The organism is Vibrio sp. R12-SW3-ISO1 (assembly GCF_059834005.1).
In genome coordinates this window covers 57,672-115,342 of the sequence record NZ_JCBDGK010000018.1, presented here as the reverse complement: position 1 = coordinate 115,342, position 57,671 = coordinate 57,672, and the positions used below count along the sequence as shown (strand labels likewise).

Annotated in this window: 53 protein-coding genes, 1 tRNA gene, 1 pseudogene and 1 riboswitch (2 of these 56 cut by a window edge); of the genes and pseudogenes, 16 read left to right on the top strand and 39 right to left on the bottom strand. The window is 49.2% G+C overall.

The features are described from left to right. From AC6R0R_RS05825 to AC6R0R_RS05815, 3 genes are all read right to left on the bottom strand, one after another. A protein-coding gene (locus tag AC6R0R_RS05825; protein WP_500626032.1) for a carbohydrate porin crosses the window boundary here: on the bottom strand, window positions 1–943 show its 5' portion. The gene continues 401 nt to the left of window position 1, outside the view; only the first 943 of its 1,344 coding nucleotides appear in the window; the start codon lies at window positions 941–943; its stop codon lies off the left edge, out of view. 311 nt (window positions 944–1,254) lie between these two features. Next, on the bottom strand, window positions 1,255–3,201 hold the full coding sequence (locus tag AC6R0R_RS05820; protein ID WP_500626031.1) for a DNA topoisomerase III: 1,947 nt from the start codon (window positions 3,199–3,201) through the stop codon (window positions 1,255–1,257). A gap of 95 nt (window positions 3,202–3,296) precedes the next feature. Then, window positions 3,297–3,632, bottom strand: coding sequence for a Grx4 family monothiol glutaredoxin (locus tag AC6R0R_RS05815; protein ID WP_334552696.1), 336 nt, complete (start codon window positions 3,630–3,632; stop codon window positions 3,297–3,299). 340 nt (window positions 3,633–3,972) lie between these two features. Here AC6R0R_RS05815 and sodB point away from each other — a divergent pair, with 340 nt between their 5' ends. The 3 genes from sodB to AC6R0R_RS05800 all read left to right on the top strand — a co-directional run bounded on the left by sodB (window position 3,973) and on the right by AC6R0R_RS05800 (window position 6,071). After that, window positions 3,973–4,557, top strand: coding sequence for a superoxide dismutase [Fe] (sodB, locus tag AC6R0R_RS05810; RefSeq protein WP_334552697.1), 585 nt, complete (start codon window positions 3,973–3,975; stop codon window positions 4,555–4,557). Window positions 4,558–4,679: 122 nt separating this feature from the next. Next, a complete protein-coding gene (locus AC6R0R_RS05805) occupies window positions 4,680–5,189 on the top strand; it encodes a VC2046/SO_2500 family protein (protein ID WP_500626030.1) in 510 nt (169 codons plus the stop codon). Window positions 5,190–5,408: 219 nt separating this feature from the next. Further along, window positions 5,409–6,071: an SDR family oxidoreductase gene (locus tag AC6R0R_RS05800; protein WP_500626029.1), complete on the top strand. Its 663-nt coding sequence runs from the start codon at window positions 5,409–5,411 to the stop codon at window positions 6,069–6,071. Here the strand turns inward: AC6R0R_RS05800 and AC6R0R_RS05795 are convergent. From AC6R0R_RS05795 to AC6R0R_RS05785, 3 genes are all read right to left on the bottom strand, one after another. Then, window positions 6,068–6,529, bottom strand: coding sequence for a low molecular weight protein-tyrosine-phosphatase (locus AC6R0R_RS05795; protein ID WP_500626028.1), 462 nt, complete (start codon window positions 6,527–6,529; stop codon window positions 6,068–6,070). The two genes, AC6R0R_RS05800 and AC6R0R_RS05795, sit on opposite strands and share 4 nt — an antisense overlap. Before the next feature lie 140 nt (window positions 6,530–6,669). Next, window positions 6,670–6,918, bottom strand: a complete 249-nt coding sequence (locus AC6R0R_RS05790; protein ID WP_334552704.1) for a DUF3297 family protein — start codon at window positions 6,916–6,918, stop codon at window positions 6,670–6,672. Window positions 6,919–7,028: 110 nt separating this feature from the next. After that, a complete protein-coding gene (locus tag AC6R0R_RS05785) occupies window positions 7,029–7,823 on the bottom strand; it encodes a family 16 glycosylhydrolase (protein ID WP_500626027.1) in 795 nt (264 codons plus the stop codon). Window positions 7,824–8,082: 259 nt separating this feature from the next. Here AC6R0R_RS05785 and cobO point away from each other — a divergent pair, with 259 nt between their 5' ends. Further along, on the top strand, window positions 8,083–8,694 hold the full coding sequence (cobO, locus tag AC6R0R_RS05780; protein ID WP_500626026.1) for a cob(I)yrinic acid a,c-diamide adenosyltransferase: 612 nt from the start codon (window positions 8,083–8,085) through the stop codon (window positions 8,692–8,694). Window positions 8,695–8,788: 94 nt separating this feature from the next. Here cobO and AC6R0R_RS05775 read toward each other — a convergent pair whose 3' ends face one another. The 3 genes from AC6R0R_RS05775 to apbC all read right to left on the bottom strand — a co-directional run bounded on the left by AC6R0R_RS05775 (window position 8,789) and on the right by apbC (window position 13,013). Then, entirely contained in the window at window positions 8,789–10,960 is a 2,172-nt protein-coding gene (locus AC6R0R_RS05775; RefSeq protein ID WP_500626025.1) for an AsmA family protein, read from the bottom strand. Window positions 10,961–11,099: 139 nt separating this feature from the next. After that, window positions 11,100–11,741 (bottom strand): uridine kinase, encoded by a 642-nt coding sequence (udk, locus tag AC6R0R_RS05770; protein ID WP_487903407.1) that lies wholly within the window; start codon window positions 11,739–11,741, stop codon window positions 11,100–11,102. A 198-nt stretch (window positions 11,742–11,939) separates the two neighbouring features. Continuing rightward, window positions 11,940–13,013: an iron-sulfur cluster carrier protein ApbC gene (apbC, locus tag AC6R0R_RS05765; protein ID WP_500626024.1), complete on the bottom strand. Its 1,074-nt coding sequence runs from the start codon at window positions 13,011–13,013 to the stop codon at window positions 11,940–11,942. Between the two features lie 222 nt (window positions 13,014–13,235). Here apbC and metG point away from each other — a divergent pair, with 222 nt between their 5' ends. Together metG and AC6R0R_RS05755 are read left to right on the top strand one after the other, a co-directional pair. Then, window positions 13,236–15,311: a methionine--tRNA ligase gene (gene metG, locus AC6R0R_RS05760; protein ID WP_334552715.1), complete on the top strand. Its 2,076-nt coding sequence runs from the start codon at window positions 13,236–13,238 to the stop codon at window positions 15,309–15,311. Between the two features lie 206 nt (window positions 15,312–15,517). Further along, window positions 15,518–16,330 (top strand): hypothetical protein, encoded by an 813-nt coding sequence (locus AC6R0R_RS05755; RefSeq protein ID WP_334552717.1) that lies wholly within the window; start codon window positions 15,518–15,520, stop codon window positions 16,328–16,330. Window positions 16,331–16,495: 165 nt separating this feature from the next. On the opposite strand, the gene udp is transcribed toward AC6R0R_RS05755, so the two are convergent. Further along, window positions 16,496–17,254: a uridine phosphorylase gene (gene udp, locus AC6R0R_RS05750; protein WP_500626023.1), complete on the bottom strand. Its 759-nt coding sequence runs from the start codon at window positions 17,252–17,254 to the stop codon at window positions 16,496–16,498. 300 nt (window positions 17,255–17,554) lie between these two features. Beyond that, window positions 17,555–17,971 carry a CBS domain-containing protein gene (locus AC6R0R_RS05745; protein ID WP_334552721.1) on the bottom strand — a complete coding sequence of 139 codons (417 nt, stop codon included), beginning with the start codon at window positions 17,969–17,971 and terminating at the stop codon, window positions 17,555–17,557. A gap of 132 nt (window positions 17,972–18,103) precedes the next feature. Between AC6R0R_RS05745 and AC6R0R_RS05740 the strand changes: the two are divergent. Next, window positions 18,104–18,340, top strand: a pseudogene (locus AC6R0R_RS05740) (GGDEF domain-containing protein); the annotation flags it as partial. A 55-nt stretch (window positions 18,341–18,395) separates the two neighbouring features. Here the strand turns inward: AC6R0R_RS05740 and moaE are convergent. From moaE to moaA, 5 genes are all read right to left on the bottom strand, one after another. Further along, window positions 18,396–18,854: a molybdopterin synthase catalytic subunit MoaE gene (gene moaE, locus AC6R0R_RS05735; RefSeq protein ID WP_500626022.1), complete on the bottom strand. Its 459-nt coding sequence runs from the start codon at window positions 18,852–18,854 to the stop codon at window positions 18,396–18,398. Window positions 18,855–18,856: 2 nt separating this feature from the next. Continuing rightward, window positions 18,857–19,102: a molybdopterin synthase sulfur carrier subunit gene (gene moaD / locus AC6R0R_RS05730; RefSeq protein WP_334552725.1), complete on the bottom strand. Its 246-nt coding sequence runs from the start codon at window positions 19,100–19,102 to the stop codon at window positions 18,857–18,859. Continuing rightward, window positions 19,095–19,577 (bottom strand): cyclic pyranopterin monophosphate synthase MoaC, encoded by a 483-nt coding sequence (moaC, locus tag AC6R0R_RS05725; RefSeq protein ID WP_500626021.1) that lies wholly within the window; start codon window positions 19,575–19,577, stop codon window positions 19,095–19,097. The genes moaD and moaC overlap by 8 nt, the downstream gene beginning before the upstream one ends. 9 nt (window positions 19,578–19,586) lie before the next feature. Next, a complete protein-coding gene (gene moaB / locus AC6R0R_RS05720) occupies window positions 19,587–20,099 on the bottom strand; it encodes a molybdenum cofactor biosynthesis protein B (protein ID WP_487903400.1) in 513 nt (170 codons plus the stop codon). 91 nt (window positions 20,100–20,190) lie between these two features. Continuing rightward, window positions 20,191–21,180 (bottom strand): GTP 3',8-cyclase MoaA, encoded by a 990-nt coding sequence (moaA, locus tag AC6R0R_RS05715; protein WP_500626020.1) that lies wholly within the window; start codon window positions 21,178–21,180, stop codon window positions 20,191–20,193. After that, window positions 21,169–21,309, bottom strand: a riboswitch (molybdenum cofactor riboswitch). It overlaps the preceding gene by 12 nt. Window positions 21,310–21,479: 170 nt before the next feature. Here moaA and AC6R0R_RS05710 point away from each other — a divergent pair. Beyond that, a complete protein-coding gene (locus AC6R0R_RS05710) occupies window positions 21,480–22,367 on the top strand; it encodes a YvcK family protein (protein WP_500626019.1) in 888 nt (295 codons plus the stop codon). Here AC6R0R_RS05710 and luxU read toward each other — a convergent pair. From luxU to uvrB, 3 genes are all read right to left on the bottom strand, one after another. Next, window positions 22,353–22,697, bottom strand: a complete 345-nt coding sequence (gene luxU, locus AC6R0R_RS05705; protein WP_334552734.1) for a quorum-sensing phosphorelay protein LuxU — start codon at window positions 22,695–22,697, stop codon at window positions 22,353–22,355. The two genes, AC6R0R_RS05710 and luxU, sit on opposite strands and share 15 nt — an antisense overlap. Next, complete coding sequence (gene luxO, locus AC6R0R_RS05700; protein ID WP_334552735.1) at window positions 22,697–24,076, bottom strand: quorum-sensing sigma-54 dependent transcriptional regulator LuxO; 1,380 nt, start codon at window positions 24,074–24,076, stop codon at window positions 22,697–22,699. The genes luxU and luxO overlap by 1 nt, the downstream gene beginning before the upstream one ends. A 251-nt stretch (window positions 24,077–24,327) precedes the next feature. After that, window positions 24,328–26,358 carry an excinuclease ABC subunit UvrB gene (gene uvrB / locus AC6R0R_RS05695; protein ID WP_500626018.1) on the bottom strand — a complete coding sequence of 677 codons (2,031 nt, stop codon included), beginning with the start codon at window positions 26,356–26,358 and terminating at the stop codon, window positions 24,328–24,330. 544 nt (window positions 26,359–26,902) lie between these two features. Here uvrB and AC6R0R_RS05690 point away from each other — a divergent pair. Further along, window positions 26,903–26,978, top strand: a tRNA-Asn gene (locus tag AC6R0R_RS05690). Between the two features lie 603 nt (window positions 26,979–27,581). Here the strand turns inward: AC6R0R_RS05690 and AC6R0R_RS05685 are convergent. Continuing rightward, window positions 27,582–29,150, bottom strand: a complete 1,569-nt coding sequence (locus tag AC6R0R_RS05685) for a polysaccharide lyase 6 family protein (RefSeq protein WP_500626017.1) — start codon at window positions 29,148–29,150, stop codon at window positions 27,582–27,584. A 395-nt stretch (window positions 29,151–29,545) separates the two neighbouring features. Here AC6R0R_RS05685 and AC6R0R_RS05680 point away from each other — a divergent pair, with 395 nt between their 5' ends. Next, entirely contained in the window at window positions 29,546–29,710 is a 165-nt protein-coding gene (locus tag AC6R0R_RS05680; RefSeq protein WP_500626016.1) for a hypothetical protein, read from the top strand. Between the two features lie 48 nt (window positions 29,711–29,758). On the opposite strand, the gene AC6R0R_RS05675 is transcribed toward AC6R0R_RS05680, so the two are convergent. After that, window positions 29,759–30,640, bottom strand: coding sequence for a LysR family transcriptional regulator (locus AC6R0R_RS05675; protein ID WP_500626015.1), 882 nt, complete (start codon window positions 30,638–30,640; stop codon window positions 29,759–29,761). A 99-nt stretch (window positions 30,641–30,739) separates the two neighbouring features. On the opposite strand from AC6R0R_RS05675, the gene AC6R0R_RS05670 reads away from it, so the two are divergent. Continuing rightward, window positions 30,740–31,354 (top strand): LysE family translocator, encoded by a 615-nt coding sequence (locus AC6R0R_RS05670; RefSeq protein WP_500626014.1) that lies wholly within the window; start codon window positions 30,740–30,742, stop codon window positions 31,352–31,354. 65 nt (window positions 31,355–31,419) lie between these two features. Beyond that, on the top strand, window positions 31,420–31,782 hold the full coding sequence (locus tag AC6R0R_RS05665) for a cupin domain-containing protein (RefSeq protein ID WP_500626013.1): 363 nt from the start codon (window positions 31,420–31,422) through the stop codon (window positions 31,780–31,782). A gap of 260 nt (window positions 31,783–32,042) precedes the next feature. Here the strand turns inward: AC6R0R_RS05665 and purF are convergent, their stop codons facing one another. The 10 genes from purF to fabB form a co-directional block, all read right to left on the bottom strand. After that, window positions 32,043–33,557, bottom strand: a complete 1,515-nt coding sequence (purF, locus tag AC6R0R_RS05660; RefSeq protein ID WP_500626012.1) for an amidophosphoribosyltransferase — start codon at window positions 33,555–33,557, stop codon at window positions 32,043–32,045. Between the two features lie 35 nt (window positions 33,558–33,592). Beyond that, window positions 33,593–34,084, bottom strand: a complete 492-nt coding sequence (locus AC6R0R_RS05655) for a CvpA family protein (RefSeq protein WP_334552740.1) — start codon at window positions 34,082–34,084, stop codon at window positions 33,593–33,595. A 62-nt stretch (window positions 34,085–34,146) separates the two neighbouring features. Beyond that, window positions 34,147–34,680 (bottom strand): SPOR domain-containing protein, encoded by a 534-nt coding sequence (locus AC6R0R_RS05650; protein WP_500626011.1) that lies wholly within the window; start codon window positions 34,678–34,680, stop codon window positions 34,147–34,149. Continuing rightward, window positions 34,681–35,946: a bifunctional tetrahydrofolate synthase/dihydrofolate synthase gene (folC, locus tag AC6R0R_RS05645; protein ID WP_500626010.1), complete on the bottom strand. Its 1,266-nt coding sequence runs from the start codon at window positions 35,944–35,946 to the stop codon at window positions 34,681–34,683. Between the two features lie 43 nt (window positions 35,947–35,989). Continuing rightward, entirely contained in the window at window positions 35,990–36,916 is a 927-nt protein-coding gene (accD, locus tag AC6R0R_RS05640) for an acetyl-CoA carboxylase, carboxyltransferase subunit beta (protein ID WP_500626009.1), read from the bottom strand. Window positions 36,917–37,090: 174 nt separating this feature from the next. After that, entirely contained in the window at window positions 37,091–37,885 is a 795-nt protein-coding gene (truA, locus tag AC6R0R_RS05635) for a tRNA pseudouridine(38-40) synthase TruA (protein WP_500626008.1), read from the bottom strand. A gap of 94 nt (window positions 37,886–37,979) precedes the next feature. Next, complete coding sequence (locus AC6R0R_RS05630; RefSeq protein ID WP_500626007.1) at window positions 37,980–42,845, bottom strand: FimV/HubP family polar landmark protein; 4,866 nt, start codon at window positions 42,843–42,845, stop codon at window positions 37,980–37,982. A 203-nt stretch (window positions 42,846–43,048) separates the two neighbouring features. Further along, complete coding sequence (locus AC6R0R_RS05625; RefSeq protein ID WP_334555269.1) at window positions 43,049–44,062, bottom strand: aspartate-semialdehyde dehydrogenase; 1,014 nt, start codon at window positions 44,060–44,062, stop codon at window positions 43,049–43,051. Continuing rightward, the gene (locus AC6R0R_RS05620; protein WP_500626006.1) at window positions 44,059–45,192 is read right to left on the bottom strand and encodes a 4-phosphoerythronate dehydrogenase; all 1,134 of its coding nucleotides are present in this window, start codon (window positions 45,190–45,192) and stop codon (window positions 44,059–44,061) included. Before AC6R0R_RS05620 ends, AC6R0R_RS05625 begins: the two co-directional genes overlap by 4 nt. Window positions 45,193–45,426: 234 nt before the next feature. Next, window positions 45,427–46,638, bottom strand: a complete 1,212-nt coding sequence (gene fabB, locus AC6R0R_RS05615; protein WP_487902647.1) for a beta-ketoacyl-ACP synthase I — start codon at window positions 46,636–46,638, stop codon at window positions 45,427–45,429. A 130-nt stretch (window positions 46,639–46,768) separates the two neighbouring features. On the opposite strand from fabB, the gene mnmC reads away from it, so the two are divergent. Beyond that, on the top strand, window positions 46,769–48,784 hold the full coding sequence (gene mnmC, locus AC6R0R_RS05610) for a bifunctional tRNA (5-methylaminomethyl-2-thiouridine)(34)-methyltransferase MnmC2/FAD-dependent 5-carboxymethylaminomethyl-2-thiouridine(34) oxidoreductase MnmC1 (RefSeq protein WP_500626005.1): 2,016 nt from the start codon (window positions 46,769–46,771) through the stop codon (window positions 48,782–48,784). A gap of 63 nt (window positions 48,785–48,847) precedes the next feature. Here mnmC and AC6R0R_RS05605 read toward each other — a convergent pair whose 3' ends face one another. Continuing rightward, window positions 48,848–49,120, bottom strand: coding sequence for a YfcL family protein (locus tag AC6R0R_RS05605; RefSeq protein WP_500626004.1), 273 nt, complete (start codon window positions 49,118–49,120; stop codon window positions 48,848–48,850). A gap of 157 nt (window positions 49,121–49,277) precedes the next feature. Between AC6R0R_RS05605 and AC6R0R_RS05600 the strand changes: the two genes are divergently transcribed. Together AC6R0R_RS05600 and AC6R0R_RS05595 are read left to right on the top strand one after the other, a co-directional pair. Next, window positions 49,278–51,416 (top strand): LruC domain-containing protein, encoded by a 2,139-nt coding sequence (locus AC6R0R_RS05600; RefSeq protein ID WP_500626003.1) that lies wholly within the window; start codon window positions 49,278–49,280, stop codon window positions 51,414–51,416. A 12-nt stretch (window positions 51,417–51,428) separates the two neighbouring features. Beyond that, window positions 51,429–51,938 carry a hypothetical protein gene (locus tag AC6R0R_RS05595; protein WP_500626002.1) on the top strand — a complete coding sequence of 170 codons (510 nt, stop codon included), beginning with the start codon at window positions 51,429–51,431 and terminating at the stop codon, window positions 51,936–51,938. On the opposite strand, the gene AC6R0R_RS05590 is transcribed toward AC6R0R_RS05595, so the two are convergent. From AC6R0R_RS05590 to prmB, 3 genes are all read right to left on the bottom strand, one after another. Next, window positions 51,931–52,461, bottom strand: a complete 531-nt coding sequence (locus tag AC6R0R_RS05590; RefSeq protein WP_500626001.1) for an elongation factor P hydroxylase — start codon at window positions 52,459–52,461, stop codon at window positions 51,931–51,933. The two genes, AC6R0R_RS05595 and AC6R0R_RS05590, sit on opposite strands and share 8 nt — an antisense overlap. Window positions 52,462–52,573: 112 nt before the next feature. Continuing rightward, entirely contained in the window at window positions 52,574–53,659 is a 1,086-nt protein-coding gene (gene aroC, locus AC6R0R_RS05585) for a chorismate synthase (protein WP_500626000.1), read from the bottom strand. Between the two features lie 193 nt (window positions 53,660–53,852). After that, window positions 53,853–54,785, bottom strand: coding sequence for a 50S ribosomal protein L3 N(5)-glutamine methyltransferase (prmB, locus tag AC6R0R_RS05580; RefSeq protein WP_500625999.1), 933 nt, complete (start codon window positions 54,783–54,785; stop codon window positions 53,853–53,855). Between the two features lie 63 nt (window positions 54,786–54,848). On the opposite strand from prmB, the gene smrB reads away from it, so the two are divergent. After that, entirely contained in the window at window positions 54,849–55,379 is a 531-nt protein-coding gene (gene smrB, locus AC6R0R_RS05575) for an endonuclease SmrB (RefSeq protein WP_334555259.1), read from the top strand. Between the two features lie 3 nt (window positions 55,380–55,382). Here the strand turns inward: smrB and flhB are convergent, their stop codons facing one another. The 4 genes in view from flhB to fliP are tightly spaced (at most 12 nt apart) and all read right to left on the bottom strand, a layout consistent with a single transcriptional unit that may run on beyond the window. Further along, entirely contained in the window at window positions 55,383–56,513 is a 1,131-nt protein-coding gene (flhB, locus tag AC6R0R_RS05570) for a flagellar biosynthesis protein FlhB (RefSeq protein WP_334555258.1), read from the bottom strand. Between the two features lie 9 nt (window positions 56,514–56,522). Beyond that, complete coding sequence (fliR, locus tag AC6R0R_RS05565; RefSeq protein ID WP_334555257.1) at window positions 56,523–57,305, bottom strand: flagellar biosynthetic protein FliR; 783 nt, start codon at window positions 57,303–57,305, stop codon at window positions 56,523–56,525. Window positions 57,306–57,313: 8 nt separating this feature from the next. Continuing rightward, a complete protein-coding gene (fliQ, locus tag AC6R0R_RS05560; RefSeq protein ID WP_487902641.1) occupies window positions 57,314–57,583 on the bottom strand; it encodes a flagellar biosynthesis protein FliQ in 270 nt (89 codons plus the stop codon). Window positions 57,584–57,595: 12 nt separating this feature from the next. Further along, window positions 57,596–57,671 carry the 3' end of a flagellar type III secretion system pore protein FliP gene (gene fliP, locus AC6R0R_RS05555; protein WP_334555277.1) on the bottom strand. It continues 779 nt past the right edge of the window, so the window shows 76 of its 855 coding nt (coding positions 780–855); its start codon lies off the right edge, out of view — the gene reads right to left on this strand; its stop codon occupies window positions 57,596–57,598.

Genomic DNA, 57,671 nt, shown 5'->3' with positions numbered 1-57,671 from the left:
CTAGCTCGAATACTGAGTTGTCAGCGCCATCGGCGTATTTCATCACTAACTTATTAGAGCTACCTAGGCCAAGTACGGCACCGACTTGCCAAGCGGTTTCATCTTCAACGTTTACTGCAGGATTTTTCTTCACAACAATGTCGCCATCTTCGTCAATCACGATTTCCTCACTCGCTGAGCTGTTGGCTTCACTAGAAGCAAAACCATAGTTCGCGTAAAGGTCTAGATTGCCGAAACCCAAATTGATTCCATGTAACTTTGACGTAATAGCGTAGCGGCCTGCATCGTTGCCTAATGCCCCGTCGGAGCTATCCACTGCTCCAACAAAGCCCATATCCAACTTCACGCCACCCAAGTTTAGGTTGTTGAAGCCCGCGCCTTGGCCATCATGAGACATCCAGAAGTAATCATTCAAACCTTGTTGTGGACGCTGATGGAAGTCACGACCCGCCCACATGTAGAGCTCTGGTTGGCTTTCAAAAATGTTAGTGACGCCGGCATACATTTTCTTCAAATTCACACCGCCTGATGAACCCCATTGGTCGTTGTTCCAATCATCCACCATGAAAACCAAATCCCATTTGGCACCATTGTCTGCTTGGAAGATTTTGGCTAATTGAACTTCACCACCGTTCGCTTCGTTACCCAAACGGCCAAGAGAGCGACCACTGCTGCCCACTTCGACATAACGGTTGTCACCTGACGAGTGATGCGCGCCATAACGTGCGTAACCTGAGAAGATAATGCCTTGAGGCACTTGCGTATCTGGAGTCAACACAGCTTGTTGTTGGTCATTGACGTAGTCAATTTCAACCAGCTTAGACTCTAATTCTTGAATACGTTGCTCTAATGCCGAAATATCGGTTTCCGCAGCAAGGACAGAGGCAGAAGCGAGAGTGGAAGCCACCGCTAAAGTTATTGGTAAAACTCTAAAATGTTTCATGTTATATCCCTATTTAATTTAGGTTTGTTTTAATTCAGGGAAATAATAAGCAATGAAACCTTTGAAAATATTTGCCGACTTCACATCCGATTATTGAAATAAGCGTCATGAAACTGTTCTATTCAAGAGATTTAAAAATTAAAACAAGACTTTCATAGAGTTATGACGTTGTTTTTCAGGTTAGGCGAGGATGAAATCGGTTTCATTTCATGAGATTTGGCGAAATTTGTCACGAAAACGAGTCGATAAACAGGCGAACAAAAAACAACTCACATGAAAACTTTCAGTATTATGAAAACTTTCATGCTCACTCAACTGCTTTTCTTCGCTCTTGGTGATTTGCCTTTAAAAGAACGTCTCTTTTTGTAGGCCGGACGCTCAACCTTAGGCAAATGACGCAGCGAAGGCGGCACGTCACCGGATTTGACCTGCTGCATCAATCCGTCGATGCTCTGTTGGAGTGCTTGCATGAAAGGTTGGTAGGCTTGATTTCGCTCGGCCATACCTTGCAACTGGTGCTCCCAGTGGGCGGTCATGTCAGGGTAGGTGGATTCGCTTGGCAAGGCGTGAATTAGCCCGCGCCCGGCGGCGGAGCTCAATATGGCTTTGCCTTGGCGGGTGAGGAGTTGACGCTTAAACAGCGTATCCAAAATACCGGCTCGAGTGGCTTCGGTGCCTAACCCGTCGGTCTCTTTTAAGATGGCTTTTAATGCTTTGTCTTCAACGAATCGGGCGATGCCTGTCATCGCTTGCAGGAGCGTGGCTTCGGTAAAGTGTTTCGGCGGCTCTGTTTTCCTCTCCTTGATCTCTCCCTCTCGGCAGGTCAGCACTTCTCCTTTCGCCAGCGGTGGCACCGTCTCAACGCCTTGATCCTCATCATCCACTTTGCCCATCAGTGCCTTCCACCCCGCTAAGACCAATTGTCGACCTTTGGCGACAAACGCACCGCCGGCGATCTCAAACACCAACTTGGCTTCGGCATACACGGCTGCAGGGTAAAACTGCATCAGATATTGGCGAGCAATCTGCTGATAGATTTTCATTTCACTTGCAGAGAGCGCATTGACTGACGCTTTTTTAGGCGTCGGAATAATCGCGTGGTGCGCATCCACCTTGCTGTCATTCCATGCTTTGGACTTCAAGGAGAGATTCGCCTCCTCCACCGCCGTGGACAGATCCTTGGCGTTATTGGCTATCGCATCACAGACCGAGCGCGCCTGCGAGTAGTGCTCAAGCGGCAGGTAGCGGCAATCGGAGCGTGGGTAGGTGATGAGCTTATGTTTTTCGTACAAAGATTGGCAGGTATCAAGCACTTGCTGTGCGCTCATACCAAAACGCTTGGCGGCGTCAATTTGCAGTGCAGAGAGCGAATAAGGAAGCGGCGCCGACTGTTTAGTCTGCTTTTGTTCGGACTCCACCACCATCGCCGGCTGATTGGCAATACGGCTTGCAACGTTCTCAACCAGCTTGCGGCTCAATACTCGGCCTTCTTCATCGAGCCAAGGCTGACAGGCTTCACTCGGCTTCCATCTCGCGCGAATATCAAACGCCTGATCACCCTGCTGATAGGGAATCAACGCATGCAACGTAAAATAATCTTTAGGTACAAACTGCTCAATCTCTTCATCTCGACGCACCACTAAGCCGAGTACCGGAGTCTGAACGCGCCCAACGGATAAAACGCCCTGATAGCCCGCTTTTTGCCCCAACAAGGTATAGGCTCGCGACATATTCATCCCATACAACCAGTCGGCGCGCGAACGCGCCAACGCGGAAACAGAAAGGGGGATAAAGTCACGGTTGCTGCGCATTTGGCTAAGCGCACGTTTAACGGCCGGTAAGTTCAAGTCACTGATCAGCAGACGTTGCATCGACGTCCTCTTACCTTGGGGGACGCGACAGTATTCAATCACTTCATCCACCAGCAATTGCCCTTCTCTGTCTGGATCACCAGCGTGGACGATCTGCTGCGCCTCTTTCAGTAACTTACGGACCACTGTGAGCTGCTTGCTGGCGGACTTTCTCGGTCTGAGTTGCCACTGTGACGGGACAATAGGCAAGTCAGCGAGATTCCACTTTTTGTAGCGCTCGTCATAACTGTCTGGCTCGACCTGCTCTAACAGGTGGCCAATACACCAGGTCACTACATCGCCATTGCCGCAACGAATATAGCCTGACTCATTTTTCTTTGGGCCAGGCAGCGCGGCCGCGATCGCTCGGCCTAGACTGGGTTTTTCAGCAATAAACAGACGGGACATAGGGAGTTTAGACGCGAGTCAAATGGCAAAAAATAAGGGCAACATTAACCAATGTCGCCCTTACAAATCAAGAAAAACTGTAAATATAACCAGTATTATTCTTCGTCGCTGCCTGCTCGCGCCGCGGCTTCTTTAATCAGTGGCTGCAATTCGCCTTTTTGGAACATCTCAATGATGATGTCACATCCACCGATCAGCTCACCTTCTACCCACAATTGTGGGAACGTTGGCCACTGCGCATACGCTGGCAGTTCTGCACGGATGTCTGGATTTTGTAGAATGTCTACGTAAGCGAATTTTTCGCCACAAGCCATCAAAGCCTGCGCTGCTTGAGATGAGAAACCGCAGCTTGGTAGTTTCGGGGAACCTTTCATGTAAAGAAGGATCGTGTTTTCTGCGATTTGCTGTTTGATTTTATCGATAGTTTCCATTGCTTCCTCTTAATGGAGTTACTGCAAATATTCTGGACATTCTAAACCATTAGCGCAGAATAAAAAGCCTACAATAAGAAGGGATTTAATCCTTGCACAAATTTGGGCTTGAATGCGACACTGATTGCACAATTCGGTGTCTTGCAAAAGCCGACGGGCGCTTGACGAGAATTTTGCAGTGATCGGATCCGAATAACTCTTTTAATAAAGTAAAAACTTGCTAAACTAGAACGCAAGTCAGCACATTGACCACAGCAAGCCGCGTGCAAGCTGTGAATAATAAATAACACTGGAAGCAATCGAAAGGGCTAACCCTTTCAAATCAATGGAGAATCGAGCAATGGCATTTGAACTACCCGCTCTTCCTTACGCGAAAGACGCACTAGAACCACACATCTCAGCAGAAACCCTAGATTTCCACCACGGCAAGCACCACAACACTTACGTGGTTAAGCTCAACGGCCTAATCCCAGGTACTGAGTTCGAAGGCAAAACACTTGAAGAGATCATCAAGACATCTTCTGGCGGTATCTTCAACAACGCTGCACAGATCTGGAACCACACCTTCTACTGGCACTGTCTTGCTCCAAACGCGGGTGGTGAGCCAACAGGTGCAGTAGCCGATGCCATCAACGCAGCCTTTGGTTCGTTCGACGCATTCAAAGCGAAGTTTACTGATGCGGCAATCAACAACTTCGGTTCTTCTTGGACATGGCTTGTGAAAAAAGCTGACGGCTCACTAGATATCGTGAACACGTCAAACGCAGCGACGCCACTAACAGAAGAAGGCACAACGCCACTACTGACGGTTGACCTATGGGAACACGCGTACTACATCGACTACCGTAACGTTCGTCCAGATTACATGAACGGTTTCTGGGCACTGGTTAACTGGGACTTCGTTGCAGAAAACCTAGCAAAATAATCCCTTCCCCCGAAAGGATTGGAATTTAGTCGCCTAAAAAGCCAGCAGTCAGCTGGCTTTTTTCATACCTGCTCTCAAGCTTTTTGCCCCCTCGCCGCTACATAGACATCAAGCGAGGACATATGCACACCCCGATTCATACCTTAGACAAAGCGAGCGTCATCAACGAGCTTCAGTTTGGCACTGGCATTAATCATGCAGTGCACGAAGGTCGCCGTGCCGATTTTGCGCTGATTCTCTCTTTGTTCTCTGACGATGTCCGCGACACAACACCAGTGGAAAAAATCGATACGATTGACAGCAGTGAAGCGGCCCTGCGCCGTCGATTTGAGTTGCCGTCTCCGCAAACTCTGCGTTCGGATCAAAGCTCGTACGCAGTTTCCGCGCAACAAGCGGCGCTGTTTCACTCCAGTGGTCTCACCAGTGCCAAGTTGTCCCACTACCTAACACCGGAAACCTTGACCTATTTACCCGAAGAGACACATGACCTTCCTGAAGAGGTCTATCACAACCTTTCTGGTCACCAGAGGCGTCAACTGGCAGAACAAACACCGCGTGAGCTAATGCCGGCCGATCTCTACAATCAGCTGATCCACGCTCAACGTCAGTTCCAAATTTCCCTACAAACTTAATGGGTTAACATCTTTGCTATTGACGCAGGATCACATTCTCGTTGTCTCATTTTGTATACATATTCACCCGTTCAACTAGAGAGTGTGAAACACCGCAAAGAAACACGCTCTACTCAAAGATGCGCACAACTTATTTGAAGTTATTCACATATAAGTAACAGTTAATCTACCATGCTATATGAACAAAGTAGTCAAGTGTGACGAGAAGGAAGGCGAGCGATGGATATAAAAAATGCAGTAATATTAATTACTTCTGCAGGCTCTCAGCTTGGTGGTACGCTCGCGTCTCATTTCGCATCGCTAGGTGCCACCTTGGTTCTGTGCGACAAAAACTCCGCTCGCTTGCAACAAACAGTGCAAAGCTGTCAGCAGATCTCCACTAAAATCTACTCCTGTGCGATTGTTGATTACAGTGTCGATGCCATTCACGATCTGTTTCACTACATGGATGACACTTTAGGTCACTCACCCGATGTGTTGATCAACGCCATCACTAGCCATGCGATGCCGACTATTCTTGAACAGAGTGGCCGCGAGATTTTTACTCAGCAGCTTTCCCACATGGCAGCGACGCTATTTAGCTTCGGCCAAGCTACCGCAGAGCGAATGAGGATGGAAAAGAAAAACGGGGTAATCGTCAACGTTATCGCCCATGCGGATTATCGAGATTTATCCGGCTTCGACAACGCCACCTCCATGGTGGCCGGATTTACCCAAAGCTGGGCTAAAGAGCTAACACCTTTCAACATCCGCGTCGGCGGTGTCGTACCCAGCTATGATGTTGACGACGTTCATTGGTCGGAGATTCACGACGAGCTGATCCGCAATACCGAGTATATCGTCGCCAATGATTACTTCAGTGGACGCGTAATGGCCGCTTAGCGTTGCAAAATGGCCTCGCTCGCTTGCTCAATCAGATCGAGCACATTCTCGAACCCTTCATCTCCGCCATAATATGGGTCAGGTATTTCATCCACGTCTGCATCAATGTCACTGAGAAACAGTTTGAGCTTATGTTGATGCTCACGTGGGCACTGCGCTTGAAGATCGGCTAAGTTGTCCCTATCTGCCGCCAAAATGAGATCAAAGCGAGCAAAATCATTGGGCTCTACTTGCCGTGCTCGAATCCCTTTAAACGAATATCCCCGCTTTTTCCCTGCCGCCTGGGCACGTGGGTCCGGCGCATGACCTTGGTGGTAACCGATGGTTCCTGCCGAGTCTATCTCCACTTCAACGCCTAGCTCTTTTGCTTTCGCTCTGAGCACCGCTTCGCCCGTCGGAGAGCGACAGATATTACCCATGCAGACGACAAGGATGGAGGAACACTGAGTGATGTTCATGATGGATTTCCTTTTCAGTTGACCAATGTGCCGGCGCTTTCTCTCATTGAGGAAACGCGCTGTCGATTCCAAGACAATACGCGCAGATAAAAAAAGAGTGAAGCACGGGCTTCACTCTTTCGAATTCTCATAGGGGCGGTTTACTTGTAGTAAGCCTCAACCTCGCCTTTGAGTTTAATCAGCATCGGTTGACCCCAGCGATCTTTTGCTTTCGGTGATGGGATTTTTACCCAGCCTTCGCTGATGCAGTACTCTTCCACATCGGTGCGCTCTTTGCCATTTAGGCGAATGCCGATTTGGTGTTCAAAACACTCAGCGATGTGATGCGGGCTGCGTGGGTTGCCTGATAGGTGATCCGGTAACTCAGGTTTGGCGTTGGTATCGCTCATACTTGTGACCTAATAGTAGTAATCAAAACGTGGATTCTAGTTGAGACGCTAGGCGGGTTCAACTCTCACATCAAGACAAAGGGTAAGAATACTGCTTGTCGGCGCCTCAACTACTCGCCACTGGATAAGCGAAGGTGCAACAGACCATTGTCGACAAACGCGTTATCGGGATGAAAGGTAACCAGATTCGATTCAAAGGACCAATCCCCGGCTCCCCAGCGCGTGTGATCGAAACTATCAAAATCATCACGCCACACCTTCTCAAATTGCCCATCTTGATAGCGGTAGTACTCCATCCAATCCACTTGCTGGGTGAGTGGCAGTTGCTCAGGCTGAAACTTACCCACCCAATCCGCCGCTTCAGAGACCCAAAGGTTCATGCGGTAACTTTGCGGACTGTCTCGCATGTCTATCACCTGTTGCGAGTCCTTGGCTAATACGCGATGCAACACCTCACCATTGACCAACCAAGTGATTTTATCTGGAGTCCAGATGAGCGTGTATTCCTGAAAGGTATTCAGTGGCACGGAATGAAGATGCTCGGAGTGAGTTCGCTCGTTAAGGGCGCCTGTGATGAGATTGGTTTGCAGTTGGTTGGGCGCTTTGCCGATCGCCTCGATATCTATCTCACGCCAAGGAATGCCGCCTTGCCAAGATTCATTATCGTAGGTAAAAAAAGACGAGACGACGCCGGGCGCAGAGACCAACTTCATCCTCATTACGAACTTGCCAAAGGTGACTTTGTCAAGGCTGTAGACTTCTGCGCCATAGAGTGGAACAGACGTCGTATTTAACCGCCCAGATTGAACCAAAGTATCTTGATTGGACACGTCAGCTTGTGTGTTAAATGGGATAAAACTCAGGGCTGCGGCCATCGCGTATCGTTGCCAAGTCGGGTGTATCACCTCTGTGCCTCCTTCTCAAAATACATCTTGGTTATACACCGTGGCTAAGGGATACAACATTCGTAAATTCAAGTTGTTATCCACATCTTGAACAGCGACACTTTTTAGATTGGCGGCATGAAATCTATCCCAGCAGGATGAAACTTCTCCCTCTCAAAATGTGATATCACGCGAGAGAGTAACCACAGTCGATGACGGTTTTTTCCATTTGCGTTGTCCGCTATGATGGCGAGCAAAGGAATGATCACAAGGTAACGATATGTCAGACCAAGCACCTTCTCACAAAGAGCAAAAACACCAACAGCGTCAACAGAAAGTCAAAGAACAAGTGGATAAGAAAATTGCAGCGGCGCAAAAAGAGAAAGGCTTGTTGCTCATCATCACGGGCAACGGCAAAGGCAAATCCACCTCAGGGTTTGGCACAATTGCTCGCGCGGTCGGTCATGGTAAACAGTGCGCTGTCGCGCAGTTTATCAAAGGAACCTGGGAGAACGGCGAGCGCAACCTGCTGGAAAAACTTGGCGTCGAGTTTCAAGTGATGGCGACAGGCTTTACATGGGAAACGCAAAACAAAACCACTGATACCGAAGCGGCTCAAGTGGTGTGGAAAGAGTGCCAGCGCATGCTCAAAGACGAATCACTGGATGTGATTCTGTTTGACGAGCTTACCTACATGGTGAGTTATGGATATATTGAACTCGAAGAAGTCATCGAGGCACTCGAGCAACGCCCAGCAATGCAATCGGTGATCATCACTGGGCGTGGTGCCCATCGCAGTTTGATTGAGATAGCCGATACCGTCTCAGAAGTGAAAAACATCAAGCACGCCTTTGAATCCGGTGTCAAAGCCCTCAAAGGGGTGGATTGGTAACACGATTTTCCCATTACTGGGATTTAAAAAAGCCTAGCTCATTGCGACAATCGCGAGCTAGGCTTTTTGTTTGTTGTGGTGATGTGCTGTAAGGTTAGTTGAACAAACCTTTGATCAAACTGTTGACGGCTTCCTTGGTTTTTTCGTCTTTGATTTTCCCGTCTAACTTCTCTAAGCCACGGTCAATCTCTTTCTGCGCTTTTTGTTTCAGTACATCATCAAAAACCAACTTGAACTTAGGCGCATCCCACGAGCCGGAGATGTTAATTGGAATCGTGACATCCTTCAGCTCATCGATATCTTTACCGCCTTGGCCTTCCAAAGAACCGACCACTGAGGTGCTCACGGTAAAGTTCACTGTCTGCTTGATGTAGTTCGCTCCGCCTTGACCACGGATTCGTAGCAGAGGGGATTGCATGGTGAGATCGTTGGTCGATACATTGCCTTTGTTAAGGGCTAACGTTGCTTTCATCGCACTAAAGTCGGTTTTCTGAACGCCCGTTGCGGCTTCCACTTTTTGACCTTTGATCTTGGCGTAGTTTTCACGAATCAACTGCGCAACGTTGATCCCATTGACCGCACCATCGGTGAAACTTATTCCTATCGTGCCAACAAGGTTTTGCTGAATACCACTTGGAGTCAAACTGCTGCCTTTGACGTCAACATCGATGTTACCTGTGCCTTCCAACTGATCAGTGTTGGCCACATCCACCAGCAAAGGCTGCACTTTCACGCCGCGAATCTGTTTTTTGGCACTGTAGATCGCTGGGCTCTTACGCGCATCCAATCGTCCTGTGGCCGTGACGCTGCCCTGGTAGAGGTTGGCGGTAAAAGCGCTCAAATCAACCACACCTCGGTCAATCGAGAAGCTTGTGCTCACCTTCTCCATCTTGGCGTTGTTGGCCTTGAACTTATCGATGGTGATGTCACCCTTCACGTCCAAATTGGCCAACGCTGACAAGTCAGGTTCTACTTCTGCACTCGGTTGTTTCGCAGCTGGCGTCCCCGCTTGTGACGTGTCTGATTGCGTTGAAGAACTAGACGTCGATTGAGATGAGTCGGTAGACTCGCCTTGATTTGAGCTAGCTTCGCCTAATCCAAGAAATTCATCCAAGTCGATGTTTGGACTGTGAAGCGCAAAGCGCACTTTCGCGATTTCGGCCAAGGTGACGTCGGCTTTGCCATCAAATTGCAATGCATTGGCAGTCAGTTTATTCAGTACAAGGCTCAGATGACTCTTAGTGAGATCAAAACGTATGTCCGATAACAAGCCAATAGCCATAGGGGATTGAGGTAGGCTCTCGCCTTGCAATTGACCGTCGAGCGTGAATTGATTCACTTGCACTAGCGTCATCGCTTTATCAACGTTCAGTTTGGCCGCGCCCGTCATATCGATGTCCATATCAGCGGCTTGGCCTTTGATCTCGAAAGTCAACGGATTCACCGCATCAAACTGAAACGTCTCTAGCGCCAGCTTAATGGATTCCATCTTGGTGCTTGGGTCGCTAAAACGGCTATCTAGGTTGATATTGCGCAGCGCATAATCACTCAACCCGGGGGCTAATTTGAGCTCGAGGTCACCCTTGGTTTCAAACACTTGCTGGTTGTTTTGCCCTTTCGCTGCAAACGTCACCGAGCTCCATTCACCGAAGGCAAACTCGGACAAGTTAAATGCCACATCGAACAGTTTGGTGAAACTGCCTGTGCGTAGGTCTTGGATCTCTACAGCGGCATTACTGACGCTCACGCCAGCGAGATTGATGCTCCAAGCGGCCCCAGCTTCTGTTGCGGTTGACGACGGCTCGCTGCTGGTTGAGCTTGCTACGTCCCCTGCCGTACTCTGGGTTTGAGTCGCCGGTTGCGATGAGGATGACGATTGAGTCAAAGCATCCAAATTGGTCGAGCCATCTTTACGCGTGATCAGCGCGAACTCAGCACCATCAAGGCGAAGTTTGCCAATGTTGAGCTGCTGGCTAAATAGCGGCATGACCGAGACATCAATACCCACTGAATCGACTTTAAACAGATTTTGTTTATCAAACCCGGCTGGGTTTCTCAGTTCAGTTTTACCGAGCTCAAAGCCAATCGATGGGAAAAACTGCCAACTGATATCCCCCTCAATGACCAGATCTAAGCCGGTGTGCTTTTTGGCCTGTTCGACAATCAGGGGTTTAAATTGGTTGGGATTGACGAGGGTTACCAATGCAACCACCCCGCCAAGGAGGACCACAACGACGACCGCTATGGCTATGAGTAACTTCTTCATCAGCATTATCCTTGCTAAGTAAGAGACAATTTTAGGACTTCCCCAAGTATAAGTCGTGATTGAACAAATACTTGTCGCCATAAAAAGAAAGTGGCACTTAAAGTGCCACTTCTCGCTAAAAAAATAAACCCCGCGGGGATTATGCTTTCAGAAGTTTTGCAATGTGCGCTTTTAACACGTCAATGGCGATACGGTTTTTACCGCCACGAGGCACAATGATGTCCGCATATTGTTTAGAAGGCTCAATGAACTGCATAAACATCGGGCGAACCGTTTTCTGATATTGCTTCAAAACGGAATCCATCGTACGACCACGCTCTTCCACATCACGCTTCACGCGGCGCAGCAAACAGATATCAAGCGGCGTGTCCATAAAGACCGTCGCATGCATCAAATCGCGCAGACGCGGGTCCGTCAGGAGAAGAATACCTTCAAGGATGATGACTTTCTTTGGGGTTAACGTGGTGGTTTTATCTAGGCGGGTATGCTCAGTATAACTGTACTCAGGGACTTCCACCGCTTCACCGCGGGTCAATTGTTCTAGATGGTCACAAAGCAAGTCATGGTCTAGCGCACTTGGGTGGTCATAATTGGTTTTTACACGCTCTTCCATGCTTAGGTGGCTTTGATCGTTGTAGTAGCTATCTTCCGTAATCACACCAATTTGATGATCGCCCACCTTCTCACGCAACTCACGGTAAATCGTACTTGCGATTAAACTTTTCCCAGAAGCAGACGCGCCAGCAATACCGACGATCACACATTGATTATTCTCAGACATTATTCTTGCACTCGATGTTTGAATTGGTGTCATATTCACTAATATTAGCAAGTGTGCAAATAGACGCATGCATATCAGTGTAAATTGGTTAAACCGCCTGATTATAGGGAGAAGCGCGGTTTGTTGCTAGTCACACTTAGCAACAAAACCGCATTTGAAGGGAGAAAAACGCAAGCAATCGATTACACCGAGTGAGGGTTACTCGACCATGGTGAATTGGATTGCCGCAGGGCGCTCTTCACCTTGCCAATACATGCGCGCAGTGATCGCTTCGGCAAGGGTAAGGTAGATTTGACTGTGTTCTGAGTCTGGCCTTGCCGCCACCGTAGGCACGCCTTGATCGATGTCTTCACGCATCGCTATATGCAGCGGCACTTGAGCGAGCAGATCCAACCCATATTCTTGTGCCATTTTCTCTGCGCCGCCTGCGCCAAAGATGTGCTCACGCTCACCACAATGAGAACAGATATGGTAGCTCATGTTCTCGACCAAGCCGACAACCGGCACCTCTACTTTATTGAACATCGCCGCACCTTTACGTGCATCGGCGAGCGCTAAATCTTGCGGTGTGGTGACAATCAAAGCACTGGTGACGGGGATTTGCTGCGCCAGCGTCAGTTGAATATCCCCCGTACCCGGCGGCATATCGACCACTAAATAGTCCAAATCTGGCCATTCGGTCTCATTCAACAGCTGAGCTAACGCCTTAGAGGCCATCGGCCCACGCCAAATCGCGGCTTCGTCTTTGGAGACCAGATAACCGATAGATTGAGTTACGATGCCGTGCGCATTGATAGGTTGCATCCACTTGTTGTCTCTCACTTGTGGCTTGGCGTCTTGCTGACCAATCATCATCGGCACTGATGGCCCATAAATATCCGCATCCAACAAACCGACGTTGGCACCTGTCGCGGCCAGCGCCAACGCCAAGTTGACCGACGTTGTTGATTTTCCCACACCGCCTTTGGCTGAGGTTACGGCAAGGATATTTTTCACGCCTTTCACTTCCGCGCTCACATGAGTGCTGAGCGGTTTCACATCGATTTGGATAGAATATGGGAAACGCTGGATTTGACCGCGCTCTATCTGACCTTCAATCCAAGTAGTGAGTTCACTAGGCAAAGAGCGCGAAGAAAACGGCAGTCGAATCTGACATTGGTCGGCGGCGACATGAACGAGATGTGGCGTTGAGGCCCAATCGGCCACAAGCTGTGGATGTTGAAACTGATTAAGCCAGTCGCATAGCGCTTGCTTGGAAGTAAACTGCTGCATGAATGCTCCTTGTTATAAAACCCACTGAACTGGCAGAGGGCGCGCAGAAAACACACGCTCTTTGTACAGAAGGATAGCACCGCACATGCTATCACTCCCGAGGTCCTGACAGAACCCTGAAAAAACTGGGTGTTTGAGCAACTAGATACCTTGGAGTCACTGGTGGGATAAGGTAGTATTACCGTCTATTTTTTCCTACACCTTAAGAAGCGAATATTAAGTATGGCAAACGATCCAAGAACCCTTGATCCAAGGAAACTGCTGGTAACTTGTGCCCTTCCGTACGCTAACGGTTCGATTCACCTAGGTCACATGCTTGAGCACATTCAAGCCGATATCTGGGTACGCTACCAACGCCTACGTGGCAACACTGTAAACTTCATCTGTGCTGACGATGCTCACGGCACGCCAATCATGCTAAAAGCACAACAGATGGGGATGACACCAGAAGAGATGATCGCTGCCGTAAGTGAAGAGCACCAAAAAGACTTCGCTGGCTTCGATATTAGCTTTGATAACTACCACAGCACACACTCAGAAGAGAACCGTGAGCTAGCGTCACACATCTACTTAGAGCTCAAGAAAAACGGCTTTATTTCTAGCCGTACCATTTCTCAACTGTTTGACCCTGAGAAAGAGATGTTCCTTCCGGACCGTTTCGTAAAAGGGACCTGTCCGAAGTGTAAATCCGAAGACCAGTACGGTGATAACTGTGACAACTGTGGCGAAACCTACAGCCCAACGGAACTGATTGATCCTAAATCAGCGGTCTCAGGCGCGACGCCCATCATGAAAGATTCTGAGCACTTCTTCTTCGACTTGCCTCAGTTCGAAAGCATGTTGAAAGAGTGGACACGTTCTGGTTCTCTTCAAGCTGAAACCGCCAACAAGATGCAAGAGTGGTTTGAGTCAGGCCTGCAGCAGTGGGATATTTCACGTGACGCCCCTTACTTTGGCTTCGAGATCCCAGGTGAAAAGGACAAGTTCTTTTATGTTTGGCTAGATGCGCCAATTGGCTACATGGGCTCGTTCAAAAACCTGTGTGACAAGCGTGATGATCTCGACTTCGACGAGTACTGGAAAAAAGACAGCACAACAGAGCTTTACCACTTTATCGGTAAAGACATTGTTTACTTCCACTCTCTGTTTTGGCCAGCGATGCTTGAAGGCAGCGGTTTCCGCAAACCAGACAACGTATTCGTCCACGGCTATGTAACGGTTAACGGCGCGAAGATGTCTAAGTCTAAAGGCACCTTCATCAAAGCAGCCACTTACCTAGATCACCTAGATCCAGAGTGCCTACGTTACTACTACGCTGCGAAGCTCAACAGCCGCATCGATGACCTCGACCTCAACCTTGAAGACTTCACTCAGCGCGTGAACGCTGACGTCGTGAACAAGATTGTTAACCTAGCATCACGTAACGCAGGCTTCATCAGTAAGCGCTTTGACGGCAAGCTTTCAGCACAGTTTGCAGAGCCAGAACTATACAACGAGTTCGCGGCAGCGGCTTCTCGCATCGCAGAGCTTTATGAGAGTCGTGAATTTGGTCGCGCAATCCGCGAAATCACGGCCCTTGCTGACAAAGCAAACCAATACGTCGATGAGAAAGCGCCGTGGGTGATTGCGAAAGAAGAAGGTAAAGACCAAGAGCTGCAAGACATCTGCTCTGTGGGTATCAACCTATTCCGCGTATTGATGACGTATCTAAAACCTGTGATGCCTGCGCTCGCTGCACGCACTGAAGCCTTCCTAAACGAAGAGCTGACGTGGGAAGGGGTCGCGTCACCGCTGACCGATCACGAAATCACTAAGTTCAAAGCGCTGTTCAATCGCATTGATCCGAAGAAAGTGGAAGCGATGGTGGAAGCGTCTAAAGAAGATGCGGCAGCCGAAGTGGCAGCGAAGGAAGCAGCAGAAGCGGCGAAGCACCAAGCGAGCCAAACTGAGCTGGATAAAGATCCTATCGCCGATGAGATTGAATTTGATGCATTCGCCGCCGTGGACATGCGTATCGCTCGTATCATCTCTTGCGAAGAAGTGCCAAAAGCCAACAAGCTGCTAAAGTTCCAGCTCGATATCGGCGGTGAAACTCGTCAAGTCTTCTCTGGTATTAAGTCTGCTTACAAACCCGAAGAGCTTGAAGGCAAACTCACCGTGATGGTTGCGAACCTTAAGCCGCGTAAGATGAAATTTGGTATGTCGGAAGGCATGATCCTAGCAGCAGGCCCTGGTGGCAGCGAGCTATGGATTCTTGAGCCTCATGAAGGCGCACAGCCAGGTATGCGCGTGATGTAATCACCAGGCTCGTATCACTCATCCCCGCGTGACACCGTCCGCGGGGATTTTTTGTGCCCTCAATCACAATATTAGGGCTTACTTTGCACCAAAACCGTTCAACCCCTTCGCCCTCCAGAATGTAACCTACTGTATTAAAACAACTTATAAGTTGGCACTGTTCCTGCTCTACCCACTTAGTAGTAGGCGAGTACAAGGAGTACGTTATGTTTGTGTTGATCTCAGTGGTTCTATCGATAGCCGTATTGGCTGTCATGCTTTACTTCTCTAAAAAGCGTCAAAGCACTTTAGAGCGCAAGTTTGAAACACTGGTCTTGCTGCGACAGGTGATGTTGCTTAGCCGCAAACATCGTAGCGCGACCCACTTGGCGTTAACCAAGGAGGTGACGGATAGTGAGCTGGAAGAAATTGAAGCGCTCTACGATCAAATGGTCGATATCACCAATGGCTTGGTGGCCAACGCGCCCTTTGACAACAAACCCATGTACCGAATTTTCCAATTAAAACTCAAAGGCATGCATAAAGAGTGGCAAGACAGAACCGTGATTCGCAACCAAGTCATCCACGGTAAAACCATTCGTCACTGCATGTTCTTGATGGATGAAGTCGCGATTGCATGGTTGATTGAGTCTGAGCGTGAAGATCTCAGTGATGAGTACCACATGAACTGGCAACAAATCCTCGACAGTATGGAAGTGCTGACTCAACTGCGTTTGTGCATTCCAGAAATCGATACTATTGATGGTCGCTTGCGCGTTAAATACTATTGCGACAAAACACGTCGTAAACTTAACCAACTGTCGATCATCAGTCCATTGAGTGTTGCCTCGCCAGCCAGCAGTGCCGCGATGCGTGACCTGACTGAAATCGCCATCAGCGAGGAGCTAGATTGGACAGAAGAAGCCTTGTATGAACTGACCAGTGACGTGTCTGCGGTTATCTCGCAAGTCTATGACCAAGTGTTATCGGACATGACGGAAACACTCTATCTGCCACTTCCTCGAGTAGCGATAGCGTGAACGGCTAGCGATACACGTTTTAGCAAAATCTATTGTTGCCAATCTATGTTAAATAAATAAAACGGCCAGGTGATAAGACCTGGCCGTTTTCATCATTGTTTGCTCAACGCGAATATGCGCTAAAGACTCTGATATTTAGAGCTTTGTTACTTAGAGCATCGTTACTTAGAGCATTTTGCGCGCCGCTTCGACGACAACTTTAATCGAGCGTGCTTCGGTTTCTTTTAGCGTAGAGTGATCAGGGATCTCTTTTTGAGTTCGGTTGATGATGACACCCGCCACACAACCTGCTTTTAGGCCAGAGCTTGCACACATCGTCAATAAGGTCGCTGACTCCATCTCGAAGTTCAGTACGCCCATATCTTGCCACTCTTTCATCGAGCCTTGGAAACGTTTCACCACGCGACCAGAGAAAGTATCGTAACGCTCTTGACCAGGGTAGAAGGTATCACTGGAAGCCGTGACACCCATGTGAACCGTTGCACCTGTCTCTTCTACCGCCGCTTTCATCGCTGTTGCCACATCAAAATCAGCCACCGCTGGGAACTCCATAGGCGCGAAATGCAGACTGGCACCATCGAGACGCACAGAGCCGGTTGAAACAATCATATCGCCAACATTCACATGCGGTTGGATTGCACCAGTGGTACCAACACGTAGGAAGGTACGCACACCACACTGCGCTAGCTCTTCAACCGCAATAGAAGTCGATGGGCCACCAATACCGGTTGAACACACAACAACAGGCTTGCCCTCTAATTCAGCGCGGTACAGCGTGTATTCGCGGTGACTGGCGAGAAAGATGGGATTATCCATCTCTTCAGCAATTTTTTGCACACGTGCAGGATCGCCAGGGATGATCGCGAGTGTCGCACCAGCAAGATCATCTTTCGTAACACCAAGGTGGAAAACAGCTTGAGACATAGGGGAGGCTCCTTATAGTGACAGGCTCATCGAATGGGTGGCGGCCTGTTCTTACATTTGTTTGGGTACCCGGCTACTCTAACCAAGTCAGCAGCAATATATAGTGATTTAGATCACACATAACAAAGCAACAAAACATTCATTTTCACAATAAACCGTTTTGCATCACACTTTAATGCGCAATATCGTCAATTTTGCACATAAAACCGCCGTTTGATCTCACGTTTTCTCATCGCTACGGCCATCACCCCGAGGTCAACAGCGATGCCTCCGAGAGCGAAATAAACGGCGAGACGTAGATTAAACCGGATGCTTAAAGCAATCGTTGATGGTTTTACCGATCGCGCGTAACACATCTCTTCTCGTGATGATCCCAACCAATCGACCATTGTCAATGACAGGGTAGACCTTAGGCTTACCGACCTTCATCATATCCGCCAACTCGATAATAGAAGTCTCAGGGGTCACTGAAAGTACCTCCTTGCTCATACAGTCCGATACGATATGGGTATCTTGGCAGTAGTAACTCACCTTGATGAGTTTATCCAACAGGTCTTGGCCCGAGAGAAAACCAATCACTTTTTTGCTCTCGTCAATCACGGGCCCACCGAGATAATTTGAGTTCATCACCTTTTCAAGCGCCGCACTCAACGACATATTGGGGGTAAATGTCACCGCTTGTAACGTCATATAGTCTCTGACCTTTAATGATTCCATCTGCGTCTCCTTGTCCGTGCTCTGGGTGGGTCATACTATATATTGTCGTCTAATTTCTTGATTTCACAAATGGCGCTGCGCATTTTTCCACCGCCCCTCAACTTAATGACTAAACTGTAATTAGTGATAGCGATGGAGAGGTATGAGCCCGTGAACTCAACGTTGACTGAATTGATGAAAGTGAACCCCGCGTTGATGCATACGGTGTTTGCCTCTTTGCCTGAGCCGACCTTTTTAATCAGCAAAACGGGCGTCTATGTGGAGGCGATAGGTGGACGTGATACGACGCGTCACCATGAACCAAGAGTCATTGCCGGGCTGGACCAGTACCAAGTACTTCCAGCTGACAAAGCGCTGTTCTTTGCCAAAAAACAGCGCCGGGGTACGATTCATCAAATCAATCAGTGGTAGAGCAAGGCATCCACTAGGGTTGTTGCCAGCGCTGTGCGGCTTGCGCATCGGACTCACGCGATTCCACCCAGCGCGTATCGGTTGTCGTGCGCTCTTTTTTCCAAAACGGCGCTTGTGTCTTAAGGTAGTCCATCACAAATTCGCACGCTTCAAACGCGGCTTTGCGATGCGCACTCGTTACACCGACAAACACAATTTGATCGCCAATATCAAGATCGCCAATACGATGGATCACACGCACACAATCCAGCGGCCAACGCGCCAATGCGCTGTCGCAAATCTTTTGCAGCGATGACTCCGTCATTCCTGGGTAATGTTCAAGGGTAAGACCGGTCACTTGGTCGCCCAAGTTCATGTCCCTTACCTTACCGACAAAGGTCACCACTGCGCCAATACTGGCGTCTTTCGCCAACTGACCATACTCCTCACCGACATCAAAATCATCCGCTTGAACAGAGATACGAACCGTCATCGTTAGCCCCCAGTCACTGGTGGGAAAAAGGCCACTTCATCGCCATCTTTCAGCGGATGGGTAAGCGGCACAATCGCTTGATTCACCGCTGCGAGCAGTTTACCCGCTTCAAGTGCGAGAGACCATTTGCCCTCTTGCTGCGCAAGATGCGCACGCAATGACTCCACGGTGTCAAATTGGTCAGGGAGCGTTAATGTATCAACGCCAACCAACTCGCGCGTCTGCGCAAAAAACAATACGTTAATCATAATCCACCTTGAAATGCCCGGATTTTCCGCCCGTTTTCTCCAAAAGACGCACCGAACCGATCACTATGTCTTTTTGAACCGCTTTACACATGTCGTAGATGGTCAGCGCCGCCACTGAAGCCGCGGTCAATGCTTCCATCTCCACGCCGGTTTTGCCGGCGAGCTTGCACACCGACTCGATGCGCACCTGACTCTTTTCGGTCAGCGCTTCCAACTGTACTTCCACTTTGGACAGGAACAGCGGGTGGCATAACGGAATCAAGTCCCAGGTTTTTTTCGCGGCTTGAATACCGGCAATACGAGCGGTGGCAAACACGTCACCTTTGTGATGCTCTCCAGAGAGAATCAGTTGCAGCGTCTCTGGCGCCATGTGAACAAAAGCTTCAGCGCGCGCCTCGCGCACTGTGTCTGCTTTGCTCGACACATCGACCATATTCGCTTCACCCGAAGCATTGATGTGAGTCAGTTCACTCATGCGATCCCCTTATACTGATAAGTGAGGCATAAAGTTACAAGGACGATGGCTGGCATCCAACTGCTGCTTGATAATCTTAGTCCAGCCTGTGCGACACGCGCCTGTCGAACCCGGCATGGCAAAAATCACGGTGTGATTGGCAAAGCCAGCAATGGCACGTGACTGAATCGTTGAAGTGCCGATTTCTTCAAAAGAGACCATGCGAAATAGCTCGCCAAACCCTTCCACTTCTTTATCAAACAGAGGCTTCAGTGCTTCAGGCGTACTATCGCGAGAAGTAAACCCCGTACCGCCGGTGATCATCACCGCTTGGATTGACTCATCCGCAATCCACTGAGAGACGATGGCACGAATCTTATACATGTCATCAATCACAATTTGTTTATCAACCACTTGGTGTCCTGCCTCTTGAGCTTGCTCGACCAAGTAGCGTCCCGAGGTATCGTTTTCTTCGTTACGGGTATCCGACACGGTTAACACCGCGATTGTCGCCGGTTGAAATTTGCTTTCTGCGTGACCCATTTGTTCACCTTTCACATAATTTACGTTGTTATTTTTTCCATCACGAGTGTCCCCCCGTGATCACAATTTCGCTTTCGTCACTCTGACGTGGCTATCCACCGATAGAGGCTAAATGAGGTGTAGCACCTGAGTTTCCATCATGAAGAAAGTGACTGACGGATTTAGTTTGAAGTGCTTGCTGAATACGCGACGTCAGCGCCGCTTGTTGAGCATCACTTTGGAGCAAATCTCGCAGATCCACCCCCTCTTCGCCAAACAGACATAAGTGCAATTTACCGATTGCCGAGACTCGTAGACGATTGCAACTTTGGCAAAAATCCTTCTCGTAAGGCATGATCAAACCAATTTCACCTTGGTAATCTGGGTGAATAAACACCTGAGCGGGGCCATCGTTACTGGCTCGAGCCTTGAGCAGCCAGCCGTTGGCAATAAGCTGATTGCGAATCGCCACACCGGAGACATGATGCCGTTGAAACAGCTCATCCATCTCACCCGTTTTCATCAATTCAATGAAACGTAACTGGATTGGCCGGTCTTTTATCCAAGCGAGAAACGCCGGCAGCTCTTGCGCATTGAGATCTTTCATCAACACGACGTTCACTTTGACCTGCGAATACCCCACTTCAAACGCTTTATCAATGCCCGCCATGACTTGGGTAAATTTGTTCTCACCGGTGATCTGGTGGAACATGCGCGAGTCAAGGCTATCGACGCTAACGTTAATGTGAGTTAACCCGGCTTGCTTCCACTGTTCAACCTGCTTCTCCATCCGGTAGCCATTGGTCGTAGTGGCGACTTTCTTGATGCCCGGCGTACTTGAGACGGTATGAATGATATCCGTGAAGTCTTTACGTAAGCTGGGCTCTCCGCCTGTGATGCGCACCTTGTTAGTGCCGCACTCAGCGAACGCATTGACGACCCGTTGGAGCTCTTCTATCGATAAAAAAGACGAGCTACGACGCCCCGCAGGTTGGTAACCGTCAGGCAAGCAGTAGGTACATTTGAAGTTACAGACATCTGTAACAGAGAGACGCAAGTAGTAAAACTTGCGTTGAAAACTATCTTCGAATTGTTGCGCCACGAAACACCTTTCCAAACACGGGAGGCATGACCATTTCCAATCAAGCCCTTGTGACCTTATGTCACTGGCTTAGCGCGCTTATTCTCTTGTTGAAAACTTAGCCCGATAAGCTCGGAGTTATGGCAACTGATTCCGTTTTGAACCAGCAGCTAAGCGATAAAATACTTAAAATTTGTGGGCCTTTCTACCTTTGGCGTAAAAAAACCGAATCTCGCGCCCAAAATACCCACTATTGAGTACTTGCGGCGCCTCGATTACTCTACATTGTAGTCCATAGTGATAATAACAATGACACACACATGACGTTATACAATACAAAAAAAGTGGTCGCAGTTGGCGGCGGTCACGGTCTAGGGCGCATGTTGGCGGCTCTAAAAGATTTCGGTAGTAACGCCACGGGGATCGTGGCGACGACAGATAACGGTGGCTCAACTGGGCGCATTCGCCACTGCCAAGGCGGCATTGCCTGGGGCGACACTCGTAACTGTATCAACCAATTGATCACCGAACCCTCCATCAGCTCAATGATGTTCGAATATCGCTTCAAAGGCGCGGGAGAGCTCGATGGTCATAACCTTGGCAATCTTATGCTCACGGCACTGGATAACCTATCCGTGCGCCCACTAGAGGCGACCAATCTCATTCGCAATATGCTTAAAGTGGATGTCAATATCATCCCCATGTCTGAGCACCCCTCTGACTTGAAAGCCCTTGCACCTAACGGTCGCTGGGTCACCGGTGAGACCAGTGTCGATGAAATGCCAGATAAGCTGATTCGTTTAGACTTAGAGCCAGAGGTACCAGCGACGAAAGAGGGCGTCCTCGCTATTGAACAGGCGGATGCAATCATACTTGGCCCAGGCAGTTTTCTGACCAGTATTATGCCCCCGCTGCTGCTGCCTGAATTAAGTAAAGCCATCGAGCTCAATCGCAAAGCGACACTGATTTTCGTCGAAAACTTATCCAAGGAGCATGGTCCTGCGGGGAAAATGTCCTTAAGGGAAAAACTCGAATGGTGTGAACGCGCATGCCAAGGGCGTAGGATTGATGTGGTGCTCGGTGATACGCCTCACCCTGAGCTCAGCGAGTGGAACTGTGTGACGACGCCCCTTGCCTCACCCAATCGCGACTGGCGTCACGACCGGGTGAAATTGCAGAGCGCCATTGAACACTTAATTGACCAATAACGAGTGGTAACTTTGCTTGGTCTCGTGCAGCAGAGCAATCATGGCATGCTTTGATTGCTCTACGTCTAACTCCGCCCCGGTTTTGACTTTGGTATCTATTTGCGTAGAGAGATGGCACAGGGCATCGGCGCCAAAACTGGCGGCGCTGCTTTTCAACGCGTGGCTGATCTCTTTAAGGTACTCTAACACGTCCGTTGCACCGTCATCGGAGAGATGCTCAATGTAACTGCTCAGTTCCCCTAAAAAGATGTCTAATAGCACGGGGACATTCTCTTGGCCGATTTCATCGGCCAACTTATCGACTTTAGCCTGATTCAAAACAGGTTCCATTAGCTTTCCTTAGCGTTCCACGCTTGTAATTTTCGATAGAGCGTTGACGGGCTGACATCCAAATACCCTGCGGCCTTCGGTATATTGCCATCACATGCGGCGATCGCCTGCTCAATGGCGTTTTTCTCAGTCAACCATAACGGAAAAATCTCATGCACTGAAATCGTCTCCGGCTGCGGTAAAGAGACTCGGATTTCATTGGTCGCCGGTTGGTTTAGCGGCGGCGGCAACATGTCTAAGGTGATCTCGCGGCCATTATTAAGCACAACGACGTTACGTAACACGTTTTGCAGCTGACGCACGTTGCCCGGCCACTCATAACGTTTAAAACGTTCGACCACATCCGGTGCCAGACGAACAAAGTCTTTCCCTTCCTCATTAGACATGAAACCCAACAGCGAGTAGGCAATCTCTATAATATCTTCGCCACGCTCACGCAGTGGCGGGAGATGCAATGGGATCACATACAGGCGATAGTACAAATCTTCCCGAAAACGCCCTTCTTCCACTTCTTTCCAAGGATCTCGGTTAGTTGCACATACAAAACGCACGTCTACGCTTTTCATTTTAGACGACCCGACTTTCTGGAAAGTACCAGTCTGGATAAAACGCAGCAATTTGGTTTGCAAGTCTAGATCCATCTCACACAGCTCGTCCAAAAAGAGTGTGCCACCATCAGCCAACTCTGCGGCGCCCTGCCTGTCGGTTGATGCGCCGGTAAACGCCCCTTTCACGTGGCCAAACAGCTCACTCTCAATCAAATCCTTGGGAATCGCCGCACAGTTGATCGCAATAAAGGGCTTATCGCCACGTTTACTGGTGGCATGAATAGCCTCGGCGCACACTTCTTTACCTGTGCCACTCTCACCAGTGATAAAAATACTCGCTTTACTGGTTGCGGCAGAGTCTATGGTGCGATAGACCGCTTGCATGGTTTGGCTACTGCCGATGAACCCTTGATAACTCTGATTTCCCGGGTTATCGGCTTCGTTTTTCAACTTAGTGGCTTTACGAATCGCGTTGTTCACGGTTACGCGCAGGCGATCGGCTTCACACGGCTTAATCATGAAGTCTTGCGCGCCAAGACGCATCGCTTCTACCGCGCTATCAATTGAGCCGTGGGCAGTCATAAAGATAACAGGGACATCCGGATCTTTCGCTTTCACCGCGGTTAATACGTCCATTCCCGTCATATCGGGAAGTCTTAAGTCGAGTAGGATGAGATCCGGTGTGCGAAAATTGAGGCTCTCAATCGCATCACGCCCAGTGCCGACGATATTGATGTCTATCCCCAGTGGCGTGAGATACGAGCGATAGAGCGCCGCAACGGACGCCGTATCTTCTACCATGAGTAGGTATTTGGATTTTTGAGTATTCATTGCCTAGCCGTCTATTTTTATTTTGCATTCGACTAAATGATTGCATTGCGCATTGCATTTTGCAAATTTATCACCTGAAAAGCGCGTAATTGAATGAAAATCACGCTTTAAAAGTTGGCACGCTAGATGCAATAAACACTGTGACCCTCATGGGTCACCTAGCCAACTGACGTTGTTAGTGAACAAAGTATTCACAAGAATAGCCAATAGAACTGATTTCTGTTGGCTTTTTTTTGTCTTGTGATCTGGGATTAGCTGTTGGCAATAAATTGCTGCCTCAGCTTGTCAATTTGGTCACGCTTCTCAGCAGCAAGCTCAAATTCCAACTCTTGCGCATGACGATACATTTGCGCTTCGAGCTGACTGATCGCTTTCTCTAACTCTTGTGGGCTCATATTGCCATAGGATTGAGACAACTCGGCGACTTTGGACAAAGGCACGGCGATTTGATTCTTCTGACGCTTCGACTTCGTGATATCACCTAGCTCCATAATATCTTTGATATTACGTTTTAATGCTTGTGGCTCTATGCCCATTTTCTCGTTGTAAGCTTGCTGTTTCTCGCGACGTCGATTCGTCTCGTCCATCGCTTTCTTCATCGACTTGGTGATGGTGTCCGCGTACAGAATCGCTCGACCCTCAATGTTTCGCGCCGCGCGGCCTATGGTCTGAATCAAGGAACGTTCTGAACGCAAGAAGCCTTCTTTATCTGCGTCTAAAATCGCTACGAGAGAGACCTCAGGCATATCGAGCCCTTCTCGCAAAAGGTTAATACCCACTAGGACGTCAAACTCACCAAGTCTCAGATCGCGAATGATCTCGACCCGCTCCACCGTATCGATGTCTGAGTGTAAATAACGCACTTTGACGTCATGCTCGGTCAAGTACTCAGTGAGATCCTCCGCCATTCGCTTGGTCAGCGTCGTGACTAACACACGCTCATCTTTCGCCGCTCGAATACGAATTTCTGACAGTAGATCATCTACCTGAGTCGCCACGGGGCGCACTTCAAGTTGTGGGTCAAGCAAACCCGTCGGCCTAACGACCTGATCGGCGATCTCCCCATCCGATTTCTCTAGCTCATAATTACCTGGCGTCGCTGAAACAAAAATGGTTTGCGGTGCCAGTGATTCAAACTCTTCAAACTTCAACGGACGATTATCGAGCGCCGAAGGCAGACGAAAACCAAACTCCACTAAGGTCTCTTTTCGCGAGCGATCCCCTTTGAACATCGCGCCGATTTGTGGAACTGTAACGTGCGATTCATCAATCACCAACAAGCCATCGTGCGGTAGATAGTCAAACAAGGTCGGCGGCGGCTCTCCCTCATTTCGACCACTGAGGTAGCGAGAGTAGTTTTCAATCCCCGAGCAAAAACCCAACTCGTTCATCATCTCAATATCAAACTGAGTACGCTGGGAGATCCTCTGCTCTTCAAGCAATTTGTTGTTTTCCAGCAACGTTTTTTTACGCTCTTCCAACTCTACCTTGATTTTTTCTATCGCATCTAAAATACGATCTCGAGGGGTAACGTAGTGCGTTTTGGGATAAATGGTAAATCGCGGTAGGTCTCGCTGTTTCACCACACCCGTGAGCGGGTCAAACACGCTGATGCAATCTATCTCATCATCAAACATCTCAATCCGTACCGCATCTTGATCCGATTCAGCTGGGAAGATGTCAATCACCTCTCCACGCACTCGAAATTGGCCGCGCTCGAACGCAACGTCGTTGCGGCTGTATTGCAATTCGGCCAAACGGCGCAGGATGTCACGTTGGTCCATCACATCGCCGCGACGGATGTGCAACATCATTTGCAAATAGGATTCAGGATCGCCCAAACCATAGATCGCAGACACCGACGCGACGATGATGGCATCTTTACGCTCAAGTAGCGCTTTGGTGGCCGACAGGCGCATTTGCTCTATGTGCGAGTTAACCGAGGCGTCCTTTTCAATAAAGGTGTCGGTGGTAGGTACGTAGGCTTCAGGCTGATAGTAGTCGTAGTAAGAGACGAAATACTCAACAGCATTATTAGGGAAAAACGACTTCATCTCTCCGTACAGCTGCGCAGCCAGTGTTTTATTCGGTGCAAGTAGAATGGCTGGCCTTTGTGCTTGAGCAATCACATTCGCCAGTGTGAACGTCTTGCCAGAGCCCGTAACACCGAGCAGTGTTTGATGGGCAAGCCCTGCATCAAGGCCCTCGAGTAACTGCTTGATCGCGGTTGGCTGATCCCCTGATGGCTGATAGTCTGAGACCAGATCAAATACTTTATTCATACGCATGTACACCGTGAGACAATTTCGTCTATTTTGGCTGTATAGATATACAGACTCAATAGGCGAGAGAAAAATAAATTACCGATTTTTCTTATCTGTAGAATTTACTCTAGATCATCATATTCATTCCTGTTAATATTCCTCCCCCTAAAGGAAATCTACTCCTAAAACTCCTCTCTTTTACTCCACAGCTTACTCACATTTCAAGCTAATTTGTTACATTCTCTTTTTGTTATACACAGGCTAAGGTCTCGCTGTTTCTCAGGCATTTTCTCGATTATCATCTGATAGAACAAGGTGTTGTAACCCAAACTCTTCACGTTACAAATTAGAGTAAAGGCATTAATTTTGACGGAAATTTTACTTGATCAGATCTCATACACACACTTATCCACAATTTTGGTGGATAAGTAAATAGAGCCCAAATGCCGCAAGGGCTACAGAAAAGTAAAGCTTTTTTTATGATTAATTTTTGCGTTTTTACGCAGAATGAAACTTGACAGATTTTCTGGTACTGCTAATATTCCGCTCGCTTTAGAGCAATTCCCCCTTAGTTCAGTTGGTAGAACGGCGGACTGTTAATCCGTATGTCGCAGGTTCGAGTCCCGCAGGGGGAGCCAAATTCCTAAAAATGCCCAGCTTATACAGTTGGGCATTTTTACATCTAGAGCTTTGTGAACGATGAATATGCCACAGCCGGATGGCCGGCCCGTTCGAGTCCCGCAGGGGGAGCCAAATTCAAGAAAGCCCACCTTAGAAATAAGTTGGGCTTTTTTACGTTCAGAGCTTTGTGAACGGTGAATATGTCGCAGCCGGATGGCCGGCCCGTTCGAGTCCCGCAGGGGGAGCCAGATTCAAGAAAGCCCACCTTAGAAATAAGTTGGGCTTTTTTACGTTTAGAGCTTTGTGAACGGTGAATATGTCACAGCCGGATGGCCGGCCCGTTCGAGTCCCGCAGGGGGAGCCAGATTCAAGAAAGCCCACCTTAGAAATAAGTTGGGCTTTTTTACGTTTAGAGCTTTGTGAACGGTGAATATGTCGCAGCCGGAAGGCCGGCCCGTTCGAGTCCCGCAGGGGGAGCCAAATTCCTAAAAATGCCCAGCTTATACAGTTGGGCATTTTTAAATCTAGAGCTTTGTGAACGGTGAATATGTCACAGCCGGATGGCCGGCCCGTTCAGCGAATAGATGGCTGAACGAACCAGATTCAATTATTGAAATCGATTAGTTGATAACGATAGTTGAACCAACCATTTCTTCATTTAGTACTGTTAGGTTAGACGCACCTACTGTACCCACCGCTTTCAATAGACCTTGCTCGTCGCGCTCCATCGCTGGTGCGTCTGTAGAAACACCTTCAGGCAATTGGTCTAAGCCTTCGATTTGACCATAGAAGATATTGTTCACAAACTTAGAACCCACCATCTGGAATTTTTCGCCTTCAAATTGTCGGAATGCGTTTGTACCATCTTCAGTTGCGACAGACAGGTTGTTTTCAAATAGCGTATTAACAGCTGGGAAGATTGTTTCAACACGTTCATCGTTGGTTAAGCTCACACGGTGAATCGCATTACTCGCAAAGATGCCTTGTGTGTTGTTTACTAGCGTGTTGTTCTTAACCACAACGTCTTTTGGTGTCCACTGCTTTTGCAGTGTTTTACCGTCTGTTGAATCTTTACTTAGCACTTCGCCATTCGCTACATCGATGATGCCTGTGTTCAGCACAAGAGCGCCACGGTAAGTACCTTTACCTAATGTGCCTTCGATATAGTTGTTTTCAATAACGTGGTTTTCATCATAGATGCGGATACCGCCTGAGTTAGCCGTGTTGCCCGGTAAGATCACGTTGTTTGTCACAACATTATTATGGCCATGACGTAAAGAAATCATCGAAGTACTGTTTTTGATTGTGTTGCCATCAAAAGTGATGCCGCTCGCTTTCACAGAGATAAGCTCGATCTCGCCAGAGCCGTTTTTACCGACATAACCACTGATATTGTCGAAGTAGTTATTGCGGATAATACTTTGTGAATCAAACAGTGAGTTGTGGCTGTCACCCACGCGGATCGCTTGTCTGTCGTTGCGGTTGGTTCTCACCATTTTCGGGTTAGAGTTTTCGATCAGCTCCATATCTAAAGCCGTCAGGTCTTTAAAGATGTTACCTTCGATCAGAGTTTTCTCTAACTTGTCTGATGTTGCCACAACAAGCATCGCGCCGCGCTTGTACTTACCTTCAAAAGTATTGTTGGTAATCTTGTTGTTTTCGCCGCCAACCGTGATCCAACGGATGTTAGGGTATTTTCCTTTCTCATCCGCTACGTATTCGTAGTCGTTGAACTTGTAGATAACAGAGTTATTTAAGGTGTTGTTTTTACCAAAGATACCAAACACGCCCATGATGTTTGCATCATGACTTTCAGTGCTTAGCGTTGCGCCCCCATCAGTGAAGACTAAGCTCTCAATTAGGTTGTTATCACCCTTAATCAAGAACTGAGTTGAACCGTTAAAAATGGCAGTTCCAGGCTCTTGAGCAACAATCTTGACGTTGTTCGCTGATAACGTCACACGACCTAAATCGGCATAGCGACCTGGTTTGATGCTAATCACATCGCCATCTTGCGCGTTGTTGATGCTCTCGCGTAGCTCCAGTACCTCTTGTGCAGAAGCAACAGCAACACCTTGATCAACCATAACTGCTGTCGGTTGGGTAACTTGTTCTGTGCTTGCGTGGCTCGTTGTCGCGCTTGCGAATAGTAATGAACCAAAAATGAATGCAATTGGTGACTTTTTCATTAGTATCTCTTTCGTAGGGTATTTGAGTATGAGGGAAGGTTAGCAACACACAAGAGGGCGAGAAAACCGATTCGCCCTTGGAATGTGGTCTGAATCGCGTCGGCTTTGTTAAACTGTGGATAAGTTCAAATAATTAAATAATACAAATAAAACTTTGTTGTTTCAGGGTTGTAAAGGGGCTTGGTTCAGGTCAATAGCTCTCTTAAGTTTTATTTCAACCTATTATTTTTTAAAACCTTTTATTTTTTAAAACCTTTTATTTGAGTCCGCCTTAACTCTTAGTAGAAGTTTTAAACTAGATCATATGAGAGACTCTGCAAATCAAGGATAATTTGTAATATTATTGTACTTGCCATAACGAAATATTGATCGGTATTTTGTGAAAGATACAGAGTATGAATGAGTTAGTAATTCTTTCTGCTAGCAGTGTTCCCGCTAGCACGTTTCTGGACAAAGACGTTTTACGAGCTTCGGGCGATATCTACCTTCCCCAACTTCCAGATAGCAAAACGGCACCTAATGAAGCGGTGCCGCTGGTGATAGAAAATGGACATAAATGAGCAAAAGCATTTTTGAGCAATATGAACATCAATGCGTAACCACTCACACTAGGTGCATAATTCTAGCTTCTCAGGTGTGCTCCTTGACAGTTCCGCTTCCAACCATTGTTGAAACTGCTCTTCTTTGATTTCCAGCTCTTGTGATTGCCGTAATAGAACGTAATTATGTCCTGACGGGGTAAAACCAAAAGGAGCAATAAGCCTTCCATCTTTCAGATCATCAGCAACTAATGGAAATGAGCCGATCGCTGCCCCCAGACCATCAGCCGCGGCCTGTATACAGAAATAAAAATGATCAAATGATTGGTTAGACTTATTCTGGTAAAAGTCATAGCCTGATGCCGCTACCCAATTATTCCAAGCATGTGGACGCGTCTTACTATGCAGTAACGTTATGTCCGCATGATTACTTTGGATCGTACTCCAGTATTCAGGAGACATCACTGGGCCAACCCATTCTTCAACCAACTTATGTATCACATAGTCAGAGGGTATATCAAAATCATCCCGCCGAATTGCCATTGATAACCCGGCTTCACCCAAAACCACCGGGCCGCCTGCTGTCGACAAACGGATATCAACCCCAGAGCTTTGATAGAAATTAGAAAGTCTTGGCATGAGCCAGCGCATGGTTAATGTTGGCTCACAGGAGATCTCAAGATAATTACCCGTTGTTTCTTTTAGCTTATTGATTCCTGTATCTAATGCATCAAAGGCTACACTGGTGTATTGCTTGAGCAATTCCCCTTCCTGAGTAAGGCTCATTCCCCGGCCATTCTTATAAAACAATGCCTTAGACAGGTGAGTTTCTAACAGTTTTATCTGTTTACTCACTGCTCCGTGAGTTATGTGTAGCTTATCTGCTGCTTCACTGTAACTGGAAGACTCTGCTGCAATATGGAAAACATGAAAGGCTTTTAGGTGTCTCATTTGTGACTTTTTCTCACATTAACTATGCATTTTTTTCGATTATAACTCGTTCATTAATCATTACAATGGCGACAAGTTAAAGGTGCAAAGAGAGTGGATATGGAAATAATAAGTTATGCAATTCTAGGTCTGTTAATCGTGATAAGCCCCGGTGCAGACTTTGTATTAGTGTTCAAAAATAGCCTTAGTAGTGGACGGAAGGCAGGACTAATGACTGGACTAGGCATTGGCCTTGGCATTTGTATTCACATTACCTACTCAATACTCGGGATTAGTCACTTATTATCACAGAACGCGGCTATCTTCAGTATGATTAAGTACGCAGGTTCAGCGTATCTAATCTATCTTGGCCTCTCAGGATTGTTTAACTCTAAACTTGTAATTGACATTGAGAACGAAAAGCCGACAGATAGCACTGCTAAGAAATATTTTGCACAGGGTTTTCTTTGTAACGCACTAAACCCTAAGACAATGTTGTTCTTTCTCAGTGTATTTAGTCAACTCGTGTCACCGGAAAATGACAACAACTTACTCTTTGTGTTGATATGTGGTTTATACATCACGTTACTACACGTTGTTTGGTTTTGCTTTTTGGCATTTCTTGTTACATCCACCAAGGTTTTAAGTATCTTTCAGCAATTGGGTCGCAGAATAAATCAGGTTTGCGGAGCGGGGCTTGTGACCTTTGGTGTAATGTTAGCTGCCAATAATTAATCAGACATTGAACGTAAACTTCTTTATTAAACATAACTAACCCAATTAAATATCAGGAAAAAACAATGACTAATGCAATAAAATTAAAAGACAAATTTGAAAAATTTGATGATTTTTGGTCACCTCGTGTTATCTCAGAAATGAACGACTATCAAGTAAAACTGGCAAAATTTGAGGGTGAGTTTACTTGGCATGACCACAAAGATACCGATGAGCTATTTTTGGTTATCTCCGGCTCTATGCGTATTGAGCTTCGAGATGGTTATGTCGAATTAAATGAAGGAGAAATGTACGTAGTCCCTAAGGGAATTGAGCATAAGCCAGTTGCAGAAAAGGAGTGTCACGTAATGCTTATTGAGCCTAAAGGTGTAGTCAATACTGGTGATACAGATAGTAGCCTAAAAGCTGAAAACGACGTTTGGATTTGATCGATGGGAGATTCCTTTCATCGCTATTTAGCTCCTGATGGTCGAGGTGGTGCCGATAAGTCAGGGACAGAATTTATCGGCCTAAAATCTTGCTGACAAACAATGGGGCAGAAATGAGATAACGCGTGTTCAGCTAATTACGGCTTTAAACCCAAAAAGTACTCGCACGTTATTGTCATCTGACAGCAGCCGGATGGCGCAATAAAAAATGGTCATCCGTTGGATGACCATTAAATACGTTTACGTAGAGGGCGTGGAGGTTACGCGCCTTCGTTATGCAACTCTAGGTTAGCAAGCTCTTGCTGAATTTCTCGTTGCGTTTTTGCATCATCGCTGCGCAAAGACTCAAGAAAGTCTAAGTACTGCTGATTGATGTCGCCGGTTACGTATTCACCGCTAAATACCGACGTTTCGAACTGAGAGATGTCTGTGTTGCCTAGGCCAACGGCGTCCGTAAGGTCTTCCAACGTCTGGAAAATGAGCTCATCGGCACCAATTTGCTTACAGATCGCTTCGTTGTCTCGGCCATGGGCGATAAGCTCATTGGCGCTTGGCATGTCAATGCCGTAAACGTTCGGGAAGCGAATCTCTGGCGCAGCAGAGACCATGTACACTTTCTTCGCACCTGAATCGCGGGCCATTTCGATGATCTGCTCTGACGTAGTACCACGTACGATAGAGTCATCAACCAACAACACATTCTTGTCTTTAAACTCTGAACGAATCGCGTTGAGTTTACGACGTACTGACTTCTTACGCTGCTGCTGACCCGGCATGATGAAGGTGCGGCCAACATAGCGGTTTTTCACAAAACCTTGGCGGTAAGGCTTTTCAATCGCTTGGGCGATTTGTAGAGCGATGTCACACGAGGTTTCTGGAATCGGGATAACCACATCAATGTCCAAATCAGCAAATTCGTCACGGATTCGGTCGCCCAGTTTCTTGCCCATTTCAACGCGCGCGCTGTACACCGAAATCTTATCGATAAATGAGTCAGGACGTGCAAAGTAAACAAATTCGAAAATACATGGGTTGAGTCGAGGGTTGTCCGCACACTGCTTAGTATGCAGTTGACCATCAAACGTTGCATAGATTGCTTCACCTGGCGCGACATCGCGCATAAAGTCAAAACCGACGGCATCCAGTGCCACTGATTCAGAGGCAACCATGTACTCGGTGCGACCTTCAACCTCGCGTTTACCTAAACACAGTGGGCGAATGCCGTTAGGATCGCGAAACGCAATCATGCCGTGACCAATGATCATAGCCGTCACCGCGTAAGCACCACGAATCGCGCGATGCACGTTGGTGACAGCACGGAACACATCTTCAGAGGTAACGTTACCTTTGACAGTATCAATCTCATGAGCCAACACGTTAAGCAACACTTCTGAGTCAGAGGTGGTGTTGATGTGACGACGGTCTTTCTCGAACAACTTTTCGCGAATTTCGTGTGCGTTTGTGAGGTTACCGTTGTGAGCCAGTGTGATACCAAATGGTGAGTTCACGTAGAAAGGTTGCGCTTCAGACGCGCTTGAGCTTCCTGCTGTTGGGTAGCGAACATGGCCGATACCCACTGTACCTTGAAGTCTTTGCATGTGTTTGGCTTCAAACACATCCTTTACTAAACCGTTCGCCTTTCTCAGACGAAAACGATTGCTATCTATGGTACAAATACCCGCGGCATCTTGGCCACGATGCTGCAATACCGTCAATGCGTCATAGATAGACTGGTTTACAGGCGTTGTGCCCACGATTCCAACAATACCACACATGTCTTAACCCTCGATTTTCGACAATGGCTGGAGCGCTATAGCGCCCCAGATAAGAAACTAGATGTTGCTTGTAGGTGTTCAAAAAAAGGTGCGATGATGCGGCTGAATTCCGGTACCAACTGCGACCCTTTCCACCACTGTGAGTCTGGAAACGACGTAAACGCATCCATGAAGAATAGTGCCGCTGACACTATAAGAACACCTCGTAAACCGCCAAACACGATACCAAGGACTCTATCCGTTCCAGACAAACCTGTCTTCTGCACTAATTGAGCAATCACATAATTGACGATAGCACCGACAATCAGAGTTGCAATAAACAGAGCAGCGATCGCGGACCCGTTTCGGATCATGTCATCTTCGATATTGGTGAAATACATCGCCAATTTCGCGTAGTACTGACTGGCAATAAAAAAGGCGCCAAACCAGATAACAAGAGACAGTGCTTCTTTCGCGAAGCCACGAATTAAACTGATCAGCGCTGAGAGGCCGATCACACTTAAAATGACAATATCTAACCAGTTCATGTTGTTCTACATCTTAAGTTGGCGCGCATTTTAACAGAAAAAACGCTGACGCAAACGTTTTCTTATGGATTTAGTGGTTTAAATTTAAGCAATCGGCCTTTTGAGCCAGTGATCTTTTCCAGTTCAATCACTTGGCGTTCGAGTTTACTCTTCGACACATCAGGACCAATAATTACTCGGGTAAAACCATTCTCTAATTTGGTGTGTGCTTGGTATCCGCGCTTTTGCAAATCATCCACGACGTTCTGCGCATTCTCTGCGTTTTTTAACGCCATCAGTTGGATGATCCATGCACTGTCTTGGTACTCATTGCGTTCAGGGATGGCTTTAACGATCACCTCGAGTGGCGCCTCTTCTGCACTCTCCTCTTGAGTGACGACCGCAACAGGCGTATCGGGCAGCGCTTTCGAGTCATCCACCGGATCGAGAATCTCAAACGATTCCAGATCGCTTTCAAGCTCCGGTTTTAGCGGAATACTGGCGATCTCTTCCTGATAGTGGCTTTTCTTGCCATCGAGCACATCGGGCAATACGATGACGCCAATCGCCACTAAGATGATGGTACCGACTAAGCGGTTTTGAAATTTGCTCGCCATTTAATCTCCTTGTGTTTGCCAATGCGCCAACACTTCCCCAACGGTATGAAATGAGCCAACAACCAGTATCACATCGTCTTGGCCCGCCTTTGTCATCGCGGCTTCAAAAGCCAGCACCGGAGAATCAAAGGTTTGAGTCGCAGCTGGTAAATGGCTTGCCAGTTCATTAGCGTCTGCGGCGCGAGGGCCATGCAGTGAAGCTGGATACCAGTGCGAAGAGAGTTCGCTCAAGATAGCCAGCGTCGCCTTGATGTCTTTATCATGCAGCATGCCCACCACAGTATGAATCACACGTTTTGGGTATTGCTTTGCTACACGTTCAACTAGGTATTGCGCTGAATGTGGATTGTGCGCGACATCCAAAAGTATCACTGGCGAAGTGTGCAGAGTTTGCATGCGCCCTGGCAAGGTGGCGTTTTTAAGGCCGTTGACGATATTGATATCTGTGATATCCAGATTGGCGTTTGCCAGCGCCGTTAAGGCCGTCGCCGCGTTCTGCAGTGGCAGTCCGGGAATGGGTAGCTCGTTTAATTCAAAAGTGCCAAGTTGCCAGCGCCATTGTGTCTCTGATTGTTGCTCATAGTGGTATTGAATCCCTACTTGAAAGAGCTCAGCCTGAATATCATCGGCGTGTGCTGCCACGGTTGATGGCGCTTTCGGTTGACCGCAAATCGCTGGTTTGCCTGCGCGAAAGATGCCGGCTTTCTCAAAACCAATCACGTTAATGTCATCGCCCAACCAATCGACGTGGTCGATGGCTAAACTGGTAATCACGGATACGTCATGATCGACGACATTGGTGGCGTCTAAACGCCCGCCCAAACCGACCTCAAGCAAGACAACATCCACTTGCTCGGTTTGAAACAGGCGTAACGCCGCAAGCGTGCCAAACTCAAAAAAGCTTAGGCTGATATCCCCGCGCTGCTGTTCAATGAAATCGAAGGCTTGGCAATGCTTCTCATCAGCTAAATCGACGCCATTGACGCGCACGCGCTCGTTGTATCGAATTAAATGAGGAGAAGAGTAGACACCGACTTTATACCCTGCGTCGAGCAAAATCGCTTCCATCAAAGCGCAAGTAGAACCTTTGCCGTTGGTGCCAGCAACGGTAATGACTGTCGGAGCGGGTTTGGTTAAGTTGGCTTGTTGTGCGACGGCTTGGACTCGGTCTAGCCCGAGATCGATCGCTGAGGTGTGGATGTTGGCTAAATAATCAAGCCACATCGTAAGAGGGGATGTGGCTTGTGGAATTTGGGTTTGACTCATCTAACTGAAACCATAAATTGTGGTGGTTTGTTAGTGTGTTACTTTACCCTTTTTCGTCCGCTTCTGGTACTTCATATGCAGGTTCATTTGGCGCATCATTCACAGAAACCACCAATGGCGACGGTTGATTGGTCATTTTGGCCAACAAACTGCCGATGCGTTGACGCATTTCACGGCGATCAACAATCATATCGATAGCCCCGTGTTCCAATAGGAACTCACTGCGCTGGAAGCCTTCTGGAAGATCTTCACGAACGGTTTGTTCAATCACACGGCGACCAGCAAAACCAATCAGTGCTTTGGGTTCACCGATATTGATATCGCCTAGCATCGCTAAGCTCGCCGATACACCGCCCATAGTTGGGTCCGTCATCACTGAGATGAACGGCAAGCCTTTTTGCGATAGTCGCTCTAACGCTGCACTGGTTTTTGCCATCTGCATCAGAGACATTAGCGCCTCTTGCATTCGCGCACCACCACTGGCCGAGAAACAAACTAAACCACAGTTGTTTTCCATCGCCGCTTCAACCGCACGTACGAAACGAGCGCCAACGACTGAACCCATCGAGCCACCCATAAAGGAGAACTCAAACGCACACGCAACCACAGGTAGACCCAACAGCTCGCCTTGCATAACGATGAGCGCGTCTTTTTCACCACTGCTCTTTTGCGCAGCAGAAATACGGTCTTTGTATTTCTTCGAATCGCGGAACTTGAGCTTATCTTGTGGCTCAAGCTCAGTGGCTAACTCAGTACGATTGCCTTCATCCAAAAATGTTTCAAGACGACGACGCGACGACATGCGCATGTGGTGATCACATTTAGGACAAACTTCTAGATTTCGCTCTAGTTCAGCGTGATAAAGCACTTGTTCACACGATGTACATTTGGTCCATACCCCTTCAGGGATTGACGCTTTTCTCGATGTGCCGATATTGCTCTTTTCTAAAATCTTTTCAAGCCAACTCATGGAAGACCTTTTCTCTCTCGATCCCCGTTCAATACAGGGATTCAAATTCTGAATTTACGCGTGAGGATTAAAGCATATTAAATGCCAAGTGTAGACAAAAAACTGGTTGTACCTATTTTCTGGCTCTCTGTCTCACGCCCTAACGTCCTGATTGATTAGACAATTTATCACGAATTAGTTCAGATTGTCTGGCAAAAACAGAGGTCCGATCGGTACACGTGGCAACTGATACTCATCCGGATAATCCACATCCACCAAGTATAATCCTTCTGCTTTCGCTGTGGCGCCCGCCAATTTTCTGTCTTTCACGCCAAGCAACCACTCTATCCACTCGGGCTTTTGTTCCCCACGTCCCACGCAGATAAGGCTGCCGGTAATGTTACGTACCATATGATGCACAAAGGCATTGGCCTTAATATCAATCACGACATATTGCCCGTGACGAGACACATGCAGGTGCATCACATTGCGCCAAGGGCTACGAGATTGGCATTGCACCGCTCGAAATGAGGTAAAGTCGTTTTCGCCGAGCAAATACTGCCCAGCTTGGTGCATCAATGCTTCATCCAGTTCACCGTGGTAGTGGCTCACGCCTGACGAGAGGAGCCCGGGTCTGAGAGGGCTATTGAAGATAATATAGCGGTAGCGTCGCGCGGTCGCAGAGAAACGAGCATGAAACGACTCCGGTACCTCTTTCGCCCAGCGAACACAGACATCCGATGGCAAATTGGCGTTCACGCCCATAGTCCACGCCACCATTTTTCTTTCTGCCGTGGTATCAAAGTGAACCACTTGGCCTGTGCCATGTACGCCTGCATCTGTCCTGCCAGCACATTGCACTTCAACGGGGTGATTGGCGACAACACTCAACGCTTTCTCGAGCGCTTCCTGAACACTTTTCACCTCTTTTTGGCGTTGCCAGCCATAGTATTGAGTACCGTTATATTCGATACCTAACGCTATTCTCATCTGCAGAATCTCTTTAAAAATGGGCCGGGCAGTATACCTTTAATAAGGATAAAAAATAAGAGGGCCGCTGCCCTCTTACCTCACTCTAACTCGCCTATCCGCGGTTGATTTTGTCAATCAGACGTTTGGCTTCTCGACGAATCTCGTCACTGCCATCAACAATCGCCTCTTCGAGCAGTTTGATGGCCCCTTGCGCGTCATTCATCTCAACGTAAATCTTGGCGAGATCAAGTTTTCCTGCCGCCTCTGCGTTTGAATCGACATCAATCTCATCACCAATGTCACCGATCACATCAGGGAAATCATTCAGGCCAACATCCAACTTGAGCTCGTCATCCAACTCTTGCTGCTCTTCCATCTCCACTTCTGCCATCAGTTCATCAATGGTTCTAAACTGATTTTGCTGTGGGCTGAAATCGTCGGCGCTGTCTTGAATACTCCAATCTTCATCGCTGACCTCAGGTTGCTCTAAAGCATTATCTTGATCCCAAACCCCACGCTCTTCTTCAGGAATGTCATCCGAAATCTGTGCCTGCTGCTCGGGAGAGAGCGTAAAGCCGTTCCAATCTTCGCCGCCCATCTCGAGCATAGCGTCAATATCCATACCGGCACTGTCAGACGTTGTGGCATCGATCGGGCTGTCAAATGAGAAGCTAGGTGTGGCATCCTCGCTGTCTGCAAGCAACTCATCAAACGCCTGCTCATCAAACTCTTGTGCGGCCATTGCCTCAGCGACGTCGATATCAGCGGGGCGTTCGGAAGGAATTTCCGACAGTTCAGGCGTCTCCAAATCGTCTAAATTGAAATTGACCTCATCGGCACTCTCTGCGTCCCCATCTGTGGTCGGCATGTCAGCCAGCGCTTCGTCTTCACCATATTCAGGCAATTCCAGCTCATCAAACTCGGTCAGTTCCTGCCCAACAGGCTCGCCTTGGTCATCAGACATCGGCTCTGAAGCCATATCTGCCAGTGCGTCATCCTCATTATATTCAGGCAGCTCAAGCTCATCGGTATCGACTGATTCCGTCGCTTGCTCCTCTTGAGGAGAGTCTGCACTCGACGCTAGCGCCTTCTCTTCAAGATCAATGAATGGCTCATCGCCCAAATCCGCCAGAGCATCGTCTTCGTTGTATTCGGGAAGCTCGAGATCATCGAAGTCGAAAGGCTCATCGTCACTGACTGATTTCTCTGGCTCTGGTGTGGCAGGCTCGTTGGCCATATCCGCAAGCGCATCGTCTTCACTGTATTCTGGAAGCTCTAAATCATCAAAATCAAGAGTCTCATCGTCACTGACTGATGTCTCTGGCTCTGATGTGGCAGGCTCGTTGGCCATATCCGCAAGCGCATCGTCTTCACTGTATTCTGGAAGCTCTAAATCATCAAAATCAAGAGTCTCATCGTCACTGACTGATCTCTCTGGCTCTGGTTCGGCAGGCTCGTTGGCCATATCCGCAAGTGCGTCTTCTTCACTGTATTCTGGAAGCTCTAAATCATCAAAATCAAGAGTCTCATCGTCACTGATTGATCTCTCTGGCTCTGGTGTGGCAGGTTCTTTGGCCACATCCGCAAGCGCGTCTTCTTCACTGTATTCTGGAAGCTCGAGATCATCAAAATCGAGAGTCTCATCGTCACTGACTGATTTCTCTGGCTCTGATGTTGCAGGCTCATTGGCCACATCCGCGAAGGCATCTTCTTCAGTACGTTCTGGAAGTTCCAAATCATCGACGTCAGAGATATCACTGACAGATTGCGACAGTGGATCTGCACTGTCCAATGTATCCGCATCAGTTTGTATCTCTGGTGTTGGGTCTTCCACCAGCCAATCTTCATCTTGCGGAACACCAAACTCATTCGCAGCGACTTCAGGGGCTGATGATGGTGCAAGCTCCAGCTCGTCTGATGATTCCTTCTCATCCGATTCCGGTGCTTCTACCGCTTCACTCTCCTGTGTGTTAGAAGCTGGTTGATCACTGTCCTGGTCCCATCCAGCATCAACGGCAGGTGTACTCTCATCCTCTACAGGTTGTGTTGGTTCTGGCTCAGTCGCTAAGTCATCCTTAACCGGACTCTCTTCTAATGGGCGCTCTTCAACGTGTGGCTGCTCAACCTCTTCAATGGCAGACGTCAGCCAATCTTCATCGTCATCGTCAGCATCATCACTTTGGTCATCATCACTCAGCGTAGCTGGCTCTGCTGGCGTTTCCTCACTGCCGCTTTGCGGCAACAACTCGTCACTATCGAGCGGCGTCTCTGAGTCATAATCAGGATTTTCCACTTCGTCGATAGCGGCGCTTAACCAGTCGTCTTCATCTTCTTCTGGCTCTGGCTCTGGCTCTGGCTCTGGCTCTGGCTCTGGCTCTGGCTCTGGCTCTGGCTCTGGCTCTGGCTCTGGCTCTGGCTCTGGCTCTGGCTCTGGCTCTGGCTCTGGCTCTGGCTCTGGCTCTGGCTCTGGCTCTGGCTCTGGCTCTGGCTCTGGCTCTGGCTCTGGCTCTGGCTCTGGCTCTGGCTCTGGCTCTGGCTCTGGCTCTGGCTCTGGCTCTGCAGGGATGAGATCAGACTCGTCCTGCTCGTCAAGCGCTAACGTAGATAAATCAGGGTCTTGTTGTTGTTCGTCGAGCAATGGGTCACCTTGCGGGGCAACACTCATCATATCGTCGATGAACTCTTCGCTAGAAAAACCTTTCTCTGGTTCTGGTTCTGGTTCTGGTTCTGGTTCTGGTTCTGGTTCTGGTTCTGGTTCTGGTTCTGGTTCTGGTTCTGGTTCTGGTTCTGGTTCTGGTTCTGGTTCTGGTTCTGGTTCTGGTTCTGGTAAAGTCTGTTCCTCTGCTTGCGCTTGGTCAAGCAAGGTATCGACATCTTCACTCACGCTCTCGCTAGGCGACACGTCGTCAGCAATGGCTTCTAGGCTCTCTTCACTACTCTGCTCAATATCAAGCAGCTCTTCGAACAAGTCAGTGGCGTCATCGTTGAGATCCTCTTCGCCATCTTGCCCTACCAGTTCATCCAGCAGATCCGTGCCCGTATCAAGAGGGGCATTTAACTCATCGGCACCAATCAGCTCATCGAGTTCACTGTCGAGTAGAGATTGTGAATCCTCAAACGGGTCCTCTTCATCGACCTCCAGCAACTCGTCGAGTAACTCGGTGCTCTCAGGCTCAACGCTCTCTTCAATATCAGCGCCAATCAAGTCGTCGAAGTCATCCTCTTCGTCATCATCAAGCTGGAAGTCTGACTCTAGCATTTCGTCAAGCAGAGCGGCGTCATCGACCGAGTTAGACTCGAGTTCCTCTAAGTTAGCTTGCGCCTCCGCTTCTGCGAACAGCGCATCAATATCATCATCGGATGCAATTGAGGTTTTTGTCAGTTCGTCATCGGCCTCATCACTCAAATCAAACGCATTTTCCGCTTCATCAAGCAACTCATCGAAGTCGACATCGCCCTCATCACTCTCTTTGTTCTGCTCAAACAAATCATCCAACATGGATTGATCGAGCTCGCTACTTTCTAGCGAGTCGTCATCGCTGTCACCGGCGAGCAACGAGTCAATGTCATCTTGACTAAAGTCACCCCCATCCGAGAGGTCGAAACTGTCATCTTCATCGTCGTCCATCACGACATCATCAAGCGCACGTTCCATCTCTTCCAAGCTGAGCGCTTTATCGTCCCCTTTGACGCTGATACCGTTGGCACTGTCCACTTCATCGGCAAGGGTTTCATCCAGATCGCCGTCATCGCCGATACCGGCGAATGGGTCCTCACCCTCTTCGCCCTCGAGGTTGAAGTCTAAATCGCTGTCATCAAGGTCGGCAAACACATCCGCTTCATCACTTTGCTCTTCCGACTCATCGGAGAACAGCGCTTCACCGTCATCTGACTCGCCAAACAAGTCATCATCAAGCAACAGATCATCACCAATATCTTCATTGAGGGTATCGGGGACAACAGGTGCAACCGTTGGTGTCGCTTCCGGTGTGGTTTCTGCTTGAGGCTCCGATTTAGAACGGCGCCCGAGTAACAACACGACCAACAAACCAATGATCAAACCAGGAACCACCGCCATTGCGGCCACTGCCCAAGTGTTCGATAGCAACTTATCCCATTGGCTTGGCGCCATTTTTTGCTCTTCCGCCAGCTTGAGACGTTCGGCTTCCAGCAGTTTTTCAACTTCGTTACGAATGCGAGATTCATCGCCCAAGGAGTCTTTGAGTACGTCCACTTCCGACTGAACCTGTGCAAGCATCAGGCGCAATTTGTGGTTTTTCTCCTCCAACGCCATCAACTCTGTTTCGGAGGTTTTGAGCTGATTTTCTAGCGTCGAGACTTCACCTTGGCGCTCTTGATTGGCAATATCTTTCAAATCGCTGTTTTGTGAGGCACTGTCTTGTGGGCGACTTTCAGGTGCACTCGGCACATCTTGCGCCGGTTTGGCCATCACGTCTGGCGTTGTAGACTCAACGACCGGAGCGTCGACTGGCGCCGTGACCACAGGGGTTGCCCGTTGAGGCTGAGGCGCTGGGGAGACGGGTTGAGTCGGAGTTAAGCGCGCTTGATGCGCCGCCATCACATTGACCGCTTGTTCAGTGGTAGCACTCTGGATTTGCGCTAATGAAGGGATACGAAGATTGCTGCCTGGGATCAGTTCATGGATATTTTGGTTGTCGAAAGCTTGGGGATTGATCTGATAAATAGCGTAGAGGGTTTGCTGCACAGAGACTTGATTAGAGGGTCTCAGTTGCGAAGCGATGCTCCATAAGGTCTCTTGTTCGCCAGTCGGTCCGTAGAAGCGTGACGGTTCATTCGCTAGTCCAGAGCGACGCGCAAGCGGCTGTGCAAACTGTGGAGAAGACTGAATTTCGCCATTTGGACCCTTTAGGCGAATGCTTTCTGCACTAACGATGGATGTCTGAGTCACGGCCACCAATGCCAAAGGCAAAAGCAGGCGCTTAAAAATATGAAGCATAAAAGGCTCAGCTATGTGCTTAATAGTTTGAAAACGTTGATCTGTTAAATATATCGGATAAACGCAGTAAAACTATAGGCTGAGAGCCAAAAAATGTGTGTCCTACGCCATAATCGCATGAATCTCACACTAATTTTCTTACTTTGATTAAAAAAGCCTCGCACTAGGGCGAGGCTCTTAAAAGCGAAGCGGACACTCACTACTCAGTAGTAATCGCGAATCAACACTTCGGCGATTTGTACCGCGTTGGTCGCCGCGCCTTTGCGGACGTTGTCGGCCACCACCCACAAATTGACGCCACTGTGGTGGCTAATGTCATTGCGGATTCGTCCGACCATGACGTGATCTTTGCCGCCAGCATCGCGAACTTGGGTCGGAAAATCCTCGCCATGGAATACTTCAACCCCTTCGGTTTGCTCCAACATCTGCACGACTTCGCTTGCGTCAATCGGCGCACGAGTTTCTACGTGGACCGCTTCAGCATGGCCATAAAACACCGGCACGCGAACGCAGGTCGGGTTCACCGTTATGGATGGATCATTAAAGATTTTTTGCGTTTCCCACACCATCTTCATCTCTTCTTTGGTGTAGCCGTTTTCCATCATCTGGTCGATCTGTGGAATACAGTTGAACGCGATCTGCTGAGAGAACTGGTTGGTTTCAGCGGGTAACCCATTGAGTAGTTTAGCCGTTTGCCCTGCCAGCTCATCAATACCGGCTTTGCCTGCTCCTGACACTGATTGGTAAGTCGAGACATTGATGCGCTCGATACCGACGGCATCATGAATTGGCTTGAGCGCCACCAACATTTGAATAGTCGAGCAATTTGGGTTAGCGATGATGTTGCGGTTACGAAATTCCGCAATCGCTTCTGGATTGACCTCAGGCACCACAAGAGGAATGTCATATTCATAGCGGAAGTGTGACGTATTGTCGATCACGACAACGCCTTCCTCTGCAGCGATGGGTGCCCATTTCGCCGACAAATCGCCCCCAGCGGAAAACAGCGCAATATGAACTTGAGACCAGTCAAAATTCTCAACATTCTCTACTTTGATCGTTTTGCCATTAAAACGGTAGCTTTTGCCCTCACTGCGCTCACTGGCAAGTAGGTAGAGATCACCCACGGGAAATTTGCGTTCTTGTAAAACGTCTAAAATCGTCTCACCGACGGCGCCTGTCGCGCCCAAAATGGCAACATTGTATTGCTGGCTCATTGATTTACCTCAACCTGAAAACCTAGTTTGGCTAGGGGTGACAACTGACAATCAGCCGTCCCCCCTAGCGTGATGGCACTGTATTCGCGTCTATCCCAGTAATTTTTACGCATGGCGTCAAAGGCCCCGGGCTGACCGATTTCTCGGCGAAACAGTGCATCATCTTTACGCACATCATAGACGAGCTGTGTGATCGTGTGTAGCGTCGCCTCATCCCACGCTCGATTAAGCTCAAGACGAGGAACCGGCGCGATCGGCAACAGTTCACTGGCGTTCGCGCTCAACTCTTGATTTAAAAACTCACAAAAGGCATTAAAGATCATCGTCGTGCCACGAGCTTTCCCCTCAAGCCCATATCCAGCCACATGAGGGGTCGCGAATGCTAGCAGAGGCAGCAACTCCATATCAACCTCAGGTTCAAATTCGAACACGTCCAGTGCTGCAATAAAGCCATCTTGACGCGCAAGCCGCGCCTTAAGTGCACTGTTGTCCACGATGGGACCCCGCGCCGCATTGATCAAGATTTGGTCGCCGCGAAAACGGTTGAGTACCGCTTCATCGATAAGGTGATGGGTAGGATACTCACCCTCTTTCGTAATTGGCGTATGGATGGTGATAATATCCGCCTGCTCGAGCAAGGTATCCAGAGGAGTAAACGAACGCATGTCGCCTTGCGCTTGTTTTGGTGGATCATTGATGAGCACTTGAATGCCGATCCCTTCCAAACACGCTTGTAAGTAGCTGCCCACCTGACCAGCACCAATAATGCCAACGGTTTTATCAAACACCGAGAAACCGTGTTGCTGCGCTAGCACCATCATCACACTCACCACATATTCAGCAACGCCGACTTTGTTGCATCCGGGAGCGGCGGTAAAGAAGATACCTCGTTCACGCAATAGCGCTTGGTCGACATGGTCCACCCCCGCCGTTGCGGTGCCGACAAATTTCAGTTTATTGGCGTTGGCGATAAGCTCTGCGTTCACTTTGGTGACGGAGCGAATCATCAGCGCATCCACATCGATAAGGTCTTGCGCAGTGATTTGTCGGCCTGATTTCAACACCACCTCACCCAGTTGGCTAAATAGCCCTTCGGCGTAAGGCATGTTTTCATCGATTAGAATTTTCATGGTGTGCTGTCTTTGATTAAAGGGCGTTGGGGCGATTGTGCAGAAAAGCAGGCTCGGTGTCGAGTAGCACGCCCCGCCTGACGTAAAAAAGCCCGGCGCATGGCCGGGCAATTATCCAGAACAAAAGGATCCTAACCCGCTCTCCATGGGTCAGAGTCTGCGTCTGTTCGGCGGTGAGTAAAACTCTTCACCACCAGTCCTGGAAACGGGTGTCTGGCGAACCAGCGCGAGCGATTAAGCTTGGTACTTTTTAATCACCAACGTCGCGTTCGTTCCACCAAAGCCGAAGCTGTTTGACATCACAGTGTTCAACTCAGCGTCACGCGCTTGAGTCACAATATCAAGGCCTTGAGCCGCTTCGTCGAGATTTTCGATGTTCACACTTGGGGCAATAAAGTTGTGAGTCAGCATCAAAGTTGAGTAGATGGCTTCATGTACGCCTGCAGCGCCCAATGCGTGACCTGTCATCGCTTTCGTTGCTGAAATTGCTGGGCTGTTTTGACCAAACAGCTCTTGAATCGCACCCAACTCTTTCACATCACCAACCGGTGTAGAGGTGCCGTGCGTGTTGACGTAATCAATACTATCGACAGCTTGCATCGCCATCTTCATACAACGCACCGCGCCTTCACCTGATGGCGCCACCATATCGTAGCCATCAGAGGTTGCGCCGTAGCCAACAATTTCGCCGTAAATTTTCGCGCCGCGCGCAAGCGCGTGCTCAAGCTCTTCGATGACTAACATACCGCCACCCCCAGAGATAACGAAACCATCACGGTCCGCATCGTAGGTACGAGACGCTTTTTCTGGTGTCTCGTTGTACTTAGTCGACAGAGCGCCCATCGCATCAAACATCATGGTTTGAGACCAATCGAGCTCTTCACCACCACCGGCAAAAACGATGTCTTGTTTACCCAGTTGAATTAGCTCCATCGCGTGACCAATACAGTGCGCAGAAGTCGCACACGCCGAGCTCATTGAGTAGTTCACGCCGCGGATTTTAAACGGTGTCGCAAGACACGCAGAAACTGTCGATGACATCGTGCGAGGCACCATGTATGGACCAACACGTTTCACGCCTTTGGCACGCATGGTGTCAGTCGCCACCGTTTGATTAAGCGCAGATGCGCCACCTGAACCTGCCACAATACCGGTACGATCGTTAGAGACCAACTCTGGAGTCAGGCCTGCGTCTTCAATCGCTTGTTCCATTGATAGGTAAGCATACGCAGCCGCATCACCCATAAAGCGCATCTGTTTACGGTCGATATGCTCTGCTGGGTTGATTTTTAGATCACCCCAAACCTGCGAACGTAGACCGTGTTCTTTAAACTGCTCAGAGGCAGTGATACCAGATTTTCCTGCTTTTAGAGACGCTAACACTTCTTCGGCGTTGTTACCGATACTCGAAACAATACCCATACCGGTGATTACGACACGTTTCATTATGACAATCCTATAAATTAAATTTCCGCTAGATAATAACGAAGTTGCCCTGCAAAAGTGGTCAGCTTTCCCATAAATCCGTACAATCTTCACACTTTTAATGTCTAAATAGAAAGAACTCTGACTCTCTATGACCACTATTTCGCACGCCCAGCTTGGCTGGAATGAAGCTGGCACACCAGTTTCCGACCAATTTGACGACGTCTACTTCTCCAACGTTAATGGTCTTGAAGAAACCCGTTATGTTTTCCTGACCCAAAATCATCTTCCGCAAAGATGGCAGGAATATGACCAACGCCGTTTTGTGGTGGCAGAAACCGGTTTTGGCACAGGGCTTAACTTCCTTGCGTTGTGGCAATGGTTTGATGAATTTAGACAGCGCCATCCTGATGCGCCACTTAAAGAGCTGCATTTTGTCAGTTTTGAGAAGTACCCCCTAAGCAAAGAAGACTTGGCCAAAGCGCACCTCGCGTGGCCTGAGCTGGCCAGCTACGCGCAAAAGCTGCAAAAGCACTATCCGATTGCAGTGCCTGAGTGTCACCGTATTGTGCTCGATAACGGTGCCGTGACGTTAGATCTCTGGTTTGGTGACATTGAAGATTGCCTCCCTCTGGTTCCAGTCCCTGAGCAAGGCTTCGTTGACACCTGGTTTCTCGACGGATTTGCTCCGAGTAAAAACCCAGAAATGTGGAATCAAACGCTGTTTGACGGCATGGCGAGACTCGCCAAACAAGGCTGTCACTGCGCCACCTTTACTGCCGCCGGTTTTGTCCGTAGAGGGCTGATTGAAGCGGGCTTTGCGATGAAAAAAGTCAAAGGCTTTGGCACCAAAAGAGAGATGATTGCGGGTGAGTTGAGTGAACGCACACCTTACAGCAACCTCTCCCCCCTCTTTGCGCGGCCAAATAGCGCAGACGCAGAGTCGATCGCCATTGTTGGTGGTGGCATTGCCAGCGCAACTTTAGCCACGGCGCTGATTCGACGCGGGAAACGCGTCACGCTCTATTGCCAAGATAAAGCCGCAGCAATGGGCGCCTCTGGCAATCGACAAGGCGCGGTGTACCCACTGCTCAATGGCAGCCACAGCTGCGTGTCACGCTTTTTCGCCCCTGCTTTTCTCTTTGCCCGTCAATTTGTCGAGCAAGCCAGTGAACGCTTTCATTTCGATCACGACTGGTGCGGCGTCACTCAATTGATGTGGGATGAAAAATCACACACCAAACTGAGCAAACTGAATCAAGTGGGCTTTGATGCTCAACTGGTTGCGCCATTGGACCCGGCGCAGACAGCGCAAACCGTCGGTTTACCGTTGGCTATGCCTAGCGTGCATTATCCATTGGGCGGCTGGCTCTGCCCGGCAGAGTTAAGCCAAGGATTGATTGACGATTTATCCGCACACCCCCTTTTCGAGGTTCGCTTTGAGCATAAGGTCACCGAACTAAAAGCGCACTCAGAGGGCACTTGGACGGTATGCAGCCAACAGGAGTCCCGCACCTTTGATGCGGTGGTGGTCGCCAATGGGCATCAGTTTACCGAGCTTACGCAGACCTCCACTCTGCCACTTGGACGAGTGAAAGGACAAGTAAGTCATATCCCGACCACTGAGCGATTAAGCAGCCTGCGCAACGTACTTTGTTACGATGGCTACATGACGCCGGTGAACCCAAATAACCAGCAGCATTGTATTGGCGCCAGCTACGATCGCACGAGCCTTGATACAGAGTTTGATCCTGCTGCGCAAATCGATAATGGTGAAAAACTCAAGCGCTGTCTCCCCAACCAAGATTGGACTCAGGATGTCGATACCAGTGACAACCAATCTCGCCAAGGCATTCGCTGCGTGAGCCGCGACCATCTGCCGTTTATCGGTGCGGTGGGCGTGCAGAGCGCGACGATGGAACAATACAAAACATTAGCAACACAGCAAGAGGATGAGGTGCTGCCGGTACCAAGTTATCCGAATCTATATTGCATGTTGGGGCTAGGTTCGCGTGGATTGAGCAGCGCACCGTTGCTGGCGGAAACACTTGCTTCACAGATGTGTGGTGATCCGATGCCACTGCCTGTCGACATCCTCGATGCCTGTCACCCGAGTCGGATGTGGGTAAGAAAATTAAGAAAGGGGAAGCCTATTACTGAGTTGTAATAGGCTTTAGTCAACAAGGCCCGATTGGCTGACTTAGGCTCTTAAGACTCAGACACTTAAGAGTCAGGCACGTAAGGCTTGGTCAGCTAACTCGGCCCATAGATCATTCACTATGGTGCGATCAGCAGGTGACAACTCGCTACGCGCCTCATCTAAACTGGCTTGAATGCGGTGCTTGAACACGTCAAGATCGAGGATTCCCTCTTCTTCACATGCCGCAGCGGAGAGAGAAATGTGCCCACGCAGGTAGCCACCTGCAAACAACTCATCTTCCGATGCTGTCTCAATACGCGCATCAATTAGCGCAAGCAACGCTTCTTCGTATTCCGTGATCATTCTCTGTAGCTACCTAAAATCAGTTTGATTCTCAAAAAGAAGCCAAAGCTTCTCACATTGAGAAACCCAAGGCAAATGCTTGTGTTCACAAGGGGTTGTCCTCTGGCATATCGGTTGCAATAGGGGGTTATGCACCGCAAACAACCAAGGAAATGCTATGAAGATGTCCCGATTGTCCGTCAACGTTCTCGTCGCCTTATCCCTCGCCGCAGCACATCACAGCGCGCGTGCTGAGGTGCCTTTTGCGCAATGTCCCACTCAGGCGTTTCTAATTCAAAACCCAAATGGCTTCCCTGTGGCGTATGGTGTCGACATCGACCTCGGCAGCTATCGCGCGCTCGAGTCCAATATGGGCAGTGCCAAGCTTAATGGCGCCGGTTACAGCAAGCATGATGATTTTATTTACGCGTGGGATTACGATGCCAAGACTCTGGCTAAACTCGATGCCGAATTCGTCAAATACCCGCTCGAGATGACTCAACCCGCCGGCGTACCCGAGCGCATCTATGTCGGTGATGTGGCGGTGCATACTAATGCATGGTTTGGCTACCACCCTTCATACGGCTTAATTAAGGCAGATCTCGAGACTCTGGTCATGACGCAAGTGGCCATTCCCTCTGATTTCGGCAAGCCTGCGATTTATGATCTCGCGTTTCATCCTGACAATGGCCTCGCTTATTCGATTGATGCGAACGGTTATTTGATTGAGATAGACGTTGAAGCCGGTAGTTCGACGCGCCTTAACCAAGTGCTGAACAAAGATCTACTCGGCTACAAGCTCACCTTTGGTGCTATCTATTTTGACGTTGACGGCAATCTCTATGGCAGCAACAACGCCAACGGTTTGGTGTTTCGTGTCACCCTAGACGGTACTCAATCCAGTGCGGATTTTTTTGCCTACGGCCCTTCCAGCAACTCGAATGATGGCGCACGCTGCGCGTTAGCGCCAGTGGTCGCCAGTGACAACACAGACTTTGGCGATGCGCCAGACAGCTATCAAACCAGTTACGCTGCGCTCGGCGCGCGCCATGGTATCAGTGGCTTGACGCTCGGGCTCAGCGTGGATGGTGAGAGCGAGGCTTATCTTCCTCCGTTGAGTGATGATAGCGCCGATGGACTCAACGACGACGATGGTGTCGCGTTTCCCGTCCCGCTGCAAGTGGGCCAAACCAGTATGGTGCAAGTCACGGTCACTGGCGCGAGCGCGGACAGCGTGCTCAATGGCTGGATTGACTGGGACAGAGATGGACAGTTTGACTCCAGCGAACAGATCATTACCGACCGCTCGGTCATTGATGGTACAGCCTCTGTCTTCTTTGATGCGCCAACATGGGCGCAGAGCGGCGAAACCTGGGCGCGTTTTCGCCTCAGTAATACCTCTGGCATCGGTCCAAGTGGCGGCGTGCCTGAAGGGGAAGTCGAAGATTATCTGGTCGATATTACAGAAAGTGGGGTGACCACCGAGTCATACCCAGCCGGCGGTGAGTACACGACGTTTGCCTATGAAGATCAGTACCCGATGCAGGGCGATTACGACATGAATGATGTGTTGATGAACGTGCGCTACACCGAATACCAACTGGATGGCCAAGTGATTCGTCTTAAAATGGAGGGGCAAGTCGCGGCGTTAGGTGGCGATTACCACTCTGGCTTCGCTATCCGCCTTCCAGGTATCGCCCAAAGCGACATCAAACAAGACTCGGTGCGCCTTACTGTCAATGGTGAAGAGCAAAATCGCATCGTCTTAGAACCTGACACCATTGACGCTGTCTTCATCATCGAAGAGGACTTGTGGGATATCACTGAGCCGGGAGAAGCGGCCAATTGCAGCATGTTTCGTACTCAGGAGCAGTGTGGCACGAGCTACCGCCCGACTTGGACCCTGCACGTTACCCTGCTCAACGCGCCGAGCTTAGCGCAGATGCCCGATTTTCCCTATGACCCATTCATCTTTGCCGCGCCCGGACATTACCACGGTGATATAGGTCATCAATTGTCCGGATCTCACCCTGGCCGTAGCTTAGAGATCCACCTAAAGAATGAAGCACCGACGGTCAAGTTTGATCCCCGCTACCGAGCAAATGGCGTCGACGCCTCGTCCAGTGACACTTACTTTCACACCAGCAACGGGCTACCTTGGGCGATTGAAATCCCCACCAACTGGGCCCACCCACTGGAGCAGGTCGATATTCTCAACGCCTACCCAAGTTTTGATGAATTCGCCCAAGATGATAACGGCACCACCGCCACCAACTGGTACACACTCGCAGTACCCAGCCGAATTTACATCGACTAAAGGAGACGCCCGATGAGACAGCCTACACACTTCAACCCTTACTTTACAGGCGCACTATTGCTCGCCTCCCTTGGCCTCTCTGCTTGTGGCGGAGGAGGCGGCGGTGACGAGGGGGGAAGCTCCGCGAGCGCCGATGCCGTGCAGCCATCCCCATCCGCTACGCCAGCGGCAACCACCGAAGGACTCCAAGCGCTCTCGATCAGTTATGACAATGACCTTTCGTCGGTCTACACGCTTAATATCGACGTGATGCTCAATGAATTGAATGGCAAAATCGCTTACCTCTCGGTGTGCGACAATCGCACGGCGCAAGGCGATCTCAGTTTGGTTGACTATGACCAATGCTTAGTGAAGTCTTCACTCAATAACGGCTTGGCGCAGATTGATTTGAGCGTCGCCAACCATTGGTCATCACTGATTGCTGTAGTGTGGGTTATGGAAGAAGGCAGCGTACCAACCTCATACACCTACCAACATCAGGGCGAGTCAGAGGCGGTGTGGCTGATTCCAAGCTCTATTTGACGATAAAGGCGTCAGGTTTAAGTGGCGGGGTTTGGTAGAAGGCACGTAATGCCTCAGACAATGCCAGCACACGCGGCGGCAACCCCGTCGCTAAAATGGACATCACTTCTTGATGGACTTTTTGCATGAACCCGAGGCGGTCAGGTTCAACGTCGCCATTGAGATTGTCGCAACTGACACTAAATGCAAAGCCAGCGCTGACCGATAGGATCCACTCGTACGCCTGCGGACGTATCTCCACTTGTTCAAACTGCGCTTGAACCTGTTCATCGCGGCCATCGGGGTGATACCAATAACCAAAATCTTCCAGTAAACGACGCTCAGGGCCTGCCACACACCAATGGGCGATTTCATGCAGTGCAGACGCATAGAAACCTCGTGCAAACACGATGCGATGGTAAGGAGTAGAGTCATCCGCGGGAAGATAGATAGGCTCATCACCGCCAAGTTCAAGACGGGTCTGATACTGTTCAAAAAAGGTCTGATTGAAGAGTGCAATCAAATCGCGATAATCGTGGGTCATCTATGTGGAAGTTCAAAGTAACGATGCGCGCCATTGTACCCGACTCCGCAGCCAGCGTTAAGACGCGCTAAAGCGAAAAGAAAACGGCTTCCTTGCGAAGCCGTTTGTACGATTAAATTTTCGGGGTTTGCGTCGTGACACCGTGGTTTTGACCGCGATGACGCAGCAAGTGATCCAGCAACACAATCGCCAGCATGGCTTCAGCAATCGGCACTGCACGAATGCCAACACAAGGGTCATGGCGGCCTTTGGTAATCAGCTCTGTCGACTCCCCTTGCTTGGTGATGGTTTCACCCGGTACGGTAATGCTCGACGTTGGTTTGAGCGCGATATTCGCGACAATGTCTTGCCCAGTCGAGATACCGCCTAAGATGCCACCAGCATGATTGCTACCAAAACCGCTCGGCGTGAGAGTATCACGATGCTGGCTGCCTTTTTGGCTTACCACATCAAAACCATCGCCGATTTCGACGCCTTTCACCGCGTTGATGCTCATCAGTGCATGCGCAATGTCGGCGTCTAGGCGATCAAATACTGGCTCGCCAAGTCCAACGGGTACGCCAGTGGCGACCACTTGCAATTTGGCACCGATAGAGTCGCCTTGTTTTTTCAAATCTCGGATCAATTGATCGAGCTGCTCGACCTTATCCACATCCGGGCAGAAAAATGGGTTGTTCTCGATCTCATCCCAATCGACTTTCTCAATGGCGACATCGCCCATCTGCGATAGGTAAGCGCGAATTTCGACACCAAACTCTTGCTTAAGGTATTTCTTCGCAATCGCGCCCGCCGCAACGCGCATCGCAGTTTCACGAGCAGACGAACGGCCGCCACCTCGATAATCACGCACTCCATACTTTTGATGGTAGGTGTAGTCAGCATGACCGGGACGGAACTTGTCTTTGATCTCTGAGTAGTCTTTTGAGCGTTGGTCGGTATTTTCAATCAGCAAACCGATCGAAGTCCCGGTCGTTTTCCCTTCAAACACACCGGAAAGGATTTTTACTTCATCAGGTTCGCGGCGTGCAGTGGTATAGCGAGAAGTGCCTGGACGACGACGGTCGAGATCCGTTTGAATATCTGCTTCTGATAGCTCTAAACCTGGAGGGCATCCGTCAACGATACATCCTAGTGCGATACCGTGACTTTCTCCGAATGTGGTCACTCGGAAATGTTGTCCGATACTGTTTCCTGCCATTACTTCCTCGTATTATTTCAGCCTTGTCAATTAGGCTTTACACGTCAATTGTTCGTTTTTTCATAGTGTCTTTATTACGGTTTGATGTAAAGCCCCAAGCCAGAACTATTTTTGTTCACCTAGCCGCGAAAACGCTAGAGAGCAAAACGCCGAGCAAAAGCTCGGCGTTTGGGGGTGCACAGTTGGCAACAAATCAGTCTTTGTACAACTTGAATTCATCGGCGCAAGCGACCAGTTGGTCACGCGTCAACAAGAAGACACCATGCCCGCCGTTTTCGAACTCTAGCCAAGTGAATGGGATGTCTGGATATTGCTCCATCATGTGCACCATGGAGTTGCCCACTTCACAAATCAAAATACCCTTATCGGTCAGGTAATCGGAGGCATTGGCAAGAATGCGGCGCACCAGCTTGAGACCATCACTGCCCGCCGCTAAGCCGAGTTCAGGTTCATGGGTGAACTCTTGCGGCAAGCTATCCATGTCTTCTTGATCCACATACGGTGGATTCGTGACAATTAAGTTGTAACGCTCTTTCGGTAAATCGCGGAACAGATCCGAGCGAATTGGGAAGACTTGTTGCTCCATGCCGTGATCTTGAACGTTCTGTTCCGCCACTTGCAGCGCGTCGGATGAAATATCAATGGCGTCCACTTCCGCCTCTGGGAAGGCGTACGCACAAGCGATGGCGATACAACCACTGCCGGTACACATATCCATAATGCGCGTCGGCTCTTCGATTAGCCAAGGTTCGAACTGAGCTTGAATCAGCTCACCAATCGGAGAGCGTGGCACCAAGACACGTTCATCGACGAAGAATTCCAAACCACAGAACCAGGCACGATTCGTCAGATAGGCGGTAGGCGTGCGCTCATTGATGCGTTTCACCACACGCTCAACGACGCGCAGGCGCTCACTGCTGGTCAAACGAGAGTTGAGAACATGGGGAGGCACATCAATCGGCAGATAGAGTGTGGGTAGGATTAACTGAACGGCTTCATCCCAAGCATTGTCCGTGCCGTGACCGTAAAATAGGTGAGCGGCGTTGAAACGGCTGACCGTCCAGCGAATCATATCTTGAAGGGTATGCAGTTCCGATACCGCTTCTTCTACAAAAATCTTATCCAAAATTGCCTCCGAAAAGCGCTACAATACTGCCAATAGCATTAATCATACATATTGAAATCACCCATGAACAAAAAAGACACCGATATTGATGACGATTTCGCCCTTTTCAGGGATGCAGTACAAGGCGTAAAAAAGTTGCGACAGGATACCATAGTCCAACAGCCAAAAAGAAACACTAAGCAGAAAGAAATCACACGCAGCGCACGTGAAGCGAGCGACTCGGAGTTTTACTTCTCTGACGAGTTTGTACCGCTCCTTAACGAGGAAGGGCCAACGCGCTACGCCCGCGACGACGTGTCACAGTATGAGGTAAAGCGATTACGCCGTGGCGTGTATGTGCCTGATGTCTTTTTGGATATGCACGGCATGACGCAACTGGAGGCCAAGCGTGAACTCGGCGCGATGATTGCCTATTGCATCAAAAATGAAATTGCCTGTGCCTGTGTTCAGCATGGCATCGGCAAACACATCCTGAAGCAAAAAACGCCGCTATGGCTGGCCCAGCACCCTGATGTGATGGCGTTTCACCAAGCACCGCTTGAGTTTGGTGGCGATGGCGCGTTGCTGGTTTTACTCTCGATCCCCGAAAAATAATCGTTACTGGCGCAAATCTGGCGGGATAGGGAGTTCGGATGCCTTGAGCTTCGGCCTTTGACCGCCACGTTTGCGATACTGCTTGAGCTGGAACACATACGCCAACACTTGAGCCACTGCGGTAAACAGCCCATCTGGGATCTCTTGCTCCAACTCTGTCGAATGATACAACGCCCGTGCCAATGGCGGAGCGGGGATCACGTAGATATCATGCTCTCGCGCCACTTCTCGAATTTTAAGCGCCATGTGATCGGTCCCTTTCGCGACCACAATCGGCGCGCGATCTTTATCTTGCTTGTACCTGAGCGCCACGGAAAAGTGCTCTGGGTTGGTGACGATCACATCCGCTTGTGGCACTTCTGCCATCATCCGCCGCTGAGCGGCTTCCCGTTGTAGCATACGAATACGGCCTTTTACCTCAGGTTTACCCTCGGTCTCTTTGTACTCGTCTTTGACCTCTTGTTTGGTCATTTTCAATTGGTTGGCGTGTTGCCAGATTTGGAATGGAATATCGATGGCGACCACCACCAATAGAGAGCAGCTAATCAAGAGCACAAAGTTGAGTAAGATATCGAGCGCATGGAAGATGTTTTGCGGGTAAACGTCCATACTCAGCTGAAACAAGTCCTGCTGCGCTGAGTTGATAAGAAAGATCGCCACGCCGGTCACCAGCGCCACTTTGAGAATGGATTTCAGTAGCTCGACCCAGCTTTGCAGACCGAACATGCGCTTAAAACCACTCAGCGGGTTCATTTTTGACCACTTGGGCGTCGCGGCTTCTGCAGAAAAGCTGATGCCACCAACACCCGCTGCGCCAATCAGCGCGGCAACAAACAGCGTCACCAGAATCAGCAATAATGGCAATATCAAACTGCCTAACGACCCGAGGGCGATGTCGAACAGTTTGACTTGATCAAACACTTCCTCACGCGACAAAGTAAACAAGCGGCGCATTACTTGAAACAAGCCACGTGCCAGCCCTTCACCAAACCACATTAAAGCAATCGCGCCCACTACAAGGACGGAGACCGACGCCAGTTCTTTAGACCTTGCAACCTGCCCTTTCTCTCGAGCCTGTTGCAAGCGCCTGGGCGTGGCGTCTTCGGTGCGTTCTTGACCGTCTGATTCTGCCATCGCGCCCCCTTAACAATCCAACCGGATGAAGCGGCACACTTGCGCTTCACCTTGTAACCAGAATAGCTCATAGTGGCTATACAGGCCGGCGATAATGTACCAACAGAGCAGCAAGCCCACCATCAGCGCAAAAGCAAAACCGAGCGAGAAGATATTCAACTGCGGCGCCGCACGCGTCATAACACCAAACGATAGGTTGATGGTCAGTAGCGCAATAATGCCAGACAGCGACATACTCAGCGCAACGTTAAACATGATCCCCAGCCAACTCGCCAACTCTTGAAAATCGGCATTCGTCAGCGACCCTGAGCCTATGGGTAGAGATTGAAAACTCATCACCACCAGCATGATCATCTTTAAGTGGCCATCCGTCGCCAGAAAGAAAAGCGTTGCCAAAAACATGAACAGTTGACCAAGCAGCGGCGTATTCTGTCCATTGGCAGGGTCGACCATAGACGCAAAACCCAAGCTCGACTGCATACCCAAGATTTGGCCGAGAATGACGAAGGTTTGAATCATAAATTGGGTCACGGTACCCATCGCCACGCCGATGATGATCTGCTCAAGTAACGTCATAAAACCGGCGAATGAGAGCAACTCTATGTTATCGGGGACGGCGGGAATAGCGGGCATAACGGCAAAGGTGATGGCCAAACCCAAATAGAGTCGCACACGAGTAGAGACAAACCGCGCGCCGGTCACCGACATCACCATCAACATGGCGGCAATACGCGTGTAGGGCCAAAAGTAGTTGGCAATCCAGTCGAGGACGACGCTAGCGGGATATTCCATGCCCGCTCCTAATAGAGAACCTGAGGCAGCCGCTCAACCATGGCAAAGAAATACTCCATGAGCATTTGTGTCATCCAGTGAGCAAACAGCATTAACGCTAGCAATGTGACAATCAAACGTGGCAAGAAACTCAACGTTTGTTCGTTAATCGACGTTGCGGCTTGGAAAATCGCCACCACAAGACCAATCAGCAAGCTTGGGATAATGATGGCGCACACCATAATGAGCACCATCCACAGTGCGCCGCGAAACATTTCGACAAAAACCTCTGGCGTCATGGTCTCCTCCCGCTACAACGCAAAACTGCCGGCCAAGGTCGACAAAATCAGGTTCCAACCATCCACCAGCACAAACAGCATCAGTTTG

Coding starts and splice junctions, on each gene's coding strand:
- metG (WP_334552715.1), top strand. CDS start 13,236: ATGGCAAACGATCCAAGAACCCTTGATCCAAGGAAACTGCTGGTAACT.
- AC6R0R_RS05665 (WP_500626013.1), top strand. CDS start 31,420: ATGACTAATGCAATAAAATTAAAAGACAAATTTGAAAAATTTGATGAT.
- fabB (WP_487902647.1), bottom strand. CDS start 46,638: ATGAAACGTGTCGTAATCACCGGTATGGGTATTGTTTCGAGTATCGGT.
- AC6R0R_RS05790 (WP_334552704.1), bottom strand. CDS start 6,918: ATGAGCGATACCAACGCCAAACCTGAGTTACCGGATCACCTATCAGGC.
- flhB (WP_334555258.1), bottom strand. CDS start 56,513: ATGGCAGAATCAGACGGTCAAGAACGCACCGAAGACGCCACGCCCAGG.
- udk (WP_487903407.1), bottom strand. CDS start 11,741: ATGTCTGAGAATAATCAATGTGTGATCGTCGGTATTGCTGGCGCGTCT.
- AC6R0R_RS05625 (WP_334555269.1), bottom strand. CDS start 44,062: ATGAGCCAGCAATACAATGTTGCCATTTTGGGCGCGACAGGCGCCGTC.
- AC6R0R_RS05710 (WP_500626019.1), top strand. CDS start 21,480: ATGACGTTATACAATACAAAAAAAGTGGTCGCAGTTGGCGGCGGTCAC.
- AC6R0R_RS05670 (WP_500626014.1), top strand. CDS start 30,740: ATGGAAATAATAAGTTATGCAATTCTAGGTCTGTTAATCGTGATAAGC.
- AC6R0R_RS05595 (WP_500626002.1), top strand. CDS start 51,429: ATGAGACAGCCTACACACTTCAACCCTTACTTTACAGGCGCACTATTG.
- luxU (WP_334552734.1), bottom strand. CDS start 22,697: ATGGAACCTGTTTTGAATCAGGCTAAAGTCGATAAGTTGGCCGATGAA.
- cobO (WP_500626026.1), top strand. CDS start 8,083: ATGTCAGACCAAGCACCTTCTCACAAAGAGCAAAAACACCAACAGCGT.
- AC6R0R_RS05605 (WP_500626004.1), bottom strand. CDS start 49,120: ATGATCACGGAATACGAAGAAGCGTTGCTTGCGCTAATTGATGCGCGT.
- smrB (WP_334555259.1), top strand. CDS start 54,849: ATGAACAAAAAAGACACCGATATTGATGACGATTTCGCCCTTTTCAGG.
- mnmC (WP_500626005.1), top strand. CDS start 46,769: ATGACCACTATTTCGCACGCCCAGCTTGGCTGGAATGAAGCTGGCACA.
- moaB (WP_487903400.1), bottom strand. CDS start 20,099: ATGGGTCACGCAGAAAGCAAATTTCAACCGGCGACAATCGCGGTGTTA.
- fliQ (WP_487902641.1), bottom strand. CDS start 57,583: ATGACGCCAGAGGTTTTTGTCGAAATGTTTCGCGGCGCACTGTGGATG.
- luxO (WP_334552735.1), bottom strand. CDS start 24,076: ATGAATACTCAAAAATCCAAATACCTACTCATGGTAGAAGATACGGCG.
- AC6R0R_RS05675 (WP_500626015.1), bottom strand. CDS start 30,640: ATGAGACACCTAAAAGCCTTTCATGTTTTCCATATTGCAGCAGAGTCT.
- folC (WP_500626010.1), bottom strand. CDS start 35,946: ATGAGTCAAACCCAAATTCCACAAGCCACATCCCCTCTTACGATGTGG.
- AC6R0R_RS05820 (WP_500626031.1), bottom strand. CDS start 3,201: ATGTCCCGTCTGTTTATTGCTGAAAAACCCAGTCTAGGCCGAGCGATC.
- AC6R0R_RS05650 (WP_500626011.1), bottom strand. CDS start 34,680: ATGGCGAGCAAATTTCAAAACCGCTTAGTCGGTACCATCATCTTAGTG.
- uvrB (WP_500626018.1), bottom strand. CDS start 26,358: ATGAATAAAGTATTTGATCTGGTCTCAGACTATCAGCCATCAGGGGAT.
- AC6R0R_RS05795 (WP_500626028.1), bottom strand. CDS start 6,529: ATGAACATCACTCAGTGTTCCTCCATCCTTGTCGTCTGCATGGGTAAT.
- AC6R0R_RS05600 (WP_500626003.1), top strand. CDS start 49,278: ATGAAGATGTCCCGATTGTCCGTCAACGTTCTCGTCGCCTTATCCCTC.
- AC6R0R_RS05630 (WP_500626007.1), bottom strand. CDS start 42,845: ATGCTTCATATTTTTAAGCGCCTGCTTTTGCCTTTGGCATTGGTGGCC.
- moaD (WP_334552725.1), bottom strand. CDS start 19,102: ATGATTAACGTATTGTTTTTTGCGCAGACGCGCGAGTTGGTTGGCGTT.
- accD (WP_500626009.1), bottom strand. CDS start 36,916: ATGAGTTGGCTTGAAAAGATTTTAGAAAAGAGCAATATCGGCACATCG.
- AC6R0R_RS05590 (WP_500626001.1), bottom strand. CDS start 52,461: ATGACCCACGATTATCGCGATTTGATTGCACTCTTCAATCAGACCTTT.
- truA (WP_500626008.1), bottom strand. CDS start 37,885: ATGAGAATAGCGTTAGGTATCGAATATAACGGTACTCAATACTATGGC.
- apbC (WP_500626024.1), bottom strand. CDS start 13,013: ATGCAGCAGTTTACTTCCAAGCAAGCGCTATGCGACTGGCTTAATCAG.
- AC6R0R_RS05685 (WP_500626017.1), bottom strand. CDS start 29,150: ATGAAAAAGTCACCAATTGCATTCATTTTTGGTTCATTACTATTCGCA.
- udp (WP_500626023.1), bottom strand. CDS start 17,254: ATGTCTCAAGCTGTTTTCCACCTTGGTGTTACGAAAGATGATCTTGCT.
- AC6R0R_RS05755 (WP_334552717.1), top strand. CDS start 15,518: ATGTTTGTGTTGATCTCAGTGGTTCTATCGATAGCCGTATTGGCTGTC.
- moaE (WP_500626022.1), bottom strand. CDS start 18,854: ATGACGGTTCGTATCTCTGTTCAAGCGGATGATTTTGATGTCGGTGAG.
- sodB (WP_334552697.1), top strand. CDS start 3,973: ATGGCATTTGAACTACCCGCTCTTCCTTACGCGAAAGACGCACTAGAA.
- fliR (WP_334555257.1), bottom strand. CDS start 57,305: ATGGAATATCCCGCTAGCGTCGTCCTCGACTGGATTGCCAACTACTTT.
- AC6R0R_RS05655 (WP_334552740.1), bottom strand. CDS start 34,084: ATGAACTGGTTAGATATTGTCATTTTAAGTGTGATCGGCCTCTCAGCG.
- purF (WP_500626012.1), bottom strand. CDS start 33,557: ATGTGTGGTATTGTTGGAATCGTGGGCACAACGCCTGTAAACCAGTCT.
- AC6R0R_RS05620 (WP_500626006.1), bottom strand. CDS start 45,192: ATGAAAATTCTAATCGATGAAAACATGCCTTACGCCGAAGGGCTATTT.
- moaC (WP_500626021.1), bottom strand. CDS start 19,577: ATGAGTGAACTGACTCACATCAATGCTTCGGGTGAAGCGAATATGGTC.
- AC6R0R_RS05680 (WP_500626016.1), top strand. CDS start 29,546: ATGAATGAGTTAGTAATTCTTTCTGCTAGCAGTGTTCCCGCTAGCACG.
- AC6R0R_RS05800 (WP_500626029.1), top strand. CDS start 5,409: ATGGATATAAAAAATGCAGTAATATTAATTACTTCTGCAGGCTCTCAG.
- aroC (WP_500626000.1), bottom strand. CDS start 53,659: ATGGCAGGAAACAGTATCGGACAACATTTCCGAGTGACCACATTCGGA.
- AC6R0R_RS05805 (WP_500626030.1), top strand. CDS start 4,680: ATGCACACCCCGATTCATACCTTAGACAAAGCGAGCGTCATCAACGAG.
- AC6R0R_RS05815 (WP_334552696.1), bottom strand. CDS start 3,632: ATGGAAACTATCGATAAAATCAAACAGCAAATCGCAGAAAACACGATC.
- AC6R0R_RS05775 (WP_500626025.1), bottom strand. CDS start 10,960: ATGAAGAAGTTACTCATAGCCATAGCGGTCGTCGTTGTGGTCCTCCTT.
- AC6R0R_RS05745 (WP_334552721.1), bottom strand. CDS start 17,971: ATGGAATCATTAAAGGTCAGAGACTATATGACGTTACAAGCGGTGACA.